Genomic DNA, 55469 nt, shown 5'->3' on the forward strand with positions numbered 1-55469 from the left:
CGCGTCGGCGTCCGCGTCCGGTTCGGGGGCCGCTTCCGCGACCGGGTCCGCCGCCGAGTCGGAGTCCGAGCGGACCCGGCAGGAGCCGCTGCCGCCGCTGGACCTGCTGGCGAAGCTCACCAACACCCCGCCGCCGCCCGAGACTCCGCTGCGCACGGTCGTCCGGCGGTTCAAGATCTGGACCCCGCTGGTCGTGCTGCTGGGGATCATCTTCGTGATCGTCCAGTCGGTGCGTCCGCTGCCCGGCCCGACGCTGGCGGTCGGTTCGTCGACCGCGTTCACGTTCCAGGGCGGCACGCTCTCGATCCCGTGGCCCGGCCAGGGCCAGGCCGCGGCCGAGGTCGTCGGTGTGGGCAGCCTGGGTACGTCCGGCCAGGCCAAGCCGGTGCCGACGGCGAGCGTCGCCAAGGTGATGACCGCGTACGTGATCCTGCGCGACCACCCGCTGAAGAAGGGGCAGAAGGGCGAGACGATCACCATCGACGCGCAGGGGGAGGCCGACTCGCACAAGCAGGACGAGTCGCGGGTGCCGCTCAAGGCGAATCAGCAGTTCAACGAGTACCAGATGCTCCAGATGCTGATGATCCCGTCGGGCAACAACGTCGCGCGCCAGCTGGCCCGTTGGGACTCCGGGTCCGAGGACGCGTTCGCGAAGAAGATGAACGCCGCCGCCAAGGACCTGGGCATGACCCAGACCACGTACACGGACCCCAGCGGTCTCGACAAGACGACCGTCAGCACCGCCGTCGACCAGCTCAAGCTCGCCGAAGCGGTGATGAAGAACGACGCCTTCCGCGCCGTCGTCACCACCGAGAACGTCAAGATCGACGGCCTGCCGGACAAGATCTACAACAACAACAGCCTGCTGACGACGATGGCGGGCGTGGTCCGCGGCATCAAGACCGGCTCCAGCTCGCCGGCCGGCGGCACCTTCATGTGGGCCGCGTACCGCACCGTCGGCGGCAAGGACCAGCTGCTGCTCGGTGTGACGATGGACCAGCGCGCCCGCGGCACCGACCCCAACGCCCACCTCCAACTGGCCCTGGAGAACAGCCAGAAGGTGATCAACGCGGCCAAGGACGCGCTGTCCTCCGCCACCGTGGTGAAGAAGGGGCAGGTCGTCGGCTACGTGGACGACGGGCTCGACGGCCGGACGCCGGTGGTCGCCACCAAGGATCTGACGGCGGTCGGCTGGCCCGGGATGAAGGCGACGTTCTCGATCGCCGACGGCGGCAAGGCCGTACCGCACACGGCGAAGGCCGGCACGGTCGTCGGCGAGCTGACCGTCGGCAACGGCGCGAGCCAGCAGAAGGTCCCGGTGGCGCTGCAATCGGATCTGGTCGAGCCGACGTTCGGGGCGAAGCTGACCCGGCTGGGGTGAGGCGCGGGAGCCGGGCGGCCGTTACGGCGGTCGCCCGGCTCCCGGCCTCCGGCCCGCGTCCTGACCCCGCCCGTACCGCTCCCTCCGCCCCTCCGCCCCTCCGTCCCCTTCGTGACCGGAGCCCGTCATCGACGCAGCGCCAGCGCAGAAGACGTACCAGGCGTCCGCTCCCGCATCCGCATCCGCATCCGCGGCATGGGCGGTGCGGAGCGCGGTGGTCCTGGCGCCCGCGGGGCTGATGCTGTTCCTGGGGGCGTGGGGGATCCGCCGGCAGGACGCCATCTGGCGTGACGAGGCGGTCACTTACGACATGGCGCACCGCAGCCTGTCCGATCTGGGGCTGACGCTGCTCCATGTGGATGTGGTGCACGGCCTGTATTACGCGCTGATGCACGTCTGGTTCGTCGTCTACGACGCCACCCTCGGCGGCACCCTCGGCGCGGTGATCGGCCTGCGGCTGCCGTCGGTCGTGGCGATGACGGCCGCCGCGGCGGGGATCGCGCTGCTGGGGGAGCGCCTGGTCGGGCGGCGTGCGGGACTGTTCGCGGGGCTCGCCTTCACGCTGATCCCGGTCGTGCAGCAGTACGCGCAGGAGGGGCGCTCCTACGCGACGATCTGCGCGGCGGTCGTCTGGGCCACGTATCTGCTGGTGCTCGCCGCCGCCCGCCCGCGCCGCCAGCTGTGGTGGGGCTATACCGCGCTGATGCTGTTCGCCTGCCTGCTGCACGAGTTCGCGGCGCTGGCGCTGCCCGCGCACGGCGCCGCCGTCATACTGGCCCGGCTGCCCCGCCGCGTGCTGCGCGCCTGGTCCCTGTCGGCGGTCACCGTGCTCGCCGGCCTCGCCCCGCTCGCGGTCTTCAGCACCCGGCAGTCGGCCCAGATCAGCTGGCTCATGTGGCCGGACCCGCTCCAGCTCCTGACGTTCGCCGTCCTCGCGGTCCTCGGCTTCGGCTGCGCCCGCGTCCCCATAAGCTCCCGCGGTCCGATCGGGATGCGGGCCATCGGCATCCCGCTGCTGCTCCTGCCCACCCTCCTCCTGCTCCTCCTCTCCCACGTCGAACCGGCCTACGTCGACCGCTACGTCCTTTACTACGTCGCCGGCTTCGCCCTGGTCGCGGGCGCCGCGCTGGCCCGGCTGCTGCGGCCGGCGGGCGAGCTGGGCCAGACCCGCGGCCGGCTGCTGCGGCGGGTGCTGGCGCTGTCGCTGGCCCTGGCCGCGCTGCTGCCCGTGGACGTCCATCTGCGCAGCCCGGACAGTCGGGTCGATGACGCGACCGCCGTCGCCCAGGCGGTGCGCGAGGTGTCCGAGCCGGGCGACGGGCTGCTCTTCATGCCGTCCCGCCGCCGCATCTGGATGGCGACCCGGCCGCACGACTTCCGCGGTCTGGACGATCTCGCGCTGTTCAGGAGCCCGGTGGCGTCGCACACCCTCTACGGGACGGAGCTCTCCGGCGACGAGATCCGCGACCGGATGCTGGCCAGCCGCCGGATCGTCGTGGCGGGCGACCCGTCCGGGCAGCCCGTCGACGACAACGACCAGGAGATCGCCAAACGGGCCACGCTGCGCGGGGAGTTCGTGGTGTGCGGCAGCAGGGAGGTGCGCGGCGCCCGGATAACGGTCTATGCGCGGGCCGGCGGCGCCGGGGGCGGCTGCCGGGACGGTGCGGACGCGGTGCGGCAGCCGCCGGCGGCCCGCAGATAGCCGAGGTCGCCGTCCCGGACCCGGTCCCGGGGCCCCGCCGCGCGCAGCACCACGTACAGCACGCCCTCCGGATCGGCCGCGTAACTGTGCGCGAACCAGGGCATGTTGGCCTCCACCACTGCCCAACGGCCGTCGTCCGTGCGGCCGACGTCGACCGCCGCCGCGCTGGGCAGCGCCGCCAGCCGGGCCAGCTCGGAGCTGTACTCGGAGCTGTACTCGGAGCTGTACTCGGACGACGGCGGAGGTGTCGAGGGGGTCGGCGGCGTCATGCATCCGTTCTCCGCCGCGACGTTTCGGCCGACACCGATGCGTCGTCGCCCGCGGATGCCCGGACAGGTGGGACCTCCCGCGGTCCGGTCGGTGGCATCGGCCCTGTCGCGGAGCGGGGAGGCGCGGCGCGTGGAGCGGCTGATGGAGCCCGGCCTACGGGGAGGTGCCGCGGCCTATGGGGGAGGGGTGCGGCGGAGGAGGGTGGGCGGCCTCGGCCGGACGGCGTCCGGGCCGGGAGCGCCGGCGCGTCGTCCTAGCGGGAGGCCCGCTGCGCGGTGCCGGCGGCGTGTGCCGTCCGCGGTGTGTCCTGGCCGTTCCGCCGGCGCACCGCGAGGGCGACGCCCGCCGCGCCCAGCGCGCCCGCGCCGCCGATGAGGCCGGCCTTCGGCAGCTGCTCGGCCTTCTCCGCGATACCGGCCAGCCCCTCGTCGGGGAGGAGGATCGACGCCCGGCTGTTCGTCGGCGCGGTGGAGTCGGCGAAGGCGGCGCCCGCGGGAAGCAGCAGGACGGCCAGTGCGCCGGTCGCGACGGTGGCGGTACGGAAGGCGGAGCGGCGCTGGGCCCGCATGGCTACTCCTCGTCGTGGACGGCCGGTGCCGTCCTGGGGTGCGGTACGGGGAGCACGCTACGGAGCGTCCATAACGGCGATCCGTACGTTGTGTAACAGTCACCCCCACCATCTCCGGTCGGTCGTGAAACGAAGCGGCCGGCGGCCCCGTTGGGAGGACGGCCGGAACGGCTGTCCGGCAGCCGCCGGAACGGCCGTCCTGAAGATTCCTTACCGCTCCACCTTGGGTAGCTTGGTCAAGCTATGCCCGTATTTCTGGCCTTTGCGGGTATTGGTGCAGGCAGCGGCGGGCGCGCGGCGTCCGCCGGCGAACGGCACACGGCGGGCGAAGGCGGTGACAACGGCATGCGGCACCGACGGCGCCCCGCGGGCGCGACGCCGACCACCCGCACCGCCGTGGCCGCCCTGGCCCTGGCCCTCGTCCCCCTCGCCGGCTGCGCGAGCCCCGAGGGCCTCAAGAACGAGGGCCGGGCGCGCAGCGTGAACGCCCCCCTGGAACTCTGGCCGCAGTACACCCCCGCGCCCCTCCGCGAGAGCGACAACCCCGCCGCCCTCAAACCCCTCCCCGGCGTCCCGCGCATCCCCGGCGGCAACATGAAGGACGCCGACCCGCTGGCCGTCCTCGACGCCGACTACACCTCCGACGGCGACCGCGCGCCCGCCCCCCGCTCCGTACGCCGCCCCGAGCTGCACGATCTCACCGACGACGGCAAACCCGACCTGATCACCGTCGTCGACCTCGACCGCCGTACCAGCGATCTGCGCGTCTACACCGTCCGGAACGCGGTCGTCACCCGGATCCTCGCGCTGCGCGGCGTCCTCGCCGGCGTCGAACTGGCGGCCGGTCATCTCGCGGTCCGCGAGCCCACCAAGGACCCGCGCTACGTCAGCGTCACCGACTACGTGTGGGACGGCCACTCCATGGGCCTGTGGGACCTCACCCTCGACGTCGCCCACAAGCCGAAGCCCTCGCCCACCGCCCCGTCGCCCGCCCCCACCAGCGCGCCCCCGTCCCCGACGAGCATCGGCCGGCGCGTTCCGCGGGCCGCCCCCGGTCCGCCCGGGACCCCGCCATGAGGCGCCCCCGCCCGGCCGTGTCCCTCCGTTGGAAGATCGCGCTGACCGTGACGGCGGTGTGCTGCGCGGTCGCCGCGGTCCTCGGCGTGCTCGTCCACAACGCGGTGGCCCGCCAGACCGTCGGCGAGGTCCGCAAGCAGACCCGCGCGGACCTCGACGCCGCGCTCGACCTCTTCGAGTACGGCACCTCCCGCGAGGGCATCAACGCCGTCCTCGACCCACCAGAACTCCCCGAGGCGCTACGGAAGTTGGTGCGCCGCGGCCGGCGCGGCAGCATGGTCGGCAGCTATCGCGGGCAGCGCGTGATGTGGGCCGCGGCGCCCGCCGGCGACCAGATCATGGCCGTCTGGTCGCCGTACGGGAACACCCGCCGCACCCTGGAGAAGTTCGACACCGCGATCCTCGGCTCGGCCGTACTCGCCGCCACCGCCGTCGCCCTCGCCGGCCTCTTCCTCGCCCAGCGCATCAGCCGCCGGCTGACCACCACCGCGGCCGTCGCGCGCCGCATCACCGCCGGCGACCTGGACGCCCGGGTCGGCGACATCGCAGGTCAGTGGCCGCGTGGCGGCCCGGCGGCGCATGACGAGGTGGCGGCGGTGGCGGCGGCGCTGGACTCGGTGGCCGGCTCCCTCCAGGGCCGCCTCCAGGCCGAACAGCGCTTCACCGCCGACGTCGCCCACGAACTGCGCACTCCGCTCACCGGCATCCTCGCCTCCGCCGCGCTCCTTCCCGAGGGCCGCCCGAAGGAGATGATCAACGACCGGCTGCACGCCCTGCACCGGCTCACCGAGGACCTGCTGGAGATCTCCCGGCTCGACTCCGGCGCCGAGCACGCCGACCTCGCCGCCTGCGCACTCGGTCCGCTCGTCACCCGCTCCGTGGACGCCACCGGCCTCGACACCGACGTACGGATCCTGGCCGACACCGTCGTCCAAACCGACCGGCGCCGCCTGGACCGCATCCTCGCCAACCTCGTCATCAACGCGCACCGGCACGGCCGGCCCCCGGTCGTGGTGACCGTGGACGCCCCGCCCGGCGGCATCCCCGCCATCGAGGTGCGCGACCACGGCCCCGGCTATCCCACGGACCTGCTCCACCACGGCCCGCAGCGCTTCCGCACCGACGCCCCGGGCCGCGGCAAGGGCCACGGACTGGGCCTGACCATCGCCGTGGGCCAGGCCGCCGTCCTCGGCACCGGCCTCTACTTCACCAACGCCCCCGAAGGCGGCGCCCGCGCCCTCCTCAGCTTCCCGCCTCACCCCCCGGACCACACCACCCCGACCTCCTGAACCGCCGCGACCGCCCCCGCAACTCCCCGCGCCTTCTCACCAGTCGATGTCATCCGGCGGCTCCGGCAGGTCGTCCTCGTCCGCAGCCGGCGGCACCGCCTGCGCTCCCGCAGAGCCGTTACCCGCGGGTCCGCTGCCCGCAGGACCGTCCCCCGCGGCTGCGTCTCCCGCATCCCGCCCCGCCAGCACATCCAGAATCTGCTGCCCGTACTTCGCGAGCTTGTTCTCGCCGACGCCGCTCACCGCGCCCAACTCGGCCGTCGTGGCCGGCTGCACCGTCGCGATCTCCCGGAGCGTCGCGTCGTGGAAGATCACATACGCCGGCACGCCCTGCTCCTTGGCCGTGCGCCCCCGCCAGCCGCGCAGCGCCTCGAAGACCGGCAGCGCCGCCTCCGGCAGATCCACCGGCGCCCGCTTGGCCTTGGCCTTCGCCTTGGCAGCCCGGGCCGCCTTCTCCGGCTCCCGCCGCATCGGGACCTCGCGCTGCCCGCGCAGCACCTCGCCGCTCGCCTCGGTGAGCACCAGCGTGCCGTAGTCCCCCTCGACGGCCAGCAGCCCCTGCGCGAGCAACTGCCGCACCACGCCCCGCCATTCGGCCTCCCGCAGATCCTCGCCGATCCCGAAGACGCTCAGCGCGTCATGATCGAACTGGATCACCTTGGCGGTCTTCCGCCCCATCAGGATGTCGATGATCTGCCCCGCCCCGAACTTCTGCCCCCGCTCGCGCTGCAACCGCACCACCGTCGACAGCAGCTTCTGCGCGGGCACCGTCCCGTCCCAGGTCTGCGGCGGCGCCAGGCAGGTGTCGCAGTTGCCGCACGGGCCGCTGTCCTGGCCGAAATACGCCAGCAGCCGCACCCGCCGGCACGCCACCGTCTCGCACAGCGCCAGCATCGCGTCCAGATGGCCGGACAGCCGCCGCCGGTGCGCGTCGTCCCCCTCCGAACCGTCGATCATCTTCCGCTGCTGCACCACGTCCTGGAGCCCGTACGCCAGCCAGGCCGTCGACGGCTGCCCGTCGCGCCCGGCGCGCCCGGTCTCCTGGTAGTACCCCTCCACCGACTTCGGCAGATCCAGATGCGCCACGAACCGCACATCGGGCTTGTCGATCCCCATCCCGAACGCGATGGTGGCGACCACGACCAGCCCGTCCTCCCGCAGGAACCGCGCCTGGTTCCCCGCCCGCGTACGGGCGTCGAGCCCCGCGTGATACGGCACCGCGGCGACCCCGTTGTCCACCAGGAACTGCGCGGTCTTCTCCACCGAAGCCCGCGAGAGGCAGTAGACGATGCCCGCGTCCCCGGCGTGCTCCGCGCGCACCAGCTCCAGCAGTTGCTTCTTCGGCTCGTTCTTGGCCGCGATCCGGTACTGGATGTTCGGCCGGTCGAAGCTGGCCACGAAGTGCCGCGCATCCGCCATCCCCAGCCGCGAGGTGATCTCGCCGTGGGTGGCCTCGGTCGCCGTCGCCGTCAGCGCGATCCGCGGCACGTCCGGCCAGCGGTCGTGCAGCATCGACAGCGCCAGATAATCCGGCCGGAAGTCGTGCCCCCACTGTGCGACACAGTGCGCCTCGTCGATCGCGAAGAGCGAGATCTTCCCCCGGTCCAGCAGCTGCACCGTCTGCTCGACCCGCAGCCGCTCCGGCGCCAGATACAGCAGATCCAGCTCACCGGCCAGGAACTCGGCCTCCACCAGCCGCCGCTCCTCCAGATCCTGCGTCGAATTGAGGAACCCGGCCCGCACCCCGAGCGCCCGCAGCGCATCGACCTGGTCCTGCATCAACGCGATCAATGGCGAGATCACGACCCCGACGCCCGGCCGCACCAGCGAGGGGATCTGGTAGCACAGCGACTTGCCGCCGCCGGTGGGCATCAGCACCACCGCGTCGCCGCCCCCTACGACGTGCTCGATGATCTCCCGCTGACTCCCGCGGAACGCGTCGTACCCGAACACCCGGCGCAGCACCTGCACCGCCTCGTCCGCCGCCCCGCCCGTCCCCGAGGCACCGTCCACATCCACGTCCACATCCACGCCCACGACCACTCCCGCATCCGCCGAACCCACCCCGAAAGCCTACGAGCCTCACCACCCCCACCGCCCGCCCTGTGGATAACTCCACCCGCCCCGCGGTCCGATCATGGACGCCGGACAGCACCGGACCCCACGAGATATCACCGGCCCCACGAGACATCTCCAGGTCCCACCAGACATCTCCAGGTCCCACCCGGCATCACCAGGTCCCACCGGGCATCACCAGCGATCACCGGGTCCCACCGGACACCAGAGGCCACCCAGGATCACTCCTGGGTGGCCTCTGATGTCCGGTGGCGTGCTTCACGCGCTCCAGTGCTTCACGTATGTCATGGGGTACACGCCGACGCCGCCCGCGTGTGAACGGCTTCCGCCCACGCGGCCAGCAGCCGGTCGTACTCGTCCTGCTCCTCGGGCGACAGCGCGCCGCCGGGACGAGCGGCGATGAACGCGCGTATCCGCTCGTTCGCCTCGTCCGGAGCGATAGAGGGGTTCATGGGGTGAATGGTATAGATCGCCTCACGTGGCCGCGCCGGTTTTGGCCAGCAAGGTCATCCTTCTCATACCGCCCCGCCCGACCGCACCGTTCCCGCCGCCCGTCCCCGGCACGGCCCGGCCCACCGGTATCCGGTCACCGGCTCCCGGCCGGTGCCCCCTCCCACACGGCCATGTGACAATCGGCACACCCTGGCAGCCCCCCCGCCCCCGGCCACGTACGCCTTCCTGTGGGCTGTGGGCTGTGGGCTGTGGGCTGTGGGCCGGGGGCCGGGGGCCGGGGCCGTGATGCGGGGCGCCTCACCTGTGACGCAGCGCGCCGCCGACCACCCCGGACAGTCCGTCTCCACCGGCCCGCTGCGCGCGGGGGTCGAGCGGGGTGAGCACGCCCAGGCGCTCCTCGATCCGCTGCGCCGCCTCCAGGCACAGGTCCTCGCGGTACATCCCCGCCACGACCTGGACGCCCTGCGGCAGACCGGCCGCGAGCCCGGTGGGCACGGCCACGGCCGGCACCCCTACATACGTCGTCGCGGTCAGCAGCCGCAGCGGCGCGAACGTCGCGTCGCGCTCCTCCAGGGTCCGCGGCACCACGGGCTCCGGTATCGGCTGCGTGGACACCGGCCCGAGCAGCACCGGACAGCGCTCGAAGAAGCGGGCCCACGCGCGCTGGACGCCGAGGCGCACACCGGTCTGCCGGAGGTACTCCTCCAGGCCGACGGCCGGATGGCGTTGCGTGTCCAGCTCGATGTGGCGGGCGCTGTCGTCGGTGAGCAGCCGCCTGAGCACGGGCCACGCCACGGAGAACTCGGTTCGCAGGAGCGCGCCGAAGCCGTCGAGGGCGTCCTGCATCCGCGGCACCTCCACCTCCTCGACCGGGTGCCCGGCGTCCTCCAGGGCGGACGCCGCCGCCTCGATCGCCGCGCGCACGTCCGGGTGGACGTCGCCCCGCCCGCCGGGGTCGATCACCACCCCGACCCGTACCGGCCCGTCCGGCCGCGGCCCGTACAGCGGTGCCGGGACCGCCCGCGGGTCCTGCGGATCCGTCCCCGCCAGCGCCTCGTATGCCACCCGCAGGTCCGCCACCGATCGGGCCAGCGGGCCGTCCACGGGGAAGAGCTGGTGGCCCAGGACCGGCTCCTGGTCGTTCATCCGGTGGTCGGCCGGGAACCGCCCGTAGCTCGGCTTCAGCCCCACGACTCCGTTGAACGTCGCAGGGTTGCGCACCGATCCGCCGGAGTCGTTGCCCAGGCCCAGCGCCGCCATACCGGTCGCCACCGCGACCGCGTCGCCGCCGCTGGTGCCACCGGGCGTGCGCCACGGGTCCCACGGGTTGACGGTGTCCCCGAACAGCTGGCTGACCGTGTGCAGTCCGGCGATCGCAAGATCGGGCATGTTGGTGCGGCCGATCGGAATCGCCCCGGCCGCGCGCAGCCGCCGCACCGGGGGAGCGTCCGACTTCGCCACCCAGTCGCGGAAGTACGGAACGCCGTGCGTGGTCGCCGATCCGGCGACGTGGATGTTCTCCTTCACCGTGAACGGCACCCCGGCCAGCGGGCCCAGTCGCTCGCCGGCGGCCCGGCGCCGGTCGGTCTCCCGCGCCGCCTGCCGGGCGCCGTCCTCCAGCAACCGGGTCACCGCGTTCACCTGCGGGTTCACCGCGCTGATCCGCTCCAGGTGCGCCGCCACGACCTCCGCCGCCGACACCTCTCCGGACGCCACCAGCCTCGCCAGCTCCGACGCCCCCAGTGCCCACACTTCGTCGGTCCCCATCGGACCCTCCCTTCCTTCCGGCAAGAAAAATACAGCCCTGTATCTGAATACAGAACTGAATATTTCCTCCGAGGTGCGCCGTAGGATGCCGCCGTGACACCCGAACGCAAGCGCCTGACCCGCGAAGAGAGCCGACAGCAGACCCGCAGCCGCCTGCTGGCCGCCGCCGCCGAGCTGTTCACCGAACGCGGTGTCAACGGCACCTCCGTCGAGCAGATCGCCGAGCGCGCCGGCTACACCCGCGGCGCCTTCTACGGGAACTTCGAGGACAAGAACGCCCTCGTCGCCGAGCTGCTCCAGCAGCGCACCCGTCGCGAACTGGAGGAAGTCGGCGCCCTCACCCAGGACGCCGGCTCCTTCGCCGACGCCCTCGACAGGCTCCGTGCCTGGAACCGCGACCGCGCCCCGCACCTGCCCGAATGGCTCGCCCTGCGGATGGAACTCGTCCTGCACGCCCTGCGGAACGAGGAGCTGCGCCCGCTGCTCGCCGAACGCGAACTCCTCGCCCGCGACGCCCATGCCACCGGCCTGCGGCAGGCGTTCGCCGCCCGCGGCGTCGCATCGCCCGCAGACCCCGCGTTCCTCGCCCTGATCGTCCACGCGCTGGAGGACGGCCTGCTCATCCAGCGCCTCCTGGCCCCCGGCGGCATCCCGGACGACGTCGTGGTCGACGCCTTCGACCTGCTCCTGCGCTCTTGGACCGCGCTCGCACACGATCCACCCCAAGAGGCCCCCGGGGCGTGACGAAGGTGCTCGGCGGCGCCCTCGCCCGGCCTCGGGCGCAGAGCATGCCGTCGACGCGGCACCCCGCCGCAACTCCAGCCCGCTTCCCGGGACTTCGCACCGACGCCGGGCGGGTACCCCGGTGCGGGCAGCCCCCCCGCACCGGCTCCCCGCCCGCCGCGTGCACCGCATGTGTGCCACCTGCGGTGCACGCGGCGACCGGGCCTGCCGCCCACTGACTCCGCATCAGCCATAAGGGTTCGATCAGGGCTTTCTCAGGGACGTTCCCTGATGAGCCGGGCTGCGGGCACGGAAGAGACTCGTGATCGGGCCGCCCAAGAGCCTCGGCCGTCCCCGTCCCCGTCCCCGTCCCCAGCTCCGGCGCCCTACGCCGGCAAGAAGTTGGCCCGATGCCGAACGGCCAGGACACCCGCCGCCGATCCGGCGCCGCTCGTCACCTCACGTCCGGTCGGCGGCAGCCGCGCGGCGACACGGACTCCTGGCTCTTGCGGCACGTGCACGGCCCGGCCGTGATCATGCAAAAGGGCCAGTTCAAGGCGGTGAAGCCGCTCAACTGGCCCTTGGCTGTGTGCCCCCGGGCAGATTCGAACTGCCGACACCCGCTCTAGGAGTGGGGTCGAATCCCCGATCGAGGGTGTTGGATCAGGCTGGGTGGTGCTGTTCTTGCAGGTCAGCGCCACCCGCTCTGACCCTGGGTCCAGCTTTCGGCACCTCGTGTTCCGCCGTCCGCTCACGCATCGCTCACGCAGGAAAAGGTTCGGCACAGCGGGATGTGAACCCACGACCTCTTCGTCCCGAAGCACTTCGATTACCTTCGCGGGCTCAGGCGCTATGGCTGTCGACCTGCGGTTGTGGTGCCTGATGGTCCGTGGTGGTTCGCCGAAGTTCGCTGCGGTTGTCACGCAGTTGGTCACTCAGCCGCGCGCAGCGGAGGACGATCGGAAGACGCCTGTGGAGCCGGGCGTCTCTGGATGTGTCCCGGCTGGTGGAGCGGCGCGGGCAGCCGCAGCCAACTGTTCACGTCCTCGGACAGGACGAGCAGGACTGAGCCCTTGTGACGGTCGGCGCCCGGGCATCCGATCCGGCAGGGCTGAGTCCGGCCCGGTACGGCCCTGCGGACCGGATGGTCCGCAGGGCCTTGGTGCGAAACCGGTCAGTCCTCGTCCTCTTCGTGGTCGTGGCGCGCCTCATGGTGGCGCTCGTGATGGTGGTAGTTCCTGATTTCTGTGTGGTGCTCCGGCTCGGCGTTGATGCAGGTGTTCCCGAAGGTCGGGTTGAGGACGCCGACCACGTTGATCGAGTTGCCGCAGAGGTTGATCGGCATGTGGATCGGCATCTGGGCGAGGTTGCCCGAGGCGAAGCCGGGTGACTTGACGGCGGCGCCCTGCGCACCGCTGTTCGCCAAAGCCGCACCTGTCGACATTCCCGTCGCGATGCCGACCGCCATAAGGACCATGGCAGCCTTCTTGGCAGTGTTCACGGATAGCCCTCCTACGGTTGTCCGGTAACCCAGTCGCTGGATTACACGCTGCCAACGCCTGGCCGCCTCCGATGGCACGACAACCGGTGGTTAAACCTCCCTGCGGCCCAACCGGCTTATGAGAATCGATTGAGCAGGCCAGATGAAATTTCACCGTGTTACCCGATACGGCGGCCGGCGCGTGTTCGGGAACCTTGGCAACCGTGATCGGGATTCCGCATCCACTGATCGGATGAACCGCGCCTTTCGGCCGCATTGCCCCTTCGTCCGAGTCGTTATCGGACAGGAAAGAGAAGGACGCTCTTCACTGGGCTGAGGCAAGACAGCGACCGGTCCTTCCTCACGGGACGGACCGGTCGTTCCCATTGGGCGTAAGGCGGTACTCGGGCCTGCGTCCTTACCGCGAGCGGGGTCTCTTCCGAGGGCGACTCACCGCAGCAGCACGCCGACGGCCCGGAGCCTCGTCCTGAGGGTCAGGTCGACAACTTGCGTCAACCACTGGCGCCCTTCGAGCAGAAGCAATCCGACCGCCGGTTCGACCTGTGCACGACGTGCTCTGGCAGTACTGGGAGAGCCAGGGGGGGACCGGCCGGCTGCCGGCGGCGCCTGGGGGCTACTTGTCAGTCGGGGTGGCGGGATGTGAACCCACGCCCTCTTCGTCCCGAATGAAGTACGGGCAAGATCCTTACCTGCGTGTTCTGGTATCTGCCCAGGTCAGAGGGTTGGCGTGGGGTGGTCTGGCGTGGTGTCGCAGAGGCTTCGGGAGAAGGTCTTCTCCCAGATTTCTCCCAGGGAGCCGAGGCCGGCTGTCGCCGCGTGGCGACTGTGGCTCGTCAGGGTTACCGAGACGCGGGCGCAGGCGCCGGATCTCTGCCTCCCGCGCACACCGCTGTCGGCGGGATGCGGATTGCTCCGGCCACGACAGCGGGCCGGGTGCGGGGACGGCCGATGGGCAGGCCCTTGCCGCCACGCGAACACTGCCGCCGGGTGGCACCTGGCCGGGGTGTGGATCAATCCTCAGCAAGGCGAACTTTCCCTGATGCGGCACTGGTTCGTCTCGTACACCGGGCAGCGCTGCACGCGTGCGACGCCGTCGCAGCAGCCTCGGCACCGCAGTGACCCGTGGTCTGCGGTGCACCGGCGGCGCGGGGGCCGTGCGTCCCGCGCAAAGGTGGCTCTGCGCTACGACAAGACGCCGGTGAGCTGATGGCCGCGCAGTGTTCAGTCGGAGAAGTCCTGGGTGAGCCAGACGGTGCCGTTGCCGTTGCCGTTGCCGTTGCGGTAGATGGCGATGCCGATGTGGGTGAAGGCGCTGCTGAGGATGTTCTGGCGGTGGCCGTCGTTGGGTGGCTTCTCGTCGAGCATGGCCTGGGTGAGGTTGACGGCGGCGGTGGCGATCTGTCGGGGGTCCGGTCCCGCGCAGGCTCGGCCTATGTTCTCTCCCGCGGATCCCCACTGGACGCCTGCGGCGGTTTCTCTGTCTCCCAGAGGGGCTTCACCGGGGCATTGGTGGGACAGGCCGCATCCGCCGGCCATCGTGGTGTTGTGCGCGGTCGCGCTGCGGGTGAGGCCGGTGGTGAGGGAGTAGGGCGGCAGGCCGTGGGCGGCTCGTGCCTGGTTGATCACGGCGAGGACCTGCTCGACCGCGTCGGGGGCGGCGGCTGTCTGCGGGGTCGGGGTGTTCGAGGGGGTGGGGGCCGGGTGGGCCGGTGACGGTTCGACGGTCGGTGTCCGGCTGGGGGAGGCCGTGGGCGGGTGGGAAGGGGAAGGGGTATGGGGTGGCGGGCTGGATATCGGCGCCGCTTTCACCAGTACCGGCCGGTTGGGGACCGCGGGGTCGGTCTTCGGGGCGCTGTCCGGTGAGCCGAGCATGACGGAGATCGCCGTGGCCGCTGCTGTGGCGGCGGCGCCGGCGAGTACGTGCGCGCGTCGGGGCCGGAACCGCGGACGGTGGTGGCCGCCGATCGGTCCGCGAGCCAGGCTGTGCGGCGGGGGCGCCGCGTGCCGTGCCGTCGTCAGGGGCGTGGAAGTGGCATTGGTCATGCTTGAACTGGCCAGCCCGGCTGCGGGGTTGAGGGCTGCGGCGCCGTGGCCCGCTTGGGTCGCGTACCAGGCCAGAGAGGCGGTCGGTGGGATCAGGGCGATGCCGGCGAGGAGGCTTTGCGCCGGTACCAGGCCGCTGCCTCGGCCCGAGCAGTCCCGGCAGTCACGGACGTGGCGGGATATGCGCTTGCGCCACAGCGCAGAGGGCGCGCCGTCCCAGCGCGCCACGACGGGCTCCAGCCGCGGGCAACGGGACGTCGCCGACAGCGCGCGCACCACCAGCCGGGCGGCTTCCAGCTGAGCCTTCATCCGCTGCACTCGCACCGCGACGTACGGCGACGGCAGCTTGAGGGCGGCGGCCATGTCGGGCCGGGTCAGCTCGCCCGCGGCCTCCTGCCACCACAGCGCCAGCAGCGCGCGATCGTCCTCGTCCAGCCAGCGGGTCGCTTCGGCGACCTCGCGGCGCTGGCCCGAGAGCCCCAGCCGGATGATGGTCAGATCGACGAAGTCCGCGCCAGGGTCGGCCAGTTCGGTCACTTCGTCGATTCTGGAATCGGAAGCGGATGCCTGTTTGCTGCGCCAGTGCCGGCGTATCTCGTTCATGGTCACGGCCACCAGCCAGGAGCGGAACCGGTGGGGTGTGCGCAGGCCGGCCAGTCCGTCGAGCGCGCGGAGCATGGTTTCCTGCACCACGTCGTCGACGTCGGCGTGACCGTGCAGTGCGCGTCCGACGATGTTGTAGACCAACGGCAGATATTCGGCGACCAGCTCGTCCTGCGCGCACCGGTCCCCTGCCTGTGCGGTCGCGACGACCGCGGTTCCATGTTCTGGGCTCATGTCCTTCCTCGCTCCCTGTCGCCGACGTGTCTGCATGCCTTCGATACCTGGGAGACCCTGCCAGGGGAGGACGGATAACAGAAACTCGGAGAATTTTTTTCTGAGCTCCTCTGGGCCCCTCGACGAGTTCCGTCATTCCGCCATATCGGCGCCACATTGATGTCGTTGTGCGGACATTTAGGGCGTCGGGTGGGTTTGCCGTGCGCTGCCGACAAGGGCGTCGACTGTCAATGACATTGAGGGTGCCGCGAGTTCTTCGGCGGCATTCCACGCCACTTACAAGCACCTCGTGGCGGGGCGTAGCGCGGACTGCCGTGGACTGGCACACGGCATGTGACCTGCGCCGATGTGAGGCCGTTCACTGCGGTTCCCCATGGCGTGGAGAGGCGGGAGAGGGTGCCGTGAGGCTGTGGAGCCGCATGCTGTGCCGGGCTCCTCATGCCCTCCGGTTCGACGAATAATTTGTGATCACTGACACGTGGGACTTGCTTCGGTGTGCGTGGTTCGGCTAGCTTCCGTTGCTCATTGGACATGCCTTCGAAAGCGTCCAGTTCACGAGAGCTGCGGTAGCCGTCAATTCTTCGATCGGCGCCAGAAAATTCCCGCAGCTGACCAAAGCCCAGGAATCCCGTTTCCGGTCCACAGACGCTCAACGCGCCTGCAGAAGACGGGCCTTGCGACACGCAACCCGGCACTGGGACATCCGTCCTGACCGGCTCGCCCGGGGCCTTGGGGAGTGCCGTCCAACTCCCTCCAGTTTCAGGCCCCTGACAATGCAAAGGACATTCATTCATGACTCGTGCATCCCGCAAGTGGAAGGCCGTCAGCGGCAAGTCACGCGCCGCCATCGCACTCGGCACGGGAGTAGCGATCGCAGCCGTGGCCGTCGGGGTCTCCACGGCGAGCCCCGTCGTGCCCGGTCAGGGCCAAGCACCCAGCCGGGCGTCACAGGCTCTCAGCGGAAAGAAGCACCCGTTCGGCCTCGGCGCTGTGCCGTCCAAGTCGGCGTGGCGCCAGTCCGTGCTGCGCAAGTCGGTTCAGCCGAGGCTGGCGGCCACCGCTCTCCGCCCGACGTCCGTCGCTGCCAAGCCGAACACGACGAGCCTTCAGAGCCTTCCTGCCAGCGTCGACCTGACCAAGTTCGCGGCCAAGCCCGGCAACCAGGGCCGGGTCGGTGCCTGTGTCGCGTGGGCCATCGACTACTCCGCCTACAGCGTCCTGGAGAACGAGCAGGGGATCAAGGGCGGACCCCAGGCGCCCATGTACACCTACGCCCAGATCGTCAAGGGGCGGAACATGGGCACCTCGGCGGAGCAGCACTTCAAGATAGCCACCTCACAAGGCGTCGACTCCAAGTCCGACTACGCGCAGGGGGACTTCGACTACACCACCCAGCCGACCGCCCACGAGCGAGCCAACGCGGCGAAGTGGAAGCTGTCCGGCTACACCCCGCTGCACACCGGCAACCAGATCAAGAACGACGTGAAGGCCGCTCTGGCCCAGGGGGAGCCGGTCGTCATCGCGATTCCGGTGTACAACAGCTTCTTCCGTCTGACCCCGCAGCAGGCCGCCTCTTACACGTACTCTCCGGCCGCCGGCGAGCAACTCGCGGGCGGACACGCGATCACCATCGTCGGCTACAACAGCAAGGGCGTGCGGGTCGAGAACTCCTGGGGCACCGGCTGGGGCGACCACGGATACATCAACCTCTCCTGGAACTACCTCGCCAACCAGGTGCGGGAAGCCAACGCCGTCGGCAAGCTCGTCAAGCGGTAAAACCCAACGGGGCACCTGACCAGGTCGGCCCGAACGACACGGCTCCGTCCACGGCCCCACCTGTCTACCGACCCGCCCAGCGGTCAGAACCACCAGGGGCGGCGACGAACTGTCAGCCCTGTTGCCAACCGCATCAGCGGTGGCCTCTTGGCCATGCGGCTCTGGCCGCTGCGGTACGGATCCCGGGCAGTCTCGCATCCCACCCGCGATCAGCCGTGGTTCAGGCCGCTACATCTCGTCTCCGGCTCTGGGGGCCACTGCCGGACAACGATGCAGGCCGCTGCGCCCCGAACAGCCCCCGTCGTGGCCGGTCAGGGACGGTGTCGGGCCGGTTCCCACTGGGCGGTGGCGCGGTGACGGTCCGCATGCTGGATCTACGCTGGATCGCGCTCCAAATCCCGCGATCATCGCAGATCACAGCGGAGTCGTCGATGGTCCGGTGCAACGTTTGATGCCCGTCATGGCATCGATTCAGCGATCTGGCAAACATGCGGTTCAGGCGGGGTCGGTTCCATCTGGAGCCGACCCCGTCGCCATGCCCGGTGCCGGATCCGTGCTGGATGCTCGGAGGGCCTCCGCACGACGCAGACCGCATCAGCCCTGTGACGACGATGGGTTGTGCGACGCGTCCGGCCTCCGTTGCCAGGACCGGGAACGTCTCGCGGACGTGTGCTGATGGTGCGGCGCCGGATCGGCGAGGGGAAGCTCTCCTGGCAGCTCCCGGCCGGCGATGTCGAGCCCGGCGAATCCCGCGAGGACATCGCTGTGCGAGAGACCGAGGAGGAGACCGGACAGGGGCGATCCGCGGTCCCGCCGACTCACGGCCCGGTTCGATGCCCGGTGGGCACGGATGGGGCACGGCGCGATCCGGTTTGGCCGTCCGGCTGTCCTGGGCCTTGTCCAACGTCGCCGGTCAGTGGTGGCTCGGCTCGGTTCGGCGATGGATTGCTGCTGCAAGCTGTGCGGCAGCGGATGGGTGGTGTGCGCGGGTGAGCGCGCGGCACTCGGAGGTGGAGCGTCAACTGCTGGAGCTGCAAGCCGCCGCGGCGCCTGGTTCCTCCGACTCGCCGGAGTCGGTCGAGCAACAGATGCCCGGAGGCGGGTTCGGATCGGAGCTCTTGCCAAGCGTGTCGGCTTCGGCCTTGACGGCGTAGACCTCCCAGGGCTCGTTGCCGGGGCCATGGATCCAGACCTTGTCCTGGAGGGCGTAGCAGCAGGAGGTGTCGTTCTCCTCGAAGGTCGCCAGCCCGGATTCCTTGAAGCGGTCGGTTGCGGAGGTGACCTGCTCGGTGGTGTCGACTTCCACGCCGAGGTGGTCGAGGCGGGTCTCCTGTCCGGGCTCGCCCCGGATCAGGACGAGCTTCAGGGGTGGCTCGGCGATGGCGAAGTGGGCATAGCCCTCGCGACGCTTGGCAGGTTCGGTGCCGAACAACTTCGAGTAGAAGGCGATCGACGCCTCCAGATCGCTGACGCGCAGGGCGAGCTGGGCACGGGACACGGCATGCCTCCGAATGGACTGCATTGAAGTCTTTCGATGCAAGGTTGCGCCCTGAATCGAAGAACGTCAACATAGACGCATGTCGAATCAAGAGCTTGAGGTGCTCGGCCACGACGGCGCGGTCGATGCCTGCTGCCCGGGGTTGCTGACGGCCCCCCTCGACGAGGGGCAGGCCGTGGAGCTGGCGAAGGTGTTCAAGGCGCTGGGCGACCCCGTGCGGCTGCGGCTGCTGTCGATGATCGCCTCCAGGGCCGGCGGAGAGGTCTGCGTCTGCGACCTCACCCCTGCCTTCGACCTCTCTCAGCCGACGATCTCCCACCACCTCAAGCTGCTGCGGCAGGCCGGCCTGATCGACTGCGAGCGGCGCGGTACGTGGGTCTACTACTGGCTGCTGCCTCAGATGACCGACCGCCTCGCCGGCATCCTCACCCGCCCCGGCGGCGAGCCGTTGCCCGTTCGCGCCGAGGCTGCAGGGGGTTGCTCGTGAGCGCCACCGCACCCGAGTCGGGGGTGGCCGGCCGCCTGTCGTTCCTCGACCGCTACCTCGCCGTGTGGATCGTGGCCGCGATGGCGGTCGGCCTGGGCCTGGGCCGGTTGGTGCCGGGCCTTGGGGAGGCGCTGGCAAAATTCACCGTCACCGGGGTCTCGCTGCCGATCGCGCTCGGCCTGCTGGTGATGATGTACCCGGTCCTGGCCAAGGTCCGCTACGACCGGCTCGACACCGTCACCCGAGACCGCCGCTTGCTCCTGCCCTCCCTGCTGCTGAACTGGATCGTGGGCCCGGCCGTCATGTTCGCGCTGGCCTGGTTGTTCCTGCCGGACCTGCCCGAGTACCGCACCGGATTGATCATCGTGGGCCTGGCCCGCTGCATCGCCATGGTCATCATCTGGAACGATCTGGCCTGCGGCGATCGAGAAGCCGCCGCCGTCCTGGTCGCCCTCAACTCGGTCTTCCAGGTCCTGGCCTTCAGCCTGCTGGGCTGGTTCTACCTCTCGGTCCTGCCCGGCTGGCTCGGGCTGGAACAGATCGGACTGAACGTCTCGGTGTGGGCGATCGCCCGCAGCGTGCTCATCTTCCTCGGCATCCCCCTCGCTGCCGGCTTCCTCACCCGGCGTCTGGGCGAGAAGGGCAAGGGCCGCAGCTGGTACGAGACGAAGCTGATCCCGCGGATCGGCCCGTTCGCCCTGTGGGGGCTGCTGTTCACGATCGTCGTGCTCTTCGCCCTCCAGGGAGACGCGATCACCTCCCGGCCGCTGGACGTTGCGCGGATCGCGCTGCCGCTGCTGGTGTACTTCGCTCTCATCTGGGCCGGGTCGATGGCCCTGGGCAAGGCCGTCGGCCTGGACTATCCGCGGGCGACGACCCTGGCGTTCACCGCGGCCGGCAACAACTTCGAACTCGCCATCGCCGTAGCCATCGCCACCTTCGGCGCCTCCTCGGGACAGGCCCTCGCCGGCGTCGTCGGACCCCTCATCGAGGTACCCGTCCTGATCGGCCTCGTCTACGTCGCCCTCTGGGCCCGCCGCTTCTACACCTCACCCCTCGCCGCACCGCAGAAAGAGACCACCTGTGCCTGAGCCTGACGCCGCCGCCCGACCATCCGTCCTCTTCGTCTGCGTCCACAACGCCGGCCGCTCCCAGATGGCCGCGGCCTTCCTCACCCACCTCGCCGGTGACCGCATCCAGGTGCGCTCGGCCGGCTCCGCCCCCGCCGAGACCGTCAACCCGGCAGTCGTCCAGGCAATGTCCGAGGTCGACATCGACATCTCCGCCGAAATACCCAAGGTGCTCACAACGCAAGCCGTCCAAGCATCCGACGTCGTGATCACGATGGGCTGTGGGGATGCCTGCCCCGTCTTCCCCGGCAAGCGCTATCTCGACTGGCAACTGTCCGACCCCGCCGGACAGGGGCTCGACGCCATCCGCCCGATCCGCGACGAGATCGAACGACGCGTCCGCCAACTGATCGACGAGATCGCCTAACGCACTGGTGGCACCGCCCCTGAGCTCAACGGTCGAACGACGTGCACGGGGAGATGGTCTTGTCGTACTGCGAACGCCATGAACTGCACAACTGCGCCGACTGCACACCTGACGGCCGTGTACGACGTGCCGGCCACAGGTCCGACGGGGGCGGGTCGAAGTGGGCGGGCTGGCCAAAGGGCGCGATCATCATTCACTACGAGGGCAAAGCGCACCTACCCGGGTGTACCCATCTGAGCGAAAGCGCCATCCGAGCACCGAAGTTCGGCTGGGTGACCGATCCCGCTGCGGGTGCGTGGCGGCGACTGTCTGCGTCCGCCCCGCTCCGGCCGACGCAAGGCAATATCAGCCTCGCTGGAGTCAGCCGTTGCGAAACGTGCGACGCCACGCAGTAGAGCACGTCAGCGCTGGTCACGGCCTGGGGAGCATGCCGCGCAAGTGATCGAGGTGCTGCCGCACATGGTCGGCCAGGTCGGCGTAGAACGGCACGCGGGCTGCTGCTTGGAGGACTTCTGTGCAGGCGGTCAGCTCCCCGAGTCGGCCGGAGGGAGTGCCCAGGACGTGGGCGAACTCCTTGCGAACTCGTTCTGCAATGTCTGGCACGGGGAGGGAGTGCAGGTAGAGGTTGGCTGCGTCGTAACCGGTGGGGGCAGTGCCCCACCCCTCCCAGTCCATGAGGCATAGCTGTGGACCGGTGAGGTTGGCCCAGTGAAGGTCGCCGTGTGCGGTGGTCCAGGTGATCTCGCTTGGGGTGATGCCGGTGTACTCCGGGACACGGCGGCGAATGTACTGCTCGCGCACGGCCTGGCGGCTGGTGTCGATGCGCGCGAGGTGGTCGAGGGCCTGGTGGAGGCTGTGCCACCAGGAGTCCGGCAGGTCCGCGCCATGGTGGAGGACCGGGCTGCGGGACACCGGTGGTGTGTCGACGTGCTGGTACAGCTCGGCCCGGTAGACCCAGCCGTCGGCCGACCAGTCCCACACCCTGAGCAGCCGTGGTCGGGGCACAGCGGGAGACACGGATCGTTCCGCTTCCTCGGGGCCCTCCCACAGCTTCCCGCGCGCTTTGCCCTCGGGTTCGCTGACCAGCCGTAACCAGGCGGGGCTGTCCGGGGCCGTCACGGCCCCGGACAGCGTCCGGCCTGCATATCCCCACACTTCTCCGCCCACGGCATCGGCGACGTCCAGCAGGGCGCAGGCGTGGCCGCGGGCGGAGAGCATGCGGTCCCTGACAGCGGGCTCAGGGGCAGTGAACATCAGGCTTGCTACCTGCTGCGGCTGACGGCGGCGACGTCGGCCGCGACCAACTCGGAAACCAGAGCAGCGACCTGGCCGACGGGGAGCGATGAGGCTACCGCCAACTCGCCCAGGGATGTGGTTCTTCCCTCGGCGAGGTGCCTGACCATGGCGAGGGCATGGGAGGCGAACGTCCATTGCTGGCCGCCTGCGCTCATCACTACGCGGCCCTCGCCGTCCACCTCGTACCACGCGCCCGACGCGGTGAGGCGGACGCGGAGGTCTTCGTCGGCGGGGATGCCGCCGACGAACGGCAGGGACGGCATGGGCCGACCTACGTCCATCGTGCCCCGCGCGAGGAGGAACTCCTCGATCACCCCTTCGTGCAGGGCTCCGGTGAACTCCTTCAGCAGGGCCGCCAGATGGGATACCTGTTCTTCGCGGGAGGCGAGGTGGGGGAGGTTGGCACGGACGGTTGCTGAAGCCCGCAGCTGGTCGGCCATCCACGCGAGCAGGTCGGCGCCGGTGGTAGGTGTCAGGTCGCAGGTCAGGTGCAGGGAACGGCCTTCGGTGGCGGCGACGGCGTGCAGCCACATGGACAGGTTGCTCAAGCGCCGTCAGCCGGCGGCCTGAGGGGTGATTGCCGTCAAATGCTGCCGTCAAAACGGCCCGGACCATAGCTGGTCCGGGCCTTTTGGCTGGTGCCCCCGGGCAGATTCGAACTGCCGACACCCGCTTTAGGAGTTCGATCCGCCCTCGGCTTGGTCGGAGCCCGCGTTGTGCGACGGTGCCATACGTGGTTGCTGTGTGTCGCCACCGTCCGGGGTCGTTGATGTCAGCGTTGGATGTCAGCGGAACTTGGGGGAGCTGCACATCCAGCATCAGCATGGACACGGCCAAGACAGAGGTGTCTGCGGCGGTGCTGCTACCGCCGGCAAGGCGGGACGGCGTCTGACCGGCCCTAACATCGAAGGCCTGGCCCAGCTCCGCAGGGTCGTCGAACAATCCTTCGCCCTGCTCCGCCAGTTCAAGCGTCTGCCCGTGCGCCGGGAACGTCGCCTCGAAGTCCACGGCATCGTCTCGTTGGCCTGCAGTCTGATCTGCTGGCGCTGCCTCGCGGAGACGAGCCCAAGACCCCGCTACGAGCTCTACGGGGTGAGGCAGAGCGATGAATCTCGGCAAGGTCGGTCACGTTGGATACCTCCAGGCTTCATCCTTCCTGGGACTGACAGCGGTAGCCTGGCATCCTCAAGGCTGTCAGGGCCCGTTTCTGCTCGGCCAGTTGGGAAGGTTGGACTCAGTTGACATACCTCTACGAGCAACTGGACCCTGAGCGGTTTCAGCAACTTTGCCAGGCGCTCATCTCACTTGAGTACCCAGGCACGCAGTGTTTCCCCGTTGGGCAAAGGGACGGCGGTCGAGATGCCGTCCAGATGTTCGCGAATACACAGGGAAGCTATCGAGTATTCCAAGTCAAGTTCGTCAGGAATCCTTTCACTATCGACGACGTCCATAAGTGGCTGGTCGACACAATGAAGGGCGAAATTCCCAAGATTCTGGAAATTCTGAAGCGCAGGAAGGGTGCGATTGAGTATATTCTAGTATCCAACGTTCCTGGAACGGCATTTCCGGATTCGGGCTCTATTGACACTCTAAACGAGCTGCTAAACGCGAATTCTCCCGTTCCTATTCGCGCTTGGTGGAGGGACGATCTGGACCGGAGATGTGACGGTCATGCTGACGTCAGATGGGCATATCCGGACATGCTCCGTGGCACCGACGTACTGCAAGCCTTGGCGGAATCCATCGGGGGCGACCTATTGGGTAATCGCCTCGATGTCTTGAGAAGCTTTGCTGCGGAACAGTTCGACATGGACAACGAAGTACGCTTCAAGCAGGTCGAGCTGAGCAACGAAATCCTCAATCTCTTTGTCGATGTCCCTGCGGTCATTCCTTTGGCTCACGAAGAGGGGCGCCGCAAGGAAGAGAAGCGTGCGCTACAGATTCGCCAAATCGTTCAACAGATCGCCCAACGTGGTGGGTCACTTAACGATCGAGATGAGCCCATTGGTGCAGCTAGGTTGCTCCTCCATGACGACATAGCAAAACTCTCCGACCTGGTCGTGCTAGAAGGAGGTCCTGGGCAAGGAAAATCAACGCTAGCACAGTATGTATGCCAAGTGCATAGAATGCGCGTTCTGGGAAAAGTCGAGTTCGCCGCTCTCCCCAGAGAACATCAGGCTAAGTCTGTCCGCTTCCCGATTAGAGTGGACCTGCGAGAATACGCAACTTGGCTTTCGGGTAAGAATCCGTTTGGCCCAGAAGCTGAATCGCAGAGGCCGGTGCAATCGTCTAAGTCTCTTGAGTCGTTCATCAGCGCGTTGATTAGTGAGCAGTCAGGTGGCCGGACCTTCACTGTAGACGATCTCTCTGCTGTCGCGCGTTCCAGCTCGCTCCTCATTGTTCTTGACGGCCTGGATGAAGTTGCAGAGGTCCGCCTTCGCAATGACATGGTGAAGGAGATTGGCTCTGCGGCCAGGAGGATGAAAGAGTCCGCAGCTGCACTTCAAATGCTGGTTACGACAAGACCCTCAGCATTGGCCGAGGTATCTGAGTTCCCGTCCAAGCTGTTTCAGCGGTGGACCCTGACGCGACTTGGCCGGCCTCTGATTGAAGAATACTCAGAGCGGTGGGCGAAGTCGCGTCGTCTGAAGCCGAAAGAAACGGCTAATCTACGCAAAACGCTGGCCGAGAAGCTAGATCAGCCGCACATGCGCGACCTTGCGCGTAACCCCATGCAGCTTGCCATTTTGCTCACGGTAATTCATACGCGGGGAGGAAGTCTCCCTGATAAGCGGACAGCACTATACGATATTTACGTTGAGCTCTTCCTGGCTCGCGAAGCCGAAAAAAGTGAAATTGTAAAGAAACATCAAGAGGTGCTAATTGACCTGCATCGTTACCTTGCTTGGCTCCTGCATAGCGAAGCGGAGACGGGTAGAGCTCTCGGGAAAATCGAAGCTAGTCGCCTTCGGGAAGTGATCAAGGATTATCTTATCTCGGAGGGAAGAGACCCGGCTTGGACGAAGGACCTATTTACTGGCCTCGCGCAGCGTGTTGTTTTCCTCGTTGGTGCAGTTGAAGGCCTATTTGAGTTTGAAGTGCAACCGCTGCGAGAATACTTCGCCGGTCGGTTTCTCTACGAAACCGCACCTTACAGCCCTGTAGGAAGCCCAAGACGTGGGACAAAGGATGAGCGGTTTGACGCTGTAGCGCGTAGTACCCATTGGCTCAACGTGACGCGGTTCTACGCAGGCTGCTTCAGCAAGGGTGAGTTGCCGTCACTTGTCGACAGACTGGAGGTTCTCTGCGCCGATGGCGACCTAGGCCTTACGTCCCACCCTCGGTCGCTCGCTGCAACTCTTGTGGCTGATTGGGTCTTCAGTCAAAACCCTCGAAGCCTTAAAAAGGTGATCGAACTCATCCTAGACAAGGACGGATATCGCTCCCTTCTTGGTGATGACCGTTACAGCACAAGCGGCGGTGAGCCCATTACTCTGCCCGACGGCTGCGGGCGCACCGAACTCCTTGAGCGCTGTCTAAGTGTTCTAAGCGGAGCACCGCCACGGGACATACAGGTCTCGATCACCGCACTCGCGCAGAAGAATGGCACTCGCGAAGAACTCTATCTTCTGTGGCTGGATGGGTTCTCTCTTCTCTCCTCCAGCGATGAGAAAATCTCTTGGGTTTGGTCTGGCTACTTCCTAGGGGTTCTAAATTTCCAGGGCGACGAAGCCTTGCTCAGGATCTTCACGGAGTTCGGTGTTCCTTTTGATGCCCAAGTGATCGGGGCAATGATTGCTGCCGGCAGGGCGAGCTACTTTGCTCAGCGCTCTGATCTTCTTGAGCATTTCAGAGATACCCTATTCGATGGTTTCATTGCGGGATTCCGATCTCCTCGTAGAATCAAATCTGCAGTGGATCTGTTGTGTGTTGCGCTCAACCCTATGCCTCTTTTGAGGAACCATCATGATATTCGACGTACATACGGCGAAAACCTAGCTCGTGTGGTGGGCTTTAACCTGCCGCAGAGCGAGAGCGAAGTAGCTCCTGCCCACGAAGCCAAGGTTGACGCGGTGGTTCGGGCATTTCAGGAGCTTCTGGGTGCTCCTCAGCAAGAAGGCTCTCCCACATCAGATGGTGCATTCGCTGAATACGTTAGAAAAGTCGAGTCCATTCTGGGGCAGAAATGGCCTGTATGGGGTATGGCTTGTGCGCTTTCGCTTGCCGCTAAGCGCGGTAAGAGAGGTGAAGTGCCAATCAGTGAGCTGTTTGATGAGTCCGTGAGCGTGGTTGATCGAGTCAGATATGCGCGGCTGCAAGCAGGAAACGCCGCGTGGTGGAAAAAACAGCTTGGAGCAGCGGATCCAGAAAAGCGGCAAATTTGGGCTTTGGTGGCTTTGTCCTTCTGCGGCCCTGCTACGCTCGCGAAGGTCTGCGGTGAGCTCGACGATGTGGTCGAGAGCCTGCACGCCCGGGAGGGTGAGCGACTGGTTAGTGGCATCGAACAAATCCGAGGATGGCTCGGCGTATATCGCGATGTGCGCGTCGATTTACTGCCTGAAGTGATGAGCCCTCGACTCGCTGCCATTCTTTCAATTTGGTCTAATGGTGGCGTGCGGCAAGAAATTGTAGATAGGTATCTATCGAGCTATATCGGTGACGAACCTTACATTCATGATGCTATTTTCGGTTGCGCAATTGACGGCATTCGATCTGGGCATGTGGATTGGGGTGCGGAAATTGACAGAATTAAGCGGGCTTATCGAGCGACAGGACTTTCAATGTCGCACCTGGGATACATGCGACCGTCCGTCAACATGCCTGTGGAGGTGGCTCGCAAAATCGCAAGTAACGCTGTCTCGTATCCGATTTTTTTGGTTCGGGTAGCAGAGACCAGCATGCGGAGGGCGCTGGCGGAAAAGACAGTTCCTCTATCAAGAGTTGCAGAGCGTGGCGGCTGGTTCGAAGAAGACTGAGGTCGGCGGAGCGGCTTTGGGCTGGAGCTGCTTTGGCGCGAGTGATCATGGCCCCGTAAGCTTCCGGCGCGTCGGGCAGTCTGTGGACCTGCCCGGTAAAGCACGACGTTGGGGCCATGATCTTAGAGGCTCGCGCCAAAGTGGCTGCCTAAAGCCGTGGAGCCGACCGCCCCAGCTACGGCGTACCCCTTCTCTGGCCGCAAGCGGCTGATCGTTGAGCGCGCGGGACGGGCTCCGGCCGGGCTGGAGCGGGGCGGAGACAGGAGCGCAGGCCCGGCCGGGGGCTGGGCCGCGCGCGGCGAGCGCGAGCGAGCCGCCTTGAACCCGTAGAGAAAGTTGTTACTCAGTAAGGCGTGGGGGCTTTCGGTCGTGGCGTGAACTTCTCGGCGCATGCAGGGAGTTCGGCCGCCTCGCGGTGGGCCAGGCCGAGGAAGAGCACGGGTCGGGCGGTCCACTCGATGCGGGTGTCTCGGTGGCTGATGGTGATGGCGTAAGGCGTGGTGTACGCAAGGGTCTCGATGGCGCTCACGTAGCCGCCGGCCAGCCAGCTTTGGGCGCGTGCGGCTGCCTCGGGTTCAAGGGCTGAGGTGATCGTGCGGAGTGCGATGCGTATCCATCGGACGGCTTGGACGGCGTTGTCGGCCTCGCAGGAGGCGAGTAGGACGGGAGCCTCGCCGGTCGCCGGGCTCTGAGTCCAGCACTCGCACCAGTATCCGGGGCGAAGTGCAGGCAGGGCTACGTGGTTCATTTCGCGTTCCATGCGGGACTCACTGACAGCGTGTAGCGGGTGGCTTCGTCGTAGATCGTGAAGAGGTAGGAGTCGCCTCGGGTGAGGGCGAGGAGCGCGTACTCGTGGGCGGCCTGATCGCTGAGCCAGTGGCGGACCGGTCGGGCTGCCGGGGCGTCGAGCTGGTCGGTGATGTCGGTGGCTCGGCCGCGAAGCCAACGCAGTGCCAGGCGTGGAGTGGCCGCGGAGCGTAAGCCGAGAGAGACGGAATGGCCTTCGTGGGGTGCATGAGCGACGGCCTCGCACCGGTAGCCGGCACCAGCGCCAATCGCTTGATCACGGCCGATGCCGTACAGCGCCCACCCGCCAAGGCCAACTTTCTCCAGCGAACTTGAGTGTTCGAGTCCAACAGCTAGGCGACTGCTCGTATACTCGTCCATACAAGCTCCTTTGTGCTGGTAGGCCGCTATGGGCAGTGGGTTCGAGCTAGATGAGTTTCACGCCGTCGTGCGCCCGCACGGCGGGTGGCGAGGCCGCGTCAAGGGCGTCCAGGACGCGGATCGCGTACGCCTCGTCGGCGAGCTCGGTGACTTCCTCACGGGTGACCCAGCGCAGGGCGCGAGTCTCTTCGCCAGTGGTGGGGATGCCGTCGATCGCTTCGCAGCGGAAGACCATCGAGACGATCAAGCCGGTCATGTTCTTGTAGATGCCGGTCAGGGTCGCCGGGAGGGCGATCTTGATGCCGGTCTCTTCGAGTACCTCGCGCTGGAGGGCTTCGGGGATGGTCTCCCCGCGTTCGAGTACACCGCCGGGCGGTTCCCATTGGCCGTTGTCCCGGCGCTGTATGAGCAGAGCACGGCCCCGGTCGTCGACGATGACGCCGGCGACGCTCACGGAGTGCGGGCGCTCGGTGCTCACGGAACTTCGATCCCCTCGGCTGGCTAGGCTTCCCACGGTAGCAACCAGAGTCAGCCGCTCGTCTAGATACCTGTAGGAGTGGAAATGCCCGCACAGACTACCGCCGCGCTCGGCGCGCTGGACCCCACCAGCGACCGGGCGGTGTTCCGGCAGATCGCCGACCAGCTGCGCGAAGCGATCGACAAGGGCCGGTACAAGGAGGGCGACAAGCTCCCGTCGGAGACTGAGCTGGTCGAGCACTACGGGGTGTCGCGGATGACCGTCCGCAACTCCCTGTCCGTCCTCCAGGGCGAGGGCCTGGTGGTCTCCGAGCATGGCAAGGGTGTCTTCGTCCGGCCGCGTCCGCCGGTCCGGCGGCTGGCCTCGGACCGCTTCGCCCGGCGGCACCGTGATCAGGGGAAGTCGGCGTTCACCGTGGAGGCGGAAGCCGCGGGGAGCCGGCCGGAGGTGGACAGCCTGGAGGTGAAGGAGGAGCGGCCCTCGCAGGACATCGCCACGCGCCTGGGCGGGCCGCGCCGAGTGCTGGCTCGTCGCCGCCGCTACCTGCTCGACGGCCGGCCGGTCGAGTTCGCTACGTCGTACATCCCGCTCGACCTGGCGACGGGCACCCCGATCGCCGAGCCCAACCCCGGCCCCGGCGGCATCTACGCCCGGCTGGAAGAGCTGGGGCACCGCCTCGACCACTTCGACGAGGAGATCCGCGCCCGGATGCCCTCGCCCCATGAGGTCAAGACGCTCCGGCTGGCCGCTGGCGTCCCGGTGATTCACCTGATCCGTACCGCGTATGACACCGAGGGGCGTGCGGTTGAGGTCTGCGACACGGTGATGGCCGCCGACGCGTACGTCCTCAACTACCAGCTCCCGGCTACCTGATGGCTGGGCGGATGGAACGCTGACGTGCTTCCGCCCCTCCTCTGCCGACTCGTACACACGAGACAGGGAACTCATATAGACGAGTAGCCGTCTCTATGTCATAGTGGTCCGCAGGTTCCCGAGCCATCGGGGGCAAAGGCGGCAGCTTGTCTAGACGACTAGCTGTCATGGAGAAGGAGAAAGCATTGCGTTCCATCCGCGTTGAGACCTCGGCGGCCACGATCCTGCTGACCGAGGCTCCGGAGAAGAAGCTGAAGGACCGGCGAACCGGTGAGGTCGCCACCGACGCCAACACCGGTGACGTGCTGTGGACGGTCGGGGTCGTCTACATCGAGGAGGGCGAGTCGTCGCTGGTCAAGGTCACCGTTCCGGAGAAGGGACTGACCGAGGGGCTGACGGTCGGGGCTCCGGTCTCGCTGGCCGGTCTGGTGGCCCGGCCGTGGGAGTCCACGTTCAACGGACAGGCGCGGCACGGCATCGCCTTCCGGGCAACCGCCGTGATGCCCGCCGAGTTCCAGGTCCCGGCTGCGGTGGGGGCCTGATCGCCGTGTCCGATCTGCTGACGTTGATGGAGGTGGGTGCTCCGGTCGCCGCGCTTGGTGGCGGGGGTGCCTACCTCCGGGCGAAGCATCCGGCCGCTTTCTGGTGCACGGCTGGACTGCCGATATCCACGGCCCGGATGCTGGGCACGTACGGCTCGACGATGGAGGCGTGTGGGCTGACCGTTCAGCCGTCGCGGCTCCGGGCCCTGTTCGTCCAGGCGACGACTCGGCGCGAGGTGCGGCCGGTTCCGCCTCGTCGGGGCCTGATCCGGCCGACCTCGACGGGCATGCGGGTCCGGCTGCGCCTGGCGCCGGGGCAGGAGCCGGCGGACGTGGCGGCTTCGGCCGAACGGCTGCGGCACGCTTGGGGCGTTCACGCCGTGTACGTCTCCGAGGTCAAGCCGGGCGTGGTCGAACTGCGGCTCGTCGGCTTCGACGTGCTCCGTAAGGTCCGTATGCCGCGGAAGACCGAGGGCGGGTTCCTCAAGGTCTCGGTGGCGCTGAGGGAGGACGCGACCGCGTACGTCCGCGACTACCGCACGACCCCGCATCAACTCACCCTGGGGGCCACGCTTTCGGGCAAGTCGATGTTCCAACGCCACCTGGTCGCAGGGCTCGCCCCGCAGCCGGTCGCGCTGGTCGGGATCGACTGCAAGCGGGGTGTGGAGTTGGCGCCGTTTGCCCCGCGGTTGTCGGCGCTGGCCACCGAGCCGGGGCAAGCGGCTGACCTGCTGCCGGTACTGGTGCAGTTGATGGAAGATCGGTACGACCTGATCAAGGCCCGGCAGGGTATCGCCCCGGGGACCCCGGACGAGGAGATCACCTCCGACATCTGGGGCCTGCCGGAGTCCGAACGGCCTGTGCCCGTGGTGGTGTTCGTGGACGAGGTAGCCGAGCTGTTCATGGTCGCCACCCGTAAGGACGAGGAACGGCGGGACGAGATGGTCACCCAGCTCATCCGCCTCGCCCAACTCGGTCGCGCCGCCGGCATCTACCTGGAGGTGTGCGGCCAACGGTTCGGCGCCGAGCTGGGCAAGGGCGCCACCATGCTCCGCGCCCAGCTCACCGGGCGGGTCTGCCACCGGGTCAACGACGAAGCCTCGGCCAAGATGGCTCTTGGTGACATCGCTCCCGAGGCCGTTGGCGCCGCTTGTGCCATCGCACCCGAACGGCCCGGCCTGGCTGTCGCTGGGGACACCTCCGGCGGCTGGTCCCGCATCCGCACCCCGTATCTGTCGCTCGCCGACGCTGCCGCCGTGTGCGCCGCCTCGGCCCACCTGGTGCCGGACGTTCCGGCGCTCGATCGCTTCCGGCCCGTCGTACCGGTTGGGCCCGCTAACCCGCCGGTTTCGCTGGTCAAGCCGCTGCCGGTGACCGGCTAACCCACCTTCCCTCAACGGTGGGTGCGACCACCTCGCGCCAGGTCCCTACCCGATCCATGCCAGAAATCGGAAGGAGGTCCGTCCATGCTGCGGGCCTACATGGGCCGCGTAGATGCGGTGCTCGTCCAAGCCGTCATCGCTGCTGCCCTGTCGTTCGCCCACCTGCACGACATCGCCGCGGTGGCCGGACAGGACGGTTGGAAAGGCTGGGCCTATCCGGTCTCGGTGGACCTGTTGCTTGTGGCGGCTTGGCGGCGGCTGCGGTCCGGGGCGGCCAAGCGGGCCGGGTGGTGCTGGTTCGTCATCGCGTTGACCGCCTCACTCGGCGCCAACGTGGCAACCGCCGGCCTGCTCGACGTCCACGCAGTACCGGCCTGGCTGCGCATCCTCGTCGCCGGATGGCCCGCGGTCGCCTTCCTCGGCGGAACTCTGCTCGCGCACTCCAGCCCTCGACCGGCTGAGGTCGAGACCGCACCCGAGCCTGAGCCGGAACAGGTCAACACTCCGGCGCCCGGCCCGGTGCCCGCGGAGCCCGAACCCGAGCCGGAACCAGTCAAGTTCAAGCCCAGCGACGAGGCGCCAGAGCTCGAACCCGCCCCGGCGGCGTCGCCTGGCCCCGCGCTCCCAGCGCCGTCCGTCCCGGCCGCCCTGGTCGACTACGCCCGAAAGGTCGCCGCTGACCACCGCACCCGTACCGGCGCCCCCATCGACACCACGACCCTGCGCGCCCGCCTCGGCGTCCCCGCACAACTCGCTGAAGCCGTCGCCGCCCAGCTGTGAAAGGAGATCACCCCCGTGCGTCCGTCCACCCTGCGCGCATTACAGCGCGCTGCCGAACTCACCCGTGCTGGCCGCTTCGTTGAGGCCATGGCCACCGCCGAGCCCGTCATCCTCGCCGCCGACCCGGAGGAGAGCGAAGAGATCGGCTGCTGGCTCACCGAGCACGCCGACGACTTCGTACGCAAGCCGGAGGAACGCTGATGCCCGCCAACCGCCGCTTCCGCAACCTCGTCCGCATCGGCCCCGTCCGGGTCGGCACCGCCTACGACGCGAGGGGCCGGGAGAAGCACACCGCCGCGTGCACTGCCCCGCGTTGCGGCTTCTCCGCCGACTATGACAGCCGCGCCGCCGCCGAGCTGGCTGCCCGTACCCACCGCTGCCCGGTCCGCTGAAAGGCCCTCGCCCGTGACCATCACCCTGCCCCTCGTCTTCGTCCTCGGCGTCATCGCCTGGGCCGCGATCAAGTTCCTCGGCATCCGTATGTGGGCCGCCATCGTGATCGCCCTCTTCGGCTTCTGGCTCGCCCACACCTTCCTCGCACCCGCCGTGGAGTCCGGCACCCGCACCGGGGTCCACATCGTCAACGGCAAACACATCTAGACGACTAGCCAAGGAGACGTTCGCTCGATGCCCGCCCACACCACGCCGCCGATCAAGCACCTGGCTGCTCTGGCCTCGCTGGGCACCATGCCCGCCCTGCTCCGGCAACTCCGGGGCCTGGGCGGGTGCGGCCAGCCCATCCGCCTCGACGGTCACCGCACCGAGATCCACCCCACCACCGGACAGATCCTCTCCGAGCTGCACGCCACCGACCTGCCCGCCGGCCACCTCCTGGTCCGCTGCAACAACCGCCGCACCACCCGGTGCCCCGCCTGCGCCGAGACCTACCGCCGCGACACCTACCAGCTCATCACCGCCGGGCTCCGCGGCGGCAAAGAAACCCCCGAACAAGTCGCCGCCCACCCACGCGTGTTCGCCACATTCACCGCCCCGTCATTCGGCCCAGTCCACAACCGCCCTACGGGAACCAGCGGAACGGTCCGCCCCTGTCGCTGCGGCACACGGCACCCCGACGGCGCCCCTGAGCTGGGCACCGCACTCAACTCCGAGACGTACGACTACGAGTCGGCAGTGCTGTGGAACGCCCACGCCGGCGCCCTGTGGCGGCGCTTCTCGATCTACCTGCGGCGAGAGATCGCCAAGCGAGCGGGCCTGTCCCAACGGGCCTTCCGGCACCACGCTCGCGTGTCCTTCGCCAAGGTCGCCGAGTACCAAAAGCGCGGCGCAGTCCACTTCCACGCCGTGATCCGCCTCGACGGCCCGGCCGGCGGCGACACCTCGCCCCCCGCATGGGCCACCGCAGACCTCCTGACCGACGCCATCCAGGCCGCCACCACCAACGCCACCGTGCCGGGCCCAGTGGTCGATGGCAGGGCCCACACCTTCGCGTTCGGCAAGCAGCTCGACATCCGCCCGATCCGATCCGCGGACTTCGACGGCGGCACCGAGCTGACCGAACGCGCGGTAGCTGCGTACATCGCCAAGTACGCCACCAAGGGCGCCGAGACGGCCACGGGCACCCTGGACCGGCCACTCAAGTTCCTCGCCGAACTTGCCCAGCTCGACATCAGCGACCATGCACGCCGCATGATCCGCACCGCCTGGGCCCTCGGTGGACGGCGCGACCTGGAAGACCTCCGGCTACGCGCCTGGGCCCACATGCTCGGCTTCCGCGGCCACTTCTCCACCAAGACCCGTCGCTACTCGACCACGCTCGGCGCCCTCCGCACCGCCCGCGCCGAATGGCGACGGCTCCAAGCCCAAGCGAATTCCCCGGAGCCGGCCCCCGCCGACAACGACGAGACCACGCTCGTCCTCTCCCACTGGTCCTTCGCCGGAACCGGTCTCACCGCCGGCGAGTCCTGGCTCGCCACCACCATCCATCCCGACCCCAAACACGACCGCGAACTCCACGCCGACCTCAACCCCGAAGGAGACAACCGCACATGACCACCGCCACCGGGCAACTGCTGACCGTGCCGGAGGTCATGGCACGGCTGAAGTACGGACGCTCCAAGGTCTACGACCTCATCCGCTCCAAGCGCCTCACCTCGATCACCGAAGGCCGCTGCCGCCGAATCCCCGAGAACGCCTTGCAGGACTACATCCGCGACCGGATCGAGGAGGCCGCCTGATGCCCCCACAGCGCAAGCGGAACCCCAACGGGGCCGGCACCATCACCCAGCGCAAGGACGGCCGATACCAAGCTGCCGTGTACGTCCTCCAACCCGACGGCACCCGCGCCCGCAAGTACGCCTACGGCAAGACCTGGACCGAATGCGACGCCAAGCGCCGCGAACTCCTCGACAAGGTGGACCAGGGCGTACCCGTGCCCACCAGGTCGGCCAAGCTCGCCGAATGGCTGCCCTACTGGCTCGACAACGTGATCAAGCCTCGTCGGAAGCTCAGCACGTACGACAAGTACGAGTCGCATGCCCGGCTCTACCTTGTGCCCATGCTCGGCGCGAAGCGGCTCGAATCCCTCGGCGTCGCGGATGTCCGCCGTTTCCTCGTCCGCCTGGAGAAGCAGACCACGGCGGCAACGGCCAAGGAATCGCATCGAGTTCTGCGCTCGGCGTTGTCCTCGGCCTGCCGTGAGGAGCTGATCACACGCAACGTCGCGAAGCTCGTCGAGCCGCCCCGCACCGACTCACGGGAGGTGAAGCCCTGGACGCTGAACGAGACGTTGGACTTTCTTGCCGCTGCCCGCACTGATCCGCTCTACGCGGCCTTCGTGCTGGCTATCGCAATGGGCCTCCGTCGGGGAGAGATCGTCGGTCTCCGCTGGACAGACATCGATCTCGACAGCCGCGTTCTCTACGTCCGCCAGCAGACGCAACGCCGCCGTGGTGTCTTGTACGACGACGATCCGAAGAGCCGTCGCCGTCGTGCCGTCCCGCTGCCCGCGCTGTGCATCGCGCCGCTTCGCTGGCACCGGATGCGGCAGGCCGATGTACGAGCCAAGGCGGGGGAGAGGTGGCGGGAGGCCGGCTACGTCTTCACGACTCGCACAGGTCGCCCCGTCGAGCCGCGGAACGTCTACCGTTCCTTCACCCGTGTCGCCGCTTCCGCCGGCCTCCGCGTGGTCCGGCTGCACGACGCTCGGCACGGCACGGCCACGCTCCTCACGGCGGCCGGAGTTGCGCCCCGCGTGGTGATGGAGATCCTGGGGCACTCGCAGATCAGCATCACCATGGACGTGTACACACACGTGGTGCAGGACACCCAACGTGAGGCCATGAGCCACATGGACCGGCTGTTGAGGAGGCGTCCCGGTCGCCAGTGACCGCACCCGTTGATGTCAGGTGTGGATGTCAAAGGCCACCTAGGAACGTTCCTAGGTGGCCTTCCTGCTGGTGCCCCCGGGCAGATTCGAACTGCCGACACCCGCTTTAGGAGAGCGGTGCTCTATCCCCTGAGCTACGGAGGCGGGGGGATCTGGGTGATCCGATCCGGCGACAAGCGTAGCGGATGGCGGGTGGGGGGCGTGGAGTGCGGGGCTTTGTGGTGAGCCGTGGGTGGTCAGCCGATGTGCCAGCTGAGGGTGCCGTCGGCGGCGGTGAGTGCGGCGAGGAGGAGAAGGTCGGCGGCGCCGAGGGCGATGCCCAGGAGGGCGCGTCCGCGGCGGTTGGTGCCGCGGGTCAGGGCGAGGGTGCCGAGGACCAGGGCGCAGGGGCCCAGCACGATGTTCAGGACCAGGGTGCCGAGCAGGCCCAGGATGAAGGAGGCCACGGCCATGCCGTCCGCGTGGGAGCGGGCGGGGCGGGCGGGCTCGGCGGTCCCGTGGGTGTTGGTGGCGGTGCTCATCGGGTGGCTCCCTCGGCCCGGTGGCGGCGCTCGCGTACGGAGAAGATGATCAGCCAGGTGGCGATGGCGGCGGCGGCGACGAGGGTGACGGGGAGGGGGAGGTGTGCCGCGGTGCCCAGCGCGATCCCCATCAGGAGGAGGGCTGCGACGAGGAAGAGCATGATCTTCCTTTCGGAATTCGGAGGACAGTTGTTCACTGACATCTTCAGTCTACGACTGTGCGGGAGTGGAATGGTTCGGAGAACGGTTGTTTACTGGATGACATGAGTCACAGTGTGGGTGGAGTCCGGCAGGCCCAGAAGCAGAAGACCCGTCAGGCGCTCCTCGATGCGGCGCTCGGGCTGCTGGAGGAGCAGAGCCTGAGCAGTCTGGGGCTGCGCGAGGTGACGCGGGTGGTGGGCATCGCCCCGACCGCGTTCTACCGGCACTTCCGGGATCTGGGGGAGCTGGGCGTGGCGCTGGTCGAGGAGGCGCTGGGGAGTCTGCACGCCATGGTGCGCGCGATCCTCGTCGAGCAGGCCGGGGCGGAGGAGCGGATAGACCGTACGGTCGCGGTCGTCGAGCGGCATGTGCGGGAACACCCCGCCCACGTGCGGTTCGTGGCGCGTGAGCGGCACGGCGGTGTGCGGGCCGTGCGGCAGGCGATTGCGGGGGAGCTGGCACGGTTCACGGAGGAGGTTGCGGAGGTGCTCAAGTCGCAGCCGGTGTCGGCGGGTTGGCGGGACGAGGACATGCGGATGCTGGCCGAGCTGTATGTGGACCGGCTGGTGACGACGGCCGCGGAGCTGATCGATGCGGCGGAGGACGGGGCGGAGGGGGCGGCGGAAGAGGTCGTGTCGCGGTCGCGGCGGCAGCTGCGGCTGATCAGTATCGGGCGGCGCCACTGGAAGGAGGAGGGAGGGGAGGTGGTGTAAGGGGAGGGGGTGTGAGGGGCGGCAGGGGGAGGGGAGGTGGGGCGGGCGGGTCCGGGGGGAGTTGCCGGGGGTGGGCGGGGGTGACGCGTACGCGGTAGGTGCCGTCCGTGTTCTCGGCGAGGACGGTGACGGTGACGCCGCTCGTGTGGTCCCTGAAGGTCTGGCCGGGGCGGAAGGGGGCGTCCGTCAGGTCCGGGTCGACGTTGGGGGCCCCGGTGTAGCAGCCGCGGCTGTGCGGGGTGGCGTCGATGACGCGGATGGGCGCGTGGCCCGTGCGGACGTCGGTGGCCACGTGGTAGATGAGGACGCCGGGGCGGCAGACGATCGGGTCGAGCAGGCCGCTGGTGCGGGCCTCGACGACGAAGCCGCTGTGCGGGCCGGTCGGGATGATGACGATCTTGGTGCCGCCGGGCGTGGAGACCGGGGTGAGGGTGTGGTCGGCGGGCGTTCCGCCGGTGGGTGCGCAGTGCACCTGGCCGGGGGTGAGCCAGCCCATCTTCCACTTGTGCCAGCCGAGGAAGTCGTTGGTCGGTCCCCAGTCCTCGTCCATCGGGTCCCAGTGGCCGACCGGGGTCGGGCCGTCCCGGTCCTCGGTGAAATAGAGGTCGGGCAGGCCGAAGGAATGGGCGTTCTCGTGGTTGATGACCCGGAAGGCGCTCAGCCCGGTCTGCCGGCTCCAGATGAACGACACGTTCGTGAACGGCTTCCCGCGGCCGGTCTTCAGGCCCAGGTCGCTGCCGCTGAAGGTCACCGACAGGACCGTACGGGTGGCCGGCGGGCCCGCGTTGGGGGTGGTGATGATGTTGATGACGTCGTAGTCGCGGAAATCCACGTACGGGTCGACGGCGTGCACGATCTCCCGGGAGAGCGCGTGGTAGCCGCTGTTCGAGGACGGGTCGAACTCGGCGCCGCGGGTGATGCCGTACTCCTCCAGGGGGCGGGACATCCGCAGCCATCGGAAGAAGGGGCGGGGGACGTAGTTCAGTCGGCCGTACGAGCTGGTGCGGAAGTAGTCCGTGGCGGCCGGGAAGAACTCGGCGAAGCGGGCCATGGGCGACAGCCGGGCGGGGGCGTCCGGGAAGTCGACGAAGAGCGTGAGGGCCCGGACGGTGCCGGAGGAGTGGGCGAAGCCGGCGGGGGTGGGGGCGGCTTCGGAGACGTCGTCGCTGATGCCGCGCAGGGCGCAGGGGCCGGCGGGCGGAGCGCCGGCGGCGGGCCGTAGCGCGGCGGCGGGGTGCGAGGGCGGGGTGCCGGCGGCGGGCGGTAGGGCGACGGCGCCGGGGTGCGAGGACAGAACGACGGCAGCGGCCACGGTGGTCGCGCCTGCGGCCAGTGCCGCGCAGAGCTTCTGCCTCATGCTTTTCAGCTTGCGGCGGGGGATCTTGACCGGCGCGCGGGGCTGCGTCAAATGGAGGGTCGCCGGGGGGCGGCGTGTCGGTCCGGCGGGGGTTCGGCCATGAGTGGCCCACGTCACAGGGTGGCCGGAAATATCCGGGGAGACGGTCCCCGTTTAACCGTGCGTGGGGCGAACCGGGGAACGCATCCCCGGTTCGTGCGTCCAGGAGTGACGAGAGAGGAGTGTGCCGACGTGATCGCTTCGCTGCGTTGCGGTACGGGTGCGCAGCCCCGGCTGCGGGCCGATGCGCTGCGCAACCGGGAGCGGATCATCGCAGCCGCCCGGGAGACGATGGTCGAGTTCGGGGCCGAGGTCCCGTTCGATGAAATCGCTCGACGTGCGGGTGTCGGCAATGCGACGCTTTATCGTCACTTCGCGGATCGCCAGGAGTTGATCCACCACGTCACGCTCTCCGTCATGTCCCGTACCGCGGACCGCGCGGAGAGTGCCCTCGCCGAGGAGCCAGATGCCTTTGAAGCGCTGCGGCGCTTTGTCCACGCTGCGGTGGAGGAGCGGATCGGGGCGCTGTGCACGCTGCTCTCGGACGGCATCGACCCGGCCCATCCCGATCTGCTCGCCGCGAGCGAGCGCCTGGAGGCGGCCGTCGAGGCCGTCATGGGCGCCGCGCGCGACAGCGGCCAGCTGCGCACCGACATCGCCGTCGGTGATCTGATGGTCGCGCTCACCCAGCTCACCCGCCCGCTGCCGGGATGGGGGTACCCCCGGACGAAGTCTGGGGGAGGCTGTCTCGACTTCGACAAGTTCGTGCACCGGCATCTCCAGTTGTTCCTGGACGGTCTGCGGGCGCCCGGCCGGTCCGAACTTCCCGGATCCGCCGCCACGTTGGAGGACCTGAGGCACCACCGCCCGTGAGCCCGTAGCGCTCGCCGGCCCCGTAGGACCACACGGGGCCGTCCGCGCGGTGGCGCGTCCCTGCCGGCCGCCGCGTCCGTCCTGTCGTCCCGATTCCCTGTCCCGTCGCACGTCCGTCCCGCGCGAGACGCCCGTCCCGTGGAACACCGTCCCGTTATTCGCTCACCGCACCACTAGGTGGATCTCGCCATGCCTGAAACAGCCAACCACGTCGATCCGCGGCGCTGGAAAGCGCTCATATTCATCGCCCTCGCGCAGCTGATGGTCGTCCTCGACGCGACGATCGTGAACATCGCGCTGCCCTCCGCCCAGACGGACCTCGGCATCAGCGACGCCAACCGGCAGTGGGTCATCACGGCCTATGCGCTGGCCTTCGGCGGGCTGCTGCTCTTCGGCGGCCGGGTGGCCGATCTGTGGGGACGGCGGCGCACCTTCATCGTCGGGCTCGTCGGCTTCGCGGTCGCCTCCGCGCTCGGCGGGGCCGCGGTCAACGAAGGGATGCTGCTGGGCGCGCGGGCGTTGCAGGGCGTCTTCGGTGCGCTGCTGGCGCCGTCGGCGCTGTCGCTGCTGGCGGTGACCTTCACCGAAGCCCGGGAGCGCGCCAAGGCGTTCGGCATCTTCGGTGCGATCGCCGGTGGCGGTGGCGCGGTCGGGCTGATCCTCGGCGGTGTGCTGACCGAGTACATGAACTGGCGCTGGACCTTCTTCGTGAACATCCCGTTCGCGGTGATCGCCGCGACCGGTGCCGTCCTGGTGATCCGCGAGCCCGCAGAGGGCCGCAACCCCTCCCGGCTGGACGTCCCCGGCGTCATCCTGGCCACGCTCGGCCTGGTCTCGCTGGTCTACGGCTTCACCCGGGTCGAGTCGGACGGCTGGCTGGGGAACCGGCCGCTGGCGCTGTTCGCCGCGGCGGCGGTGCTGCTGCTGGCGTTCGTCCTGGTCGAGTCCAGGGTGAAGGCGCCGCTGCTGCCGCTGCGGGTGGTCGCCGAGCGGAACCGCGCCGGTGTCTACGCGTCGCTGGGCCTGGCCGTGATCGGCATGTTCGGTCTCTTCCTCTTCCTGACCTACTACCTCCAGATCGTGAAGGGCTACACGCCGGTCGTGACCGGTCTGGCCTTCCTCCCGATGGTCGCGGGCATGATCACCGGCTCGACGCAGATCGGCGCCCGGCTGATGACCCGGGTCCGGCCGCGGTACCTGATGGCGCCCGGCTTCACGGTCGCCGCGCTCGGCATGCTGGTCCTGAGCCAGATCGACCTGGACACGTCCTACCCGGCGCTGATCCTGCCCGGCTTCGTGCTGATGGGCCTCGGGATGGGTACCGCGTTCATGCCGGCGATGTCGCTGGCCACGCACGGCGTGCAGCCGCGCGACGCCGGTGTCGCCTCCGCGATGGTCAACACCTCGCAGCAGGTGGGCGGCGCGATCGGTACCGCCCTGCTGAACACCATCGCGGCCAGCGCCACCACCGCCTACGCCACCGCGCACGCGGCCGGGGCGCGGTCGGCGGATCTGCTCAAGCTCCAGTCGATGGTGCACGGCTACACCACGGCCATCTGGTGGGCGGTCGGCATCCTGGCGCTGGCGGCGGTGATCGCCTTCACCTTCATCAACACCGGGCGGCCGGGTGCCGGTTCGCCGGCCGCCGCGTCGGACGAGGACGCCGCCGCGGGTGCGGCCGAGGCGGATGCGCAGATTCCGGTGATGGTGCACTGAGCGGGCGCGAAGCCGTACGGGGCGGGTACGGGGGCGCCGGGACCTCCTGAAGGGCGCGTACGCCACAGGGCGCCGACGGCGCGCGTACGCCCCCGCGCCCCCGGCCCCCTCCACCTCGAAACCACTCGATCGCGTGCCTCTGCGCCGGCCTCCCTTGGTGCCGCTGAACGTCAGCGGAGCCAGGGGAGGTCGGCGCCTTGCGGTTGCAGCCCCTCGGCCATGACCCCGCAGATCTCGTCGAGTTGGTTTATCTGCTCCGCGGAGAGCCGGTCGAAGATCGCGGCGCGCACCGCGGCGACATGTCCGGGCGCGGCTTTCTCCAGAACCCGCATGCCCTCGTCCGTGAGGTGGGCGTTCTGGCCGCGCTTGTCGGACGGGCAGTCCTCGCGCCGTACCCAGCCGTTCTTCTCCAGGCGGGCCACGGCGTGCGAGAGGCGGGACCGCGTGATCTTGGCGTTCTGGGCCAGCTCGGTCATCCGCATCCGGCGCCGCGGCGCACGGGAGAGCTGGACGAGCAGGCCGTAATAGATGTGCGGCATCCCGGCGTCGCGCTGTAGCTGGCGGTCGAGGTGGTCCTCCAGGAGCGTCGTGGCGTGGAGGTAGGACTGCCAGGCGTGCTGCTCCTCGTCGGTGAGCCAGCGTGGCTCGGTTGGGGGTTCGTTGCTCATGCCATCCACTCTCTCACCGCTCCACGAGTTATTGAACATTTAACAACGTGGAGTTAGGCTGAGATTGCCCTCTTGAAGATTCAAGTAAACGCACCTCGGTACGGCCGTACCCGGGCGCGAAGAATGTTCGTGGGGCACCGACTAACGCCAGTGTGACGCCGTGGAGCCGTTATGTCCGTAATGCCCGCCCTGTATCTCAGTCATGGTGCTCCGCCGCTCGCCGACGACCCGGTCTGGCCGGGGCAACTGGCCGCCTGGTCCGCGCAGCTGCCCCGCCCCGAGGCCGTACTGATCGTCTCCGCCCACTGGGAAGAGGCCCCGCTCGCGCTCGGCGCCACCGAGACGGTGCCGCTGGTCTACGACTTCTGGGGCTTCCCCGAGCACTACTACCGGGTGCGCTACCCGGCCCTCGGCGCCCCGGAGCTCGCCGAGCGGATCCGCCGGACGCTGCGGACGCCGGGCACGCCCGTCGAGGACATCCCCGACCGCGGGCTCGACCACGGGGCGTACGTCCCGCTCGTCGAGATGTACCCGGACGCCGATGTCCCGGTGCTCCAGATGTCGCTGCCCACCCTCGACCCGCGGCGGCTCTACGCGATCGGGCGCCGGCTCGCGCCGCTGCGCGAGGAGGGCGTACTGATCGTCGGCAGCGGCTTCTTCACCCACAACCTGGCGGCGCTGCGGCAGTCCGCGAACGGTACGCCCGCCTGGTCGGCGGAGTTCGACGACTGGGGGCGGCGGGCCCTGGAGGACCAGGACCTCGACGCGCTCTTCGACTTCACGCACAAGGCGCCGGCTGGCGCCCTCGCCCATCCGCGCACCGAGCACTTCGCGCCGCTGTTCGTGACCCTGGGCGCCGCCGACGCCCAGGGACAGCTGGGCAGCGGGCGCAGCGTGATCGACGGCTACTGGATGGGGCTGGCCAAGCGGTCGGTGCAGTACGGCTGAGGGGCGCGCCCGGCACCGGCCGGGCGGGCGCACCGGTCAGGTGCCCGGCGCGATCAGCTCCAGGGAGCGGAGGGCGGCCGACAGGGCGCGGTCGTCGCCGTCCTCGGTCCAGGAGGCCACGTCCAGCGCCGTGTCGGTCAGCTTGACCGCATGCGCGTCGCCGTGGGCGGCGGCCCGTGCGAAGACCTCCTCCGGGGTGAGCGCCCCGGCCGCCAGGGGAGGCAGCGGCGCGCCGGGGGAGTAGACGGAGGTGAGGGCGGCGCTCGCCGTCCAGGCCGCGCCGAGCGAGGCCGCCCAGAGGTCGCGGGGGAGCGCCGGGAGGGTGCGCAGCACGGCGTTCGGGGCGGTGGCCGCGTGCACCAGCAGGACGGCGTTGCCGTGTCCGTGGTCGCGATAGCGGTGGGTGGCGGCCCGGACGACCGCGGCCAGCAGATCGCGGGCGTCGTCCGGGTCCCGCGGGGCGCGCAGCCGGCCGGCCGCCGCCGTCCAGCCCTCCGTACCGGGCAGCTGGGCCAGCCCGCCGAGGACGGAGGTCTGCTGGTCGGCGACGCGCGGGAGGCCGGCGAGCGCGTCGGCGGGCGAGGCGGTCCCGCCGGGGTCCGCGGACACCGGCAGGGTGGTGTGGCGGGCTGCCCAGTAGCCGATCGCATGCGCCAACTCCGCGCGGCGGGGCTCCTCTTCGCCCTGCTCCAGCAAGGTCCGTACGGCGTGGCCGACGCGGATGACCGGGTGCGTCGCGGCGCCCGCGATACCGGGCAGCAGCCGCGGCCACCATTCGGTGAGCACCTCGCGCCAGGGGCGTTCGGAGACCTGGCGCGACAGGTACGCGGTCCAGTCGGTGACCCGGCGCGGATCGCCCAGTGCCTGCCGCCAGTTGGCGTCGGTGATCGCGGACTGCGCGCGCGGTACGTCCTCCAGCTTGGTGGTGTAGTCGTCGAGCCAGCGGTGGACCGTACGCGCCTGGCCGTGCCGGACGAGCGCCTCCACGGCCATCGGGCCGTGATTGGCCAGATACCCGCGGAATTCGGGGCCGGTGGCGTGCAGGCGCTCCAGGGCTTCGTCGAGTGTGCCGCTCGTCGTATCCATGGCCCGAGGCTAGGTCGGCCCCCGACCGGTCCGTAACGGTCTGCGGGCGGATCCCCAACGGGCCCGCGGGCCTACGGCGTTGGTCGGACCGCGGCGGGTGGGCGGGTGCGCCGCGGTGGCGCGCGGGGCCGGGTCCTCGGCGGTGTCCGGCGGCGCTCAGTGCGCGGTGTGCGGGAGGTGTGCGGTGTGCGGGCGGTGCAGGCCGTGCGGCTCGCGGACGCGGTGGGTGCGGAAGGCGTAGAGCGAGACCACGAACATCACGGCGAACATGACCACGCCCCAGCCCGACGACTTGAGGACGGAGGGTCCGCTGACGGAGTAGAGCCAGCCCATCGACGTACCGAAGAGCGCCGCGTACGCCAGGGCGCGGGTCTCGGTGATCATGGTCGGGCCGAAGTGCACCAGGGTCACCCCCAGGGCCCCGGAGACCACCGCGGCGATCAGCCCGCGGAGCGCGGCCTGGCCGCCCGAGGCTCCGCTGGTGTGGTCGAGCCAGATCGTGTAGCAGCCGAAGCCGAGCGCTGCGATGACGGGGAGCGCCACGGAGAGCGGTGTGCGGTGGACCGTGCCGGCGCCTTCCTGCCGGAGGGCCGTCGCGCCGTGTTCGGGTTCGACGGTGCCGTGGGAGCGGGCCGCCAGCGCCTCGTGTGCCGGGCCCTGGTGGGAGTGCTGGTCGCCGTGGGAGTGCTGGTCCATGACGGGCTCCTCTCGTTCGCCCCTCTTCCTGTCCAGGCGACACCCGGGGGCCGGGTGCGTCAACTGGATCAGGGACCTCGCGGACGGCCGCCGCGGTCCGGATCCGCCTCGGCCCGGCCCCTCCGCCTCAGGCCAGGTCCTTCTGGTACCAGGCCACGTCCCAGTAGCGCCCGAACTTGCGGCCCACCTCGGTGTACGTGCCGATGTGGCGGAAGCCGAAGCGGGCGTGCAGGCGGACGGACGCCTCGTTGGGCTGGGCGATGCCCGCGTAGGCGCGGTGCACGTCCTCGCCGGCCAGCGCCTCGAACAGGGCCGAGTAGAGCAGCGTGCCGACGCCCCGCCCGGCGGCCTGCGGGGCGCAGTAGACGGTGGTCTCGACGGAGGTGGCGTACGCGGCCTTGGGGCGGAAGGCGCTGCTGGTCGCGTATCCGAGCAGGGCGCCGCCGGGGTCCTGCGCAACCAGAAGGCGGTGTGGGCCGTCTTGAGGGTGGGAGAGCAGCCACGGGCGACGTCGCTCCGGGCTGAAGGGCTCCGTGTCGAATGTGACGGGCGTCTCACGGATGTAGTGGTTGTAAAGATCCGTAAGCGCTGCGAGGTCCGTCTCGACGCCCGCTCTGACCTGCACTTCCCCTCCTTCGGACGGCATCCGGCCTCCCTGGTGAGGGGGCAGGGTACTGCATGATCAGAAAAATAGCGGCGCGGCTTGGGAATTCTGTCCGGATTCCAGCCGTTGTTTCCTTCGGACGGGTCAGCCGGTCGAGCATCGGCAGTCCGGAGAGCAACCGACGGACCATCGACCCGCCCACCGTCCCGCGACCGACTCATCGCAAAGGGAGCACACGCATGGCAACCCGTGCCGTCGCCCGTAGTCAGGCCAGTACCAGTGGATCTGATGGGGCCACCAGCGTTCGCGCCGGAGGCGGGGAGATCGCCGACCGCGACCTGGTCGGCATGTACCTCGACGAGATCGCGCGTACGCCGCTGCTCGACGCCGCCAAGGAGGTCGAGCTGTCCCAGACCATCGAGGCGGGTGTGTACGCCCGGCAGATCCTGGACGGCGAGGTCGCCGACGGCAATGCCGCGGGCGCCGGCCGCGAGGAGCTGGAGGCGCTGGCCGCCGAGGGCGAAAGGGCCAAGGATGTCTTCATCCGGTCCAATCTGCGGCTGGTCGTCGCCGTCGCCCGCCGTTACCCGCGCGCCGGCCTCCCCCTGCTGGACCTGATCCAGGAGGGCAACGCCGGTCTGGTCCGCGCCGTGGAGAAGTTCGACTACGCCAAGGGCTTCAAGTTCTCGACGTACGCGACGTGGTGGATCCGCCAGGCCATCACCCGCTCCATCGCCGACCAGTCCCGCACGATCCGGCTGCCCGTCCACCTCGTGGAGGAGCTGGGCCGGATCCGCCGGGTGCAGCGCGAGTTCAACCGCGAGAACGGCCGCGACCCCGAGCCGGCGGAGGTGGCCGGCGAGCTGGGCTCGACGCCCGCCCGCATCACCGACGTCCTGGACTGGGCCCGCGACCCGGTCAGCCTGAACATGTCGGTGGACGACGACGGCGACACCCAGTTCGGCGACCTGCTGGAGGACACCTCCGCGGCCTCCCCCGAGCAGTCCGTGCTCACGCTGCTGCGCAGCGAGGAGCTGGAGGACCTGATCGACCGCCTCGACCAGCGCACCGCCTCGATCATCAAGGCCCGCTACGGCATCGAGGACGGCCGCGAGCGCACCCTGACCGAGGTCGGCAAGCAGCACGGCCTCACCCGCGAGCGGATCCGGCAGATCGAGAAGCATGCGCTGCTGGAGCTGAAGCGGATGGCCCGGGACACCGGGTTCGACGCGGCGGCCTGACCCGCCCGGCGATCCGGCGATCCGGCGCACTGCGGGACGGCCGGGACGGCCGCCGGTCCGTGCGCCACCCCTGGAGGCGAGATGCCTCCGGGCGGCATATCTGTGGAGCGAGCCCCGGTGCCGTTGCGGCGTCGGGGCTCCGTTGTGCCGGTAGCGGTTGTGCCGGTAACGGCCCCGGGGCCGCCGGCCGAGCGTGCGGCATGCCGCGACCCTCGATGCCCGTTTGGGTCCGACTGATGTCTGAGTCTGTTTACTTCCCGGATGGCCCGACGTAGCATCGCCGGGAAACCACAGGTTCGGGCATGGAACGGACACAGACGCAGATGTATGCACCGGAGCGCCAGCAGGAGATCCTGCGGCTCGCCCGTGAGAGCGGGCGGGTGGACGTGCTCTCCCTCGCGGAGGAGTTCCAGGTCACCGCCGAGACCGTACGGCGCGATCTGAAGGCGCTGGACCGCGCCGGACTGGTGCGCCGGGTGCACGGCGGCGCCATCCCGGCCGGCCGGCTGGACTTCGAGCCGGACCTCGCCGAGCGGGACGCGGTGGCCGCCGACGAGAAGCAGCGCATCGCGCGGGCCGCGCTCGCCGAGCTGCCCGGCGGCGAGGGCCCCGGCAGCGTGATCCTGGACGCCGGTACGACCGCCGCCCGGCTCGCCGCCGAGATCCCGCTGGAGGCCGAGCTGACCGTGGTCACCCACGGCCTGCCGGTCGCCGCGCGGCTGGCCGACCACCCCGGCCTCACCCTCCACCTCGTGGGCGGCCGGATCCGGCACCGCACGCGCGCCGCGGTCGACGACTGGGCGCTCCGCGCCTACCGGGAGATCAACGCCGATGTGCTGTTCCTGGCGACGAACGGCTTCTCCCTCGACGGCGGCCTGACCACCCCCGACCTCGCCGAGGCCGCGGTCAAGCGGGCGCTGATCGCCGCCGCCCGCCGGGTCGTACTGCTCGCCGACTCCGCGAAGTTCGGGCAGCAGCACTTCGCCCGCTTCGGCGAGCTGTCGGACGTGGACGTGCTGATCACCGACACCGGGCTGCGCCCCGAGGACGCCCTCGCCATCGAGCGGGCCGGCACGGAGGTGGTCCGCGCATGATCCTCACCGTCACCCCCAACCCCAGCCTGGACCGCACCTACGAGATCCCGGCGCTGGACCGCGGCGCCGTGCTGCGCGCCACCGCCGACCGGATCGACCCGGGCGGCAAGGGCGTCAACGTCTCGCGCGCGCTCGCCGCCGCCCGGCACCGCACCCTCGCCGTCCTGCCGCTGGGCGGCCCCGCGGGCGCGGCGCTGGCCGGGCTGCTGGCCGCCGAGGGCATCGAGGTGGCGGGCGTCCCGGTGGCCGGGCAGACCCGCACCAACATCGCCGTCGCCGAGCCCGACGGCACCCTCACCAAGATCAACGCAACCGGCCCCGAGCTGACCGCCGACGAGTCCGAGGCGCTGCTGGCGACGGTCGGCGAGCGCTCCGCCGGCGCCGACTGGATCGCCTGCTGCGGCAGCCTGCCGCGCGGGTTGGCGCCCGAGTGGTACGCCGAACTGGTCGCCCGCGCCCATCGCGCCGGCGCCCGGATCGCCCTGGACACCTCGGGCCCGTCGCTGACCGCGGCGCTGCGCGAACGCCCCGACGTCGTCAAGCCGAACGCCGAGGAGCTCGCCCAGGCCGTCGGCCGCCCCCTGGCCACCCTCGGCGACGCGGTCGAGGCCGCCGAGGAGCTGCGCGCCCGGGGCGCCCGCGCCGTCCTGGCGTCGCTGGGCGCCGACGGGCAACTCCTGGTGGACGCGGCCGGAGCGCACTTCGGCAGCGCCCCCGTCGCCGCCGTCCGCAGCAATGTCGGCGCCGGGGACGCCTCGCTGGCCGGCTTCCTCGCGGCGGGCGGCACCGGTCCGGCCGCGCTGGCCGCCGCGGTGGCGCACGGCGCGGCGGCCGTCCAGCTGCCGGGCAGCCTGATGCCGGCGCCGGCGGATCTCGCGCCGGCGGATCTCGCGCCGGCGGAGGTGACGGTGACCGACGAGGTGCCGCTCGACCGGGAGTTGACGGAACCGGCGCCATGAGCGCGCGCCGGGTGGCGTTCCGTGCTGAAGTCCGATGCCGTACGCCGATCCCGTTTCTTCGGGGGGTGCCGGAAATGGCGGGAGGGCAGGCCCTCCCCTGATCGGCCGGCCCCTCCTCTACCTCCTCGCCGTCGCCGCCGGCCTGGTCGTCCTCCTCAAGGGCCTGCGCACCTCGTCGCCGGCCGCGCCGCGGACGGCCGCGCCGGCGGCTGCCCCCGAGGCCGCGCACCTTGAGGCGGTTACGCACGGAACAACGTCCTCGCGCCGCTGAGCGGGGTGTGCGGGACGTCCGGCGGGTGCCCGCACGCGGCCGGGCCGGGCCTCCCCGCGGGCGGTGGCCGGCACGGGGCGGCCCGACCGGAAGCGGCGAGGCGGTGGCCGGCCCCCAAAGGAGCCGGCCACCGCCTCGTACGCCGGCGGGCGTTACCCGCCGGGGCGCGTCAGGCCGCGCTGCCCGCCTGCCACTGGGACCAGGAGAGGTTCCAGCCGTTGAGGCCGTTGTCGGGCTGGACGGTCTTGTCCTTGGAGTTCTTCACGATCACGACGTCGCCGACCAGCGAGTTGCTGTAGAACCACTTGGCCGGGGTGTCGCCACCGCCGCCCTTGTTGTCCTGGAGGCCGACGCAGCCGTGGCTGGTACCGGAGTGGCCGAAGACCGACGGGTCGCCCCAGTAGTTGCCGTGTATGAAGGTGCCCGAGGACGACAGCCGCATGGCGTGCGGCACGTCCTTGATGTCGTACTCGCCGCCGAAGCCGACCGTCGAGCCGTCCATCCGGGTCTGCTCGAACTTCTCCGAGATCACCATCTGGCCGTTGTAGGTCGGGTGGTCGGCGCTGCCGCCGGAGATCGGGATGGTCTTGATGGTCTTGCCGTCCTGCTGGACGGTCATGGTCTGGGTGTTCATGTCGACCGTGGAGACCTGCGAGCGCCCGATGGTGAAGGACGCCGTCTTGGACTGGACGCCGGTGATGCCCTTGCCGCCCTTGACCCCGTCCAGGTCGATCTTCATGGTGATCTTGGAGCCGGCCTTCCAGTAGTCCTGCGGCCGGAAGTCCAGGCGCTGGGAGCCGAACCAGTGGCCGACGACCTGCTGCCCGCTGCTGGAGGTCACCGTGATGTGGGACTGGACGTCCTTCTTGTTGGTGATCACCTTGTCGAAGTTGAACGACACCGGCATGCCGACGCCGACGGTCTTGCCGTTGTCGGGCGTGAAGGAGCCGATGAAGCTGTTGGCCGACGAGACCGTGGAGAACGTGGCGTTCTCGGTCGCGGAACGGCCCTTGGCGTCCTTCGCGTTCGCCGTGATCTTGTACTTGGTGCCCCGCTCCAGGTGGGCGTCGGGCTTCCAGGAGGTGCCGTCCTGCGATATGGCGCCGGGCACGTCCTTGCCGGTGTCGACCGCGGTGAGCTTGACGTTCGTCAACTTGCCGCCGGTGACCTTCACCCCGGTGTCGTTGATGCTGGCGTCGGTGGCGCCGTCCTTCGAGGAGACCTGGATCTTGGCGTCGGAGGCGTCCTTGGCGGCTGCGGCGTCCGCGCCGGCCTGGCCGTTCTTGCCGTCGTGCCCGCCGGCCTCGGCGTTGCCGCCGCACGCCGACAGGGACAGCGCGCCCGCGGCGAGCAGCGCGGTCAGCGCCAGGGTGCGGCGCGTCCGGCGGGCGCGGCGCGGTGCGGCGGCGTCCCGCGGTTCGGTGGGATGGAGCGGCTGGTGCGGGGTGCGGGACTGGGCGGGCGCGGGGTTGTCCGGCGATGTCACGAGCTGCTCCATACAGGGGTGTTGTGATTCCGTGCTGGTAAACAGCACCTACGGGTGGATTTGGTTGCGGGTGCAGCCATGTTGTGACGAAGGTCACATTCGCGGGGGGAGGGGTCGGTCGGTGGGCCCCGACAGCCAGGTTCGCAGTGGTGTGCCGTCTTCGTCCAGGCGGGGTGGGGCGGCGGGTTGGGTCACGGGGGTGCGCGACAGGCGCAGCGGGCTGCTGACTTGAGGGATCCGCCCCTCGCCGACCGGGGTGACCGGGTCGAGCCCGAGCCGGGCCGCCAACTCCAGCGCCTCCGAGAGGGTGTGGACCGGTCCGCACGGCACCGACACCGCGGTCAGCCGCTCCGTCCAGCCCCGCGGTGTGTCGGCGGCCAGCCGGTCCTCCAGCGCCTTGATCAGGTCCGTGCGGTGGCGCACCCGGTCCCGGTTGCGCCGGAAGCGGGCGTCGTCGGCCAGCCCGGGCGCGCCCAGCGCGTCCGCCAGCGCACGGAACTGACGGTCGTTCCCCACCGCCACGGCCAGCAGCCCGCCCCGGCAGGCCAGCGTCTCGTACGGGGCGATGCTCGGGTGGCGGTTGCCCATCGGGCCCGGGTCGCGGCCGGTGGCCAGATGGCCGGAGGCCTGGTTGACCAGCGAGCCCAGCAGCGACGAGAGCAGATTGACCTCCACCAACTGGCCCGCGCCGGTGCGGTCGCGGTGCCGCAGCGCGGCCAGGATGCCGGTGGCGGCGTCCTTGGCGGTCAGCACGTCCACCAGTGCCACGCCCGCCTTCAGGGGGCTGCCGCCGGGCTCGCCGGTGATGCTCATCAGCCCTCCGACGGCCTGCACGACGAAGTCGTAGCCGGGCAGCGCGGCGCCCGCGCCCGACCCGAAGCCGGTGATGGTGCAGTGCACCAGGCCCGGATGGGCGGCCAGCGTGGCGGCGGGGTCCAGCCCGTACTCGGCGAGCGCGCCGGGGCGGAAGTTCTCGATCAGCACGTCGGCCCGGCGCGCCAGTTCGCGGGCGAGGGCGGCGTCGTCCGGGTCGGCCAGGTCCAGGGCGAGACCGCGCTTGGACCGGTTCGCGGCGTCGAAGTACGCGGCGGTGCCGTCGGGCGCGAACGGCGGTCCCCACGCGCGGGTGTCGTCACCGGTGCCCGGCCGCTCGACCTTGATGACCTCGGCACCCAGGTCCGCGAGCGTGGCCGCGGCCAGCGGGCCGGCCAGTACGCGGCTGAAGTCGGCCACCAGGACGCCGTCCAGGGCACGGGGGCCGGGCTGCGGGGGTTGCTGTGCGCCGGGGCGGGGCTGCGGCGTCGGCTGCGGCACGGGCGTACTCCTCACGTCGCGGACGAAGTGCCGCCATCGTCGGCGGTGCCCGTCGGCCGGGGGAAGGCTCCGCGGTGTCCAACGGGCCGGGCGGGAGTGCGCCCGTGCGGCCGATGGTGTGCGGGTGCGCGGGGCGGGAGCCGCGGGGAGTGTGGGGACGCGGGGTATGGGGCAGACACTTGGTGTCGGGAATGAGAGGAAATGTCATAGGAGATGTGTCACTTAGGGACGTAAGTCCCTAGATCCCCTGTCGGAAGCCCTGAGGATTGGTGTCTACTGGCCTTGCCAGCGCCCACCCGTTCGGGAGGAACAGCATGCCCCCCTCCGTTTCGATTCTCCAGCAGATCGGCCTCGGCGTGCTCCTGGTCGTCGTGGTCCTGTGGACCGTCGGACTGGTCAGACTGACCCGGCGGGACGAGCACGAGGACGCGGCCGGGCGGCCGGCGCCCCGGCGCTCGCGGGATCTGCTCGGTTCGGTGCCCCGGCAGACCGGGCCCGGCGGGCCGGCCTCGGAGAACGTCGAGCTGAGCGCCGCCGAGCGGGAGGCGTTCGAGGGGCTCGTACGGCAGCTCACCAGCCGCAGTTGAGGCCCGCCCGGCGCGCCGGGCGGCCCGGCCGCCGCTCAGCGCACCGGGCCCAGCTTCAGCAGCGCCAGTGACGCCAGCATCTGGACCGACACCGCTGCCGCCGACTTGTGCGTCGGCAGGTGGTGCTGACCACGTATCAGCAGCGCCGCGAGGAAGTAGCCGAACCCCCACGTCGTCCAGGTCGCGGCCTGCACGAAGGTGGAACTCGCCGGCAGCCAGGACGCGATGCCCAGCCGCGGCAGGTCCGTCACCCAGAAGAGCACGATGAACAGGCTGGCGGTGGGCGCGAAGCGGCCGTTGCCGCCCAGCGTCCGCGCTATGGCGTGCGTGACCGCCCCCAGGGCGAGGCTGGCCGTCAGTACGCCCGCCTCGGCCATGCCGGCCAGTTGGAGCGCCGCCGCGCGGTCGGCCGCCCACTGCGCCCGAAACGCGTCCACGGACACGATCCCGATACCGCCGCTGATCAGGCACAGCAGCGCCGCCGCGCTCCACGCACTGCGGTCCCGGGCCTCGTCGAAGACGTCCACCGGCCGGTACCAGAGCCCGAATATCAGCCGGTGCCACCACAGTCGGCGGCGCCGTGCGGGCTCGCGCCGGGCGGGCGCCGGCTCGCGCGGGGGCGGCTGGACCAGCGTGGGCGGCGGGGGTTTGGGGCCCGGCTGTGACGGAGGATGGGAGGGGGGCGGCGATGCGGACATACGGCCGTTTCTACCACCGGCCAATTCGGGACGATGCGGGGGCGTCGGGCGGGAGGCGGTGGCGGCGGATGAGACGCTCGGCGGGTGAGTCTTCAGACACCGGATCACGACGAGGCGCACGGCGGCGGGCTCGGCAGCCGGCTCAACTGGCTGCGGGCGGCGGTGCTCGGCGCCAACGACGGGGTGGTCTCGACGGCCGGGCTGGTCGTCGGCGTCGCCGGGGCCACCGATGCGCGGGGCACGCTGCTGACGGCGGGGCTCGCGGGGCTGCTCGCCGGGTCCATGTCGATGGCGGCCGGCGAATATGTGTCGGTCTCCACGCAGCGCGACTCGGAGAAGGCCGCGCTGGCGCTGGAGAAGCGCGAGCTGGCGACGGAGCCGCAGGCCGAACTGGTCGAACTGACCGAGCTGCTGGAGGGGAAGGGGCTCGGCCGGGAGCTGGCCCGGGAGGTGGCCGAACAGCTCACCGCGCATGACGCGCTGCGGGCGCACGCGGAGGTGGAGCTGGGCATCGACCCCGATCAGCTCACCAACCCCTGGCACGCGGCGGGGGCGAGCTTCCTCGCCTTCACGGTGGGGGCGTTGCTGCCGTTGCTGGCGATCGTGCTGCCGAGTGCCGGCCAGCGGCTGTGGATCACGGTGGTGGCGGTGCTCGCGGCGCTGGCGCTGTGCGGGTGGAGCAGCGCCCGGCTGGGGGCGGCACCCGTGGGGCGGGCGATCGGGCGCAATATGACGGGCGGGGCGCTGGCGATGGGCGTGACGTATGCGGCGGGGGCGCTGCTGGGGGCGGCCGGGGTGTGACGGCGGGACCCGGCCGGGGCCGCCGCCGGCGTACGGGTCCCGGCCGCCGGGTCAGGTCCCGTAGAGGTCCCGGTACGACGGGAAGACGCCGCCGGGGCCGTCCACCGAGTCCGCGGCCAGCACGGCGTTGACGACGGCCCGGGTGAGCACGTCGGCGCCGGCGGCGAGGATCCCGTCCAGCGCCATGGCTTCCAGGTGGGGGCCGAACACGGGGTCGGCCGGGCCTTCTTCCGGGACGAGCGGGCGGGCGGCGGTGGAGAGCGCGAAGACCGTGTCGCCGTCGGCGAGGAGGTGCACGGGGCGTATGGCGCGGGCCAGGCCGTCGTGGGCGCTGCCGGCGAGCTTCTGTGCCTGGGCCCGGGTGAGGGCGGCGTCGGTGGCGACCACGGCGAGGGTGGTGTTGAGGGGCGGCCGGACCGAGCCGGCGGAACGGGCCACGGAGGCTGCCGTGGCGTCCGCCAGGCGGCGTTGGGCGGCGGCGTGGACGTCGGGGGCGGGGAGGGCGCCCGGAGCCTCGTACAGGCGGCCGTAGAGGGCTCCGGTACGGGGGTCGGCCACGGAGCCCGCGGCGTTGACGGCGGCCAGCGCGGCGACGGTGGCGCCGGAGGGCAGGACCGCGCTCGCGGTGCCGACGGCGCCCTTGAGGCCGCCCGCGACGGCGCCCGTGCCGGCACCGGTGTTGCCCTGGGGGACGGGGGATCCGGGGGCCGTACGGGCGGCGGCCTCGGCTGCCGCGCGGCCCAGGGCGGCGTCGGGGCGGGCCCGCCACGCGCCGCCGCGGCCCAGGTCGAAGAGGGCGGCGGCGGGGACGACGGGGACGACCTGGGCGGGGTCGGGGCCGACGCGGAAGCCGCGGCCCCGGTCCTCCAGCCAGCCGGCGACACCCGACGCGGCGTCAAGACCGAAGGCGGAGCCGCCGGTCAGGACGACGGCCTCGACGCGCTGGACGAGGTTGCGGGGGTCGAGGGCGTCGGTCTCCCGGGTGCCCGGACCGCCGCCGCGGACGTCGACGGCCGCGACGACGCCGCCTTCCGGGGCGAGGACGACGGTGGTGCCGGTGAGCCAGCCGTCGCCGGTCCGCTGGGCGTGGCCGACCCGCAGGCCGTGGACGTCGGTCAGTGCGTCGTGCGGTCCCCGGGGGTGCGGTACGCCCTCGCCCCCCTGGTGCTGCCGGGCGTCAGTCATGGGGAATGCGTACCACGCGCCGCGCGGTCAGTGGCCGGCCGGGCCCATCACGACGACCGGGTGCAGTGCCGGGTCGAGGGTGCGCAGCAGTTGGCGCATCACCTCGGGCTTGAGGCTGACGCAGCCCTGGGTGGGGCCGTCGTGGTCGACGTGCAGCCAGACGCCGCCGCCCCGCGCGTCGCCCAGGGGCCGCCGTCCGTCCAGCGGGGAAGAGCCCGGGACGCGGTTGTAGTTGATGGCGATGACGTAGTCGAAGGCCCCGGCCAGCGGCTCGCCCTCGACGCCGGTGCCGTGGGCGACGAAGCTGTCGTTGTGGTCGTAGGGGAGCTTGGTGCCCGCGGGGGCGGGCAGCCGGCCGCCGGCGTCGGTGAGGGTGTAGACGCCCTGGGGGGAGCGCAGGTCGCCGTAGCGGTGGTCGTCGGTCCAGCCGTGCGCGGCGTTGTGCGCGGTCCAGATGGGGCTCGGTGACCAGATGTCCGCGCCCTCTTCGCGGGTGTAGAGGACGACCCGGGAGTCGTACGAGTCGGGGCTCTTGCCGGTGACGACCAGGACCTGGCGGGTGTTGGCCGGTATGCGCTGCCGGGTGGCGTCGCTCAGTTCCGGGATGGCGCGCAGGGCGGTGGTGG

The 55469-nt window shown here is 70.0% G+C and carries 53 protein-coding genes, 1 tRNA gene and 2 pseudogenes (1 of these 56 cut by a window edge); 30 read left to right on the top strand and 26 right to left on the bottom strand.

Annotated elements, in window-relative coordinates:
• Positions 1-1381: pseudogene (locus IEZ17_RS43025) on the top strand (serine hydrolase); the annotation flags it as partial.
• Between the two features lie 214 nt (positions 1382-1595).
• The gene (locus tag IEZ17_RS29245) at positions 1596-3083 is read left to right on the top strand and encodes a glycosyltransferase family 39 protein (protein WP_189305355.1); all 1488 of its coding nucleotides are present in this window, start codon (positions 1596-1598) and stop codon (positions 3081-3083) included.
• Here IEZ17_RS29245 and IEZ17_RS29250 read toward each other — a convergent pair.
• A complete protein-coding gene (locus IEZ17_RS29250) occupies positions 3002-3352 on the bottom strand; it encodes an ATP-grasp domain-containing protein (protein WP_189305357.1) in 351 nt (116 codons plus the stop codon). The genes IEZ17_RS29245 and IEZ17_RS29250 overlap by 82 nt on opposite strands.
• 254 nt (positions 3353-3606) lie before the next feature.
• A complete protein-coding gene (locus IEZ17_RS29255; protein WP_229852764.1) occupies positions 3607-3921 on the bottom strand; it encodes a hypothetical protein in 315 nt (104 codons plus the stop codon).
• A 345-nt stretch (positions 3922-4266) separates the two neighbouring features.
• Here IEZ17_RS29255 and IEZ17_RS29260 point away from each other — a divergent pair, with 345 nt between their 5' ends.
• The gene (locus tag IEZ17_RS29260; protein ID WP_229852765.1) at positions 4267-4998 is read left to right on the top strand and encodes a hypothetical protein; all 732 of its coding nucleotides are present in this window, start codon (positions 4267-4269) and stop codon (positions 4996-4998) included.
• Positions 4995-6287 (top strand): sensor histidine kinase, encoded by a 1293-nt coding sequence (locus tag IEZ17_RS29265; RefSeq protein WP_189305359.1) that lies wholly within the window; start codon positions 4995-4997, stop codon positions 6285-6287. Before IEZ17_RS29260 ends, IEZ17_RS29265 begins: the two co-directional genes overlap by 4 nt.
• Positions 6288-6323: 36 nt before the next feature.
• Here the strand turns inward: IEZ17_RS29265 and recQ are convergent, their stop codons facing one another.
• The 3 genes from recQ to IEZ17_RS29280 all read right to left on the bottom strand — a co-directional run bounded on the left by recQ (position 6324) and on the right by IEZ17_RS29280 (position 10583).
• The gene (gene recQ, locus IEZ17_RS29270; protein ID WP_373299978.1) at positions 6324-8318 is read right to left on the bottom strand and encodes a DNA helicase RecQ; all 1995 of its coding nucleotides are present in this window, start codon (positions 8316-8318) and stop codon (positions 6324-6326) included.
• 329 nt (positions 8319-8647) lie between these two features.
• Positions 8648-8815 (bottom strand): hypothetical protein, encoded by a 168-nt coding sequence (locus tag IEZ17_RS29275; protein WP_189305361.1) that lies wholly within the window; start codon positions 8813-8815, stop codon positions 8648-8650.
• A gap of 298 nt (positions 8816-9113) precedes the next feature.
• Positions 9114-10583, bottom strand: coding sequence for an amidase (locus IEZ17_RS29280; protein WP_189305363.1), 1470 nt, complete (start codon positions 10581-10583; stop codon positions 9114-9116).
• A gap of 93 nt (positions 10584-10676) precedes the next feature.
• Here IEZ17_RS29280 and IEZ17_RS29285 point away from each other — a divergent pair, with 93 nt between their 5' ends.
• Positions 10677-11327 (top strand): TetR/AcrR family transcriptional regulator, encoded by a 651-nt coding sequence (locus IEZ17_RS29285; RefSeq protein WP_189305365.1) that lies wholly within the window; start codon positions 10677-10679, stop codon positions 11325-11327.
• A gap of 1153 nt (positions 11328-12480) precedes the next feature.
• Here the strand turns inward: IEZ17_RS29285 and IEZ17_RS29290 are convergent.
• On the bottom strand, positions 12481-12807 hold the full coding sequence (locus IEZ17_RS29290) for a chaplin (protein WP_189305367.1): 327 nt from the start codon (positions 12805-12807) through the stop codon (positions 12481-12483).
• Positions 12808-14028: 1221 nt separating this feature from the next.
• Positions 14029-15687, bottom strand: coding sequence for a sigma-70 family RNA polymerase sigma factor (locus tag IEZ17_RS29295; RefSeq protein ID WP_189305369.1), 1659 nt, complete (start codon positions 15685-15687; stop codon positions 14029-14031).
• 792 nt (positions 15688-16479) lie between these two features.
• Here IEZ17_RS29295 and IEZ17_RS29300 point away from each other — a divergent pair.
• Both IEZ17_RS29300 and IEZ17_RS43030 read left to right on the top strand, forming a co-directional pair.
• A complete protein-coding gene (locus IEZ17_RS29300) occupies positions 16480-17463 on the top strand; it encodes a C1 family peptidase (protein WP_189305371.1) in 984 nt (327 codons plus the stop codon).
• Positions 17464-18081: 618 nt separating this feature from the next.
• Positions 18082-18273: pseudogene (locus IEZ17_RS43030) on the top strand (NUDIX hydrolase); the annotation flags it as partial.
• 208 nt (positions 18274-18481) lie between these two features.
• Here IEZ17_RS43030 and IEZ17_RS29310 read toward each other — a convergent pair.
• Positions 18482-18961: an ArsI/CadI family heavy metal resistance metalloenzyme gene (locus IEZ17_RS29310; protein WP_189305372.1), complete on the bottom strand. Its 480-nt coding sequence runs from the start codon at positions 18959-18961 to the stop codon at positions 18482-18484.
• 79 nt (positions 18962-19040) lie between these two features.
• On the opposite strand from IEZ17_RS29310, the gene IEZ17_RS29315 reads away from it, so the two are divergent.
• The 3 genes from IEZ17_RS29315 to IEZ17_RS29325 are packed head-to-tail and all read left to right on the top strand — an operon-like array spanning position 19041 to position 20945.
• Positions 19041-19448, top strand: coding sequence for an ArsR/SmtB family transcription factor (locus IEZ17_RS29315; protein ID WP_189305374.1), 408 nt, complete (start codon positions 19041-19043; stop codon positions 19446-19448).
• Positions 19445-20539, top strand: coding sequence for an ACR3 family arsenite efflux transporter (gene arsB, locus IEZ17_RS29320; protein ID WP_268249857.1), 1095 nt, complete (start codon positions 19445-19447; stop codon positions 20537-20539). The genes IEZ17_RS29315 and arsB overlap by 4 nt, the downstream gene beginning before the upstream one ends.
• Complete coding sequence (locus tag IEZ17_RS29325) at positions 20532-20945, top strand: arsenate reductase ArsC (protein WP_189305376.1); 414 nt, start codon at positions 20532-20534, stop codon at positions 20943-20945. Before arsB ends, IEZ17_RS29325 begins: the two co-directional genes overlap by 8 nt.
• Before the next feature lie 411 nt (positions 20946-21356).
• On the opposite strand, the gene IEZ17_RS29330 is transcribed toward IEZ17_RS29325, so the two are convergent.
• Both IEZ17_RS29330 and IEZ17_RS29335 read right to left on the bottom strand, forming a co-directional pair.
• Positions 21357-22199: a hypothetical protein gene (locus IEZ17_RS29330; protein ID WP_189305378.1), complete on the bottom strand. Its 843-nt coding sequence runs from the start codon at positions 22197-22199 to the stop codon at positions 21357-21359.
• An 8-nt stretch (positions 22200-22207) separates the two neighbouring features.
• The gene (locus IEZ17_RS29335) at positions 22208-22789 is read right to left on the bottom strand and encodes a hypothetical protein (protein WP_189305379.1); all 582 of its coding nucleotides are present in this window, start codon (positions 22787-22789) and stop codon (positions 22208-22210) included.
• Between the two features lie 690 nt (positions 22790-23479).
• Between IEZ17_RS29335 and IEZ17_RS29340 the strand changes: the two genes are divergently transcribed.
• The gene (locus IEZ17_RS29340) at positions 23480-27217 is read left to right on the top strand and encodes an NACHT domain-containing protein (protein WP_189305381.1); all 3738 of its coding nucleotides are present in this window, start codon (positions 23480-23482) and stop codon (positions 27215-27217) included.
• 343 nt (positions 27218-27560) lie between these two features.
• Here IEZ17_RS29340 and IEZ17_RS29345 read toward each other — a convergent pair whose 3' ends face one another.
• From IEZ17_RS29345 to IEZ17_RS29355, 3 genes are read right to left on the bottom strand one after another with little or no spacing between them, the layout of a single operon-like run.
• Positions 27561-27965: a hypothetical protein gene (locus tag IEZ17_RS29345; protein ID WP_189305383.1), complete on the bottom strand. Its 405-nt coding sequence runs from the start codon at positions 27963-27965 to the stop codon at positions 27561-27563.
• On the bottom strand, positions 27962-28384 hold the full coding sequence (locus tag IEZ17_RS29350) for a hypothetical protein (protein WP_229852766.1): 423 nt from the start codon (positions 28382-28384) through the stop codon (positions 27962-27964). The genes IEZ17_RS29345 and IEZ17_RS29350 overlap by 4 nt, the downstream gene beginning before the upstream one ends.
• Before the next feature lie 46 nt (positions 28385-28430).
• Positions 28431-28838 carry an NUDIX hydrolase gene (locus IEZ17_RS29355; RefSeq protein WP_189305446.1) on the bottom strand — a complete coding sequence of 136 codons (408 nt, stop codon included), beginning with the start codon at positions 28836-28838 and terminating at the stop codon, positions 28431-28433.
• Between the two features lie 108 nt (positions 28839-28946).
• Between IEZ17_RS29355 and IEZ17_RS29360 the strand changes: the two genes are divergently transcribed.
• The 10 genes from IEZ17_RS29360 to IEZ17_RS29405 all read left to right on the top strand — a co-directional run bounded on the left by IEZ17_RS29360 (position 28947) and on the right by IEZ17_RS29405 (position 35785).
• Positions 28947-29735 carry a GntR family transcriptional regulator gene (locus tag IEZ17_RS29360; protein ID WP_189305385.1) on the top strand — a complete coding sequence of 263 codons (789 nt, stop codon included), beginning with the start codon at positions 28947-28949 and terminating at the stop codon, positions 29733-29735.
• 185 nt (positions 29736-29920) lie between these two features.
• The gene (locus tag IEZ17_RS29365; RefSeq protein ID WP_189305387.1) at positions 29921-30277 is read left to right on the top strand and encodes an SCO3933 family regulatory protein; all 357 of its coding nucleotides are present in this window, start codon (positions 29921-29923) and stop codon (positions 30275-30277) included.
• Between the two features lie 5 nt (positions 30278-30282).
• Positions 30283-31659, top strand: a complete 1377-nt coding sequence (locus tag IEZ17_RS29370; protein WP_189305389.1) for an FtsK/SpoIIIE domain-containing protein — start codon at positions 30283-30285, stop codon at positions 31657-31659.
• An 87-nt stretch (positions 31660-31746) separates the two neighbouring features.
• Complete coding sequence (locus IEZ17_RS29375; protein WP_229852776.1) at positions 31747-32439, top strand: DUF2637 domain-containing protein; 693 nt, start codon at positions 31747-31749, stop codon at positions 32437-32439.
• Between the two features lie 15 nt (positions 32440-32454).
• On the top strand, positions 32455-32640 hold the full coding sequence (locus tag IEZ17_RS29380) for a hypothetical protein (RefSeq protein WP_189305393.1): 186 nt from the start codon (positions 32455-32457) through the stop codon (positions 32638-32640).
• Entirely contained in the window at positions 32640-32831 is a 192-nt protein-coding gene (locus IEZ17_RS29385; protein ID WP_189305395.1) for a mobile element transfer protein, read from the top strand. The genes IEZ17_RS29380 and IEZ17_RS29385 overlap by 1 nt, the downstream gene beginning before the upstream one ends.
• 13 nt (positions 32832-32844) lie before the next feature.
• Positions 32845-33039 carry a hypothetical protein gene (locus IEZ17_RS29390; protein WP_189305397.1) on the top strand — a complete coding sequence of 65 codons (195 nt, stop codon included), beginning with the start codon at positions 32845-32847 and terminating at the stop codon, positions 33037-33039.
• Positions 33040-33066: 27 nt separating this feature from the next.
• Positions 33067-34449, top strand: coding sequence for a replication initiator (locus IEZ17_RS29395; RefSeq protein WP_189305399.1), 1383 nt, complete (start codon positions 33067-33069; stop codon positions 34447-34449).
• Positions 34446-34634, top strand: a complete 189-nt coding sequence (locus tag IEZ17_RS29400; RefSeq protein WP_088798294.1) for a helix-turn-helix domain-containing protein — start codon at positions 34446-34448, stop codon at positions 34632-34634. The genes IEZ17_RS29395 and IEZ17_RS29400 overlap by 4 nt, the downstream gene beginning before the upstream one ends.
• On the top strand, positions 34634-35785 hold the full coding sequence (locus tag IEZ17_RS29405; RefSeq protein WP_189305401.1) for a tyrosine-type recombinase/integrase: 1152 nt from the start codon (positions 34634-34636) through the stop codon (positions 35783-35785). Before IEZ17_RS29400 ends, IEZ17_RS29405 begins: the two co-directional genes overlap by 1 nt.
• A gap of 68 nt (positions 35786-35853) precedes the next feature.
• On the opposite strand, the gene IEZ17_RS29410 is transcribed toward IEZ17_RS29405, so the two are convergent.
• From IEZ17_RS29410 to IEZ17_RS29420, 3 genes are all read right to left on the bottom strand, one after another.
• Positions 35854-35929, bottom strand: a tRNA-Arg gene (locus IEZ17_RS29410).
• Positions 35930-36021: 92 nt separating this feature from the next.
• Positions 36022-36306 carry a hypothetical protein gene (locus tag IEZ17_RS29415; protein WP_189305403.1) on the bottom strand — a complete coding sequence of 95 codons (285 nt, stop codon included), beginning with the start codon at positions 36304-36306 and terminating at the stop codon, positions 36022-36024.
• Positions 36303-36467, bottom strand: coding sequence for a hypothetical protein (locus IEZ17_RS29420; protein ID WP_189305405.1), 165 nt, complete (start codon positions 36465-36467; stop codon positions 36303-36305). Before IEZ17_RS29420 ends, IEZ17_RS29415 begins: the two co-directional genes overlap by 4 nt.
• 102 nt (positions 36468-36569) lie before the next feature.
• Between IEZ17_RS29420 and IEZ17_RS29425 the strand changes: the two genes are divergently transcribed.
• On the top strand, positions 36570-37220 hold the full coding sequence (locus tag IEZ17_RS29425) for a TetR family transcriptional regulator (protein ID WP_189305407.1): 651 nt from the start codon (positions 36570-36572) through the stop codon (positions 37218-37220).
• On the opposite strand, the gene IEZ17_RS29430 is transcribed toward IEZ17_RS29425, so the two are convergent.
• Complete coding sequence (locus IEZ17_RS29430) at positions 37171-38577, bottom strand: M6 family metalloprotease domain-containing protein (RefSeq protein ID WP_189305409.1); 1407 nt, start codon at positions 38575-38577, stop codon at positions 37171-37173. The genes IEZ17_RS29425 and IEZ17_RS29430 overlap by 50 nt on opposite strands.
• A gap of 234 nt (positions 38578-38811) precedes the next feature.
• On the opposite strand from IEZ17_RS29430, the gene IEZ17_RS29435 reads away from it, so the two are divergent.
• Positions 38812-39489: a TetR/AcrR family transcriptional regulator gene (locus IEZ17_RS29435; protein ID WP_189305447.1), complete on the top strand. Its 678-nt coding sequence runs from the start codon at positions 38812-38814 to the stop codon at positions 39487-39489.
• Positions 39490-39678: 189 nt separating this feature from the next.
• Positions 39679-41205, top strand: coding sequence for an MFS transporter (locus IEZ17_RS29440; RefSeq protein WP_189305411.1), 1527 nt, complete (start codon positions 39679-39681; stop codon positions 41203-41205).
• Between the two features lie 170 nt (positions 41206-41375).
• Here the strand turns inward: IEZ17_RS29440 and IEZ17_RS29445 are convergent, their stop codons facing one another.
• Positions 41376-41873, bottom strand: coding sequence for a MarR family winged helix-turn-helix transcriptional regulator (locus IEZ17_RS29445; protein ID WP_189305413.1), 498 nt, complete (start codon positions 41871-41873; stop codon positions 41376-41378).
• A gap of 180 nt (positions 41874-42053) precedes the next feature.
• Between IEZ17_RS29445 and IEZ17_RS29450 the strand changes: the two genes are divergently transcribed.
• Entirely contained in the window at positions 42054-42821 is a 768-nt protein-coding gene (locus IEZ17_RS29450) for a dioxygenase family protein (protein WP_373299979.1), read from the top strand.
• A 36-nt stretch (positions 42822-42857) separates the two neighbouring features.
• On the opposite strand, the gene IEZ17_RS29455 is transcribed toward IEZ17_RS29450, so the two are convergent.
• From IEZ17_RS29455 to IEZ17_RS29465, 3 genes are all read right to left on the bottom strand, one after another.
• Entirely contained in the window at positions 42858-43907 is a 1050-nt protein-coding gene (locus IEZ17_RS29455) for a questin oxidase family protein (protein WP_189305417.1), read from the bottom strand.
• 156 nt (positions 43908-44063) lie between these two features.
• The gene (locus tag IEZ17_RS29460) at positions 44064-44603 is read right to left on the bottom strand and encodes a UbiA prenyltransferase family protein (protein WP_189305419.1); all 540 of its coding nucleotides are present in this window, start codon (positions 44601-44603) and stop codon (positions 44064-44066) included.
• A gap of 127 nt (positions 44604-44730) precedes the next feature.
• A complete protein-coding gene (locus IEZ17_RS29465; RefSeq protein ID WP_189305421.1) occupies positions 44731-45249 on the bottom strand; it encodes a GNAT family N-acetyltransferase in 519 nt (172 codons plus the stop codon).
• Between the two features lie 197 nt (positions 45250-45446).
• Between IEZ17_RS29465 and IEZ17_RS29470 the strand changes: the two genes are divergently transcribed.
• From IEZ17_RS29470 to pfkB, 3 genes are all read left to right on the top strand, one after another.
• Positions 45447-46448, top strand: a complete 1002-nt coding sequence (locus IEZ17_RS29470; protein ID WP_189305422.1) for a sigma-70 family RNA polymerase sigma factor — start codon at positions 45447-45449, stop codon at positions 46446-46448.
• Between the two features lie 323 nt (positions 46449-46771).
• Complete coding sequence (locus IEZ17_RS29475) at positions 46772-47542, top strand: DeoR/GlpR family DNA-binding transcription regulator (protein ID WP_189305449.1); 771 nt, start codon at positions 46772-46774, stop codon at positions 47540-47542.
• Positions 47539-48501 carry a 1-phosphofructokinase gene (pfkB, locus tag IEZ17_RS29480; protein ID WP_189305423.1) on the top strand — a complete coding sequence of 321 codons (963 nt, stop codon included), beginning with the start codon at positions 47539-47541 and terminating at the stop codon, positions 48499-48501. Before IEZ17_RS29475 ends, pfkB begins: the two co-directional genes overlap by 4 nt.
• Before the next feature lie 440 nt (positions 48502-48941).
• Here the strand turns inward: pfkB and IEZ17_RS29485 are convergent, their stop codons facing one another.
• Entirely contained in the window at positions 48942-50270 is a 1329-nt protein-coding gene (locus tag IEZ17_RS29485; RefSeq protein WP_189305424.1) for a L,D-transpeptidase, read from the bottom strand.
• 81 nt (positions 50271-50351) lie between these two features.
• Positions 50352-51572, bottom strand: a complete 1221-nt coding sequence (locus tag IEZ17_RS29490; RefSeq protein WP_189305425.1) for a CaiB/BaiF CoA transferase family protein — start codon at positions 51570-51572, stop codon at positions 50352-50354.
• A 314-nt stretch (positions 51573-51886) separates the two neighbouring features.
• Between IEZ17_RS29490 and IEZ17_RS29495 the strand changes: the two genes are divergently transcribed.
• Positions 51887-52159, top strand: coding sequence for a hypothetical protein (locus IEZ17_RS29495; protein WP_189305426.1), 273 nt, complete (start codon positions 51887-51889; stop codon positions 52157-52159).
• A gap of 35 nt (positions 52160-52194) precedes the next feature.
• Here IEZ17_RS29495 and IEZ17_RS29500 read toward each other — a convergent pair whose 3' ends face one another.
• On the bottom strand, positions 52195-52857 hold the full coding sequence (locus IEZ17_RS29500) for a YIP1 family protein (protein ID WP_229852767.1): 663 nt from the start codon (positions 52855-52857) through the stop codon (positions 52195-52197).
• Positions 52858-52941: 84 nt separating this feature from the next.
• Here IEZ17_RS29500 and IEZ17_RS29505 point away from each other — a divergent pair, with 84 nt between their 5' ends.
• Positions 52942-53658, top strand: coding sequence for a VIT1/CCC1 transporter family protein (locus tag IEZ17_RS29505; RefSeq protein WP_189305427.1), 717 nt, complete (start codon positions 52942-52944; stop codon positions 53656-53658).
• A 51-nt stretch (positions 53659-53709) separates the two neighbouring features.
• Here IEZ17_RS29505 and IEZ17_RS29510 read toward each other — a convergent pair whose 3' ends face one another.
• Together IEZ17_RS29510 and IEZ17_RS29515 are read right to left on the bottom strand one after the other, a co-directional pair.
• Positions 53710-54843 carry a P1 family peptidase gene (locus tag IEZ17_RS29510; protein WP_189305428.1) on the bottom strand — a complete coding sequence of 378 codons (1134 nt, stop codon included), beginning with the start codon at positions 54841-54843 and terminating at the stop codon, positions 53710-53712.
• A gap of 27 nt (positions 54844-54870) precedes the next feature.
• Positions 54871-55469, bottom strand: the 3' portion of a protein-coding gene (locus IEZ17_RS29515) for a L,D-transpeptidase family protein (protein ID WP_189305429.1). Its footprint extends 217 nt past the window's final position; the window shows 599 of its 816 coding nt (coding positions 218-816); its start codon lies beyond the right edge, outside the window; its stop codon occupies positions 54871-54873.

The sequence above is a fragment of the Streptomyces albospinus genome (genome assembly GCF_014648695.1).
In the GTDB taxonomy this organism is placed as follows: domain Bacteria; phylum Actinomycetota; class Actinomycetes; order Streptomycetales; family Streptomycetaceae; genus Streptomyces; species Streptomyces albospinus.

Coding starts and splice junctions, on each gene's coding strand:
- IEZ17_RS29250 (WP_189305357.1), bottom strand. CDS start 3,352: ATGACGCCGCCGACCCCCTCGACACCTCCGCCGTCGTCCGAGTACAGC.
- IEZ17_RS29255 (WP_229852764.1), bottom strand. CDS start 3,921: ATGCGGGCCCAGCGCCGCTCCGCCTTCCGTACCGCCACCGTCGCGACC.
- IEZ17_RS29260 (WP_229852765.1), top strand. CDS start 4,267: ATGCGGCACCGACGGCGCCCCGCGGGCGCGACGCCGACCACCCGCACC.
- IEZ17_RS29265 (WP_189305359.1), top strand. CDS start 4,995: ATGAGGCGCCCCCGCCCGGCCGTGTCCCTCCGTTGGAAGATCGCGCTG.
- IEZ17_RS29275 (WP_189305361.1), bottom strand. CDS start 8,815: ATGAACCCCTCTATCGCTCCGGACGAGGCGAACGAGCGGATACGCGCG.
- IEZ17_RS29280 (WP_189305363.1), bottom strand. CDS start 10,583: ATGGGGACCGACGAAGTGTGGGCACTGGGGGCGTCGGAGCTGGCGAGG.
- IEZ17_RS29295 (WP_189305369.1), bottom strand. CDS start 15,687: ATGAGCCCAGAACATGGAACCGCGGTCGTCGCGACCGCACAGGCAGGG.
- IEZ17_RS29300 (WP_189305371.1), top strand. CDS start 16,480: ATGACTCGTGCATCCCGCAAGTGGAAGGCCGTCAGCGGCAAGTCACGC.
- IEZ17_RS29315 (WP_189305374.1), top strand. CDS start 19,041: ATGTCGAATCAAGAGCTTGAGGTGCTCGGCCACGACGGCGCGGTCGAT.
- IEZ17_RS29330 (WP_189305378.1), bottom strand. CDS start 22,199: ATGTTCACTGCCCCTGAGCCCGCTGTCAGGGACCGCATGCTCTCCGCC.
- IEZ17_RS29345 (WP_189305383.1), bottom strand. CDS start 27,965: ATGAACCACGTAGCCCTGCCTGCACTTCGCCCCGGATACTGGTGCGAG.
- IEZ17_RS29350 (WP_229852766.1), bottom strand. CDS start 28,384: ATGGACGAGTATACGAGCAGTCGCCTAGCTGTTGGACTCGAACACTCA.
- IEZ17_RS29360 (WP_189305385.1), top strand. CDS start 28,947: ATGCCCGCACAGACTACCGCCGCGCTCGGCGCGCTGGACCCCACCAGC.
- IEZ17_RS29385 (WP_189305395.1), top strand. CDS start 32,640: ATGCCCGCCAACCGCCGCTTCCGCAACCTCGTCCGCATCGGCCCCGTC.
- IEZ17_RS29395 (WP_189305399.1), top strand. CDS start 33,067: ATGCCCGCCCACACCACGCCGCCGATCAAGCACCTGGCTGCTCTGGCC.
- IEZ17_RS29400 (WP_088798294.1), top strand. CDS start 34,446: ATGACCACCGCCACCGGGCAACTGCTGACCGTGCCGGAGGTCATGGCA.
- IEZ17_RS29405 (WP_189305401.1), top strand. CDS start 34,634: ATGCCCCCACAGCGCAAGCGGAACCCCAACGGGGCCGGCACCATCACC.
- IEZ17_RS29415 (WP_189305403.1), bottom strand. CDS start 36,306: ATGAGCACCGCCACCAACACCCACGGGACCGCCGAGCCCGCCCGCCCC.
- IEZ17_RS29420 (WP_189305405.1), bottom strand. CDS start 36,467: ATGCTCTTCCTCGTCGCAGCCCTCCTCCTGATGGGGATCGCGCTGGGC.
- IEZ17_RS29425 (WP_189305407.1), top strand. CDS start 36,570: ATGAGTCACAGTGTGGGTGGAGTCCGGCAGGCCCAGAAGCAGAAGACC.
- IEZ17_RS29430 (WP_189305409.1), bottom strand. CDS start 38,577: ATGAGGCAGAAGCTCTGCGCGGCACTGGCCGCAGGCGCGACCACCGTG.
- IEZ17_RS29440 (WP_189305411.1), top strand. CDS start 39,679: ATGCCTGAAACAGCCAACCACGTCGATCCGCGGCGCTGGAAAGCGCTC.
- IEZ17_RS29445 (WP_189305413.1), bottom strand. CDS start 41,873: ATGAGCAACGAACCCCCAACCGAGCCACGCTGGCTCACCGACGAGGAG.
- IEZ17_RS29450 (WP_373299979.1), top strand. CDS start 42,054: ATGCCCGCCCTGTATCTCAGTCATGGTGCTCCGCCGCTCGCCGACGAC.
- IEZ17_RS29455 (WP_189305417.1), bottom strand. CDS start 43,907: ATGGATACGACGAGCGGCACACTCGACGAAGCCCTGGAGCGCCTGCAC.
- IEZ17_RS29460 (WP_189305419.1), bottom strand. CDS start 44,603: ATGGACCAGCACTCCCACGGCGACCAGCACTCCCACCAGGGCCCGGCA.
- IEZ17_RS29465 (WP_189305421.1), bottom strand. CDS start 45,249: ATGCCGTCCGAAGGAGGGGAAGTGCAGGTCAGAGCGGGCGTCGAGACG.
- IEZ17_RS29470 (WP_189305422.1), top strand. CDS start 45,447: ATGGCAACCCGTGCCGTCGCCCGTAGTCAGGCCAGTACCAGTGGATCT.
- IEZ17_RS29475 (WP_189305449.1), top strand. CDS start 46,772: ATGTATGCACCGGAGCGCCAGCAGGAGATCCTGCGGCTCGCCCGTGAG.
- pfkB (WP_189305423.1), top strand. CDS start 47,539: ATGATCCTCACCGTCACCCCCAACCCCAGCCTGGACCGCACCTACGAG.
- IEZ17_RS29485 (WP_189305424.1), bottom strand. CDS start 50,270: ATGGAGCAGCTCGTGACATCGCCGGACAACCCCGCGCCCGCCCAGTCC.
- IEZ17_RS29495 (WP_189305426.1), top strand. CDS start 51,887: ATGCCCCCCTCCGTTTCGATTCTCCAGCAGATCGGCCTCGGCGTGCTC.
- IEZ17_RS29500 (WP_229852767.1), bottom strand. CDS start 52,857: ATGTCCGCATCGCCGCCCCCCTCCCATCCTCCGTCACAGCCGGGCCCC.
- IEZ17_RS29510 (WP_189305428.1), bottom strand. CDS start 54,843: ATGACTGACGCCCGGCAGCACCAGGGGGGCGAGGGCGTACCGCACCCC.